General features: G+C 63.2%; 60 protein-coding genes (1 of these 60 running past the window's edge). 48 read left to right on the top strand and 12 right to left on the bottom strand.

Annotated features, from left to right (window positions below; all coding sequences use genetic code 11):
* Nucleotides 1-387, top strand: the 3' portion of a protein-coding gene (locus CG50_RS17440; RefSeq protein WP_245615701.1) for a hypothetical protein. It extends 57 nt beyond the left edge of the window; the window shows 387 of its 444 coding nt (coding positions 58-444); its start codon lies off the left edge, out of view; the stop codon is at nucleotides 385-387.
* Here CG50_RS17440 and CG50_RS11555 read toward each other — a convergent pair.
* The 3 genes from CG50_RS11555 to CG50_RS11545 are packed head-to-tail and all read right to left on the bottom strand — an operon-like array spanning nucleotide 329 to nucleotide 3,482.
* A complete protein-coding gene (locus CG50_RS11555; protein WP_036638456.1) occupies nucleotides 329-1,321 on the bottom strand; it encodes a tyrosine-type recombinase/integrase in 993 nt (330 codons plus the stop codon). The genes CG50_RS17440 and CG50_RS11555 overlap by 59 nt on opposite strands.
* Nucleotides 1,321-2,265: a tyrosine-type recombinase/integrase gene (locus CG50_RS11550; protein ID WP_036638455.1), complete on the bottom strand. Its 945-nt coding sequence runs from the start codon at nucleotides 2,263-2,265 to the stop codon at nucleotides 1,321-1,323. Before CG50_RS11550 ends, CG50_RS11555 begins: the two co-directional genes overlap by 1 nt.
* Complete coding sequence (locus CG50_RS11545; protein ID WP_036638453.1) at nucleotides 2,262-3,482, bottom strand: site-specific integrase; 1,221 nt, start codon at nucleotides 3,480-3,482, stop codon at nucleotides 2,262-2,264. The genes CG50_RS11550 and CG50_RS11545 overlap by 4 nt, the downstream gene beginning before the upstream one ends.
* 321 nt (nucleotides 3,483-3,803) lie before the next feature.
* Here CG50_RS11545 and CG50_RS11540 point away from each other — a divergent pair, with 321 nt between their 5' ends.
* The 21 genes from CG50_RS11540 to CG50_RS11445 all read left to right on the top strand — a co-directional run bounded on the left by CG50_RS11540 (nucleotide 3,804) and on the right by CG50_RS11445 (nucleotide 23,616).
* On the top strand, nucleotides 3,804-4,448 hold the full coding sequence (locus CG50_RS11540) for a hypothetical protein (protein WP_036638450.1): 645 nt from the start codon (nucleotides 3,804-3,806) through the stop codon (nucleotides 4,446-4,448).
* 148 nt (nucleotides 4,449-4,596) lie between these two features.
* Nucleotides 4,597-8,919: a strawberry notch family protein gene (locus tag CG50_RS11535; protein WP_036638448.1), complete on the top strand. Its 4,323-nt coding sequence runs from the start codon at nucleotides 4,597-4,599 to the stop codon at nucleotides 8,917-8,919.
* Complete coding sequence (locus CG50_RS11530; RefSeq protein WP_036638447.1) at nucleotides 8,919-9,965, top strand: DUF7146 domain-containing protein; 1,047 nt, start codon at nucleotides 8,919-8,921, stop codon at nucleotides 9,963-9,965. Before CG50_RS11535 ends, CG50_RS11530 begins: the two co-directional genes overlap by 1 nt.
* 344 nt (nucleotides 9,966-10,309) lie before the next feature.
* Complete coding sequence (locus tag CG50_RS11525) at nucleotides 10,310-11,236, top strand: DUF2493 domain-containing protein (protein WP_036638444.1); 927 nt, start codon at nucleotides 10,310-10,312, stop codon at nucleotides 11,234-11,236.
* A gap of 133 nt (nucleotides 11,237-11,369) precedes the next feature.
* Complete coding sequence (locus CG50_RS11520) at nucleotides 11,370-11,807, top strand: hypothetical protein (protein ID WP_036638441.1); 438 nt, start codon at nucleotides 11,370-11,372, stop codon at nucleotides 11,805-11,807.
* Between the two features lie 556 nt (nucleotides 11,808-12,363).
* Nucleotides 12,364-12,690 (top strand): DUF736 domain-containing protein, encoded by a 327-nt coding sequence (locus tag CG50_RS11515; RefSeq protein WP_036638439.1) that lies wholly within the window; start codon nucleotides 12,364-12,366, stop codon nucleotides 12,688-12,690.
* 194 nt (nucleotides 12,691-12,884) lie between these two features.
* Nucleotides 12,885-13,133: a helix-turn-helix domain-containing protein gene (locus tag CG50_RS11510; protein ID WP_021120486.1), complete on the top strand. Its 249-nt coding sequence runs from the start codon at nucleotides 12,885-12,887 to the stop codon at nucleotides 13,131-13,133.
* A gap of 99 nt (nucleotides 13,134-13,232) precedes the next feature.
* On the top strand, nucleotides 13,233-13,502 hold the full coding sequence (locus CG50_RS11505; protein WP_036638437.1) for a DNA -binding domain-containing protein: 270 nt from the start codon (nucleotides 13,233-13,235) through the stop codon (nucleotides 13,500-13,502).
* A 106-nt stretch (nucleotides 13,503-13,608) separates the two neighbouring features.
* On the top strand, nucleotides 13,609-13,932 hold the full coding sequence (locus CG50_RS17540) for a transcriptional regulator domain-containing protein (protein ID WP_394297139.1): 324 nt from the start codon (nucleotides 13,609-13,611) through the stop codon (nucleotides 13,930-13,932).
* Nucleotides 13,874-14,383, top strand: a complete 510-nt coding sequence (locus CG50_RS11500; protein ID WP_036638435.1) for a DUF2285 domain-containing protein — start codon at nucleotides 13,874-13,876, stop codon at nucleotides 14,381-14,383. Before CG50_RS17540 ends, CG50_RS11500 begins: the two co-directional genes overlap by 59 nt.
* A 137-nt stretch (nucleotides 14,384-14,520) precedes the next feature.
* Nucleotides 14,521-14,802 (top strand): helix-turn-helix transcriptional regulator, encoded by a 282-nt coding sequence (locus tag CG50_RS11495; RefSeq protein WP_009573772.1) that lies wholly within the window; start codon nucleotides 14,521-14,523, stop codon nucleotides 14,800-14,802.
* A 113-nt stretch (nucleotides 14,803-14,915) separates the two neighbouring features.
* On the top strand, nucleotides 14,916-15,995 hold the full coding sequence (locus tag CG50_RS11490; RefSeq protein ID WP_449295442.1) for a replication initiator protein A: 1,080 nt from the start codon (nucleotides 14,916-14,918) through the stop codon (nucleotides 15,993-15,995).
* Entirely contained in the window at nucleotides 15,992-16,645 is a 654-nt protein-coding gene (gene parA, locus CG50_RS11485; protein WP_036638429.1) for a ParA family partition ATPase, read from the top strand. The genes CG50_RS11490 and parA overlap by 4 nt, the downstream gene beginning before the upstream one ends.
* On the top strand, nucleotides 16,642-16,896 hold the full coding sequence (locus CG50_RS11480) for a hypothetical protein (RefSeq protein ID WP_036638428.1): 255 nt from the start codon (nucleotides 16,642-16,644) through the stop codon (nucleotides 16,894-16,896). Before parA ends, CG50_RS11480 begins: the two co-directional genes overlap by 4 nt.
* Nucleotides 16,893-17,468, top strand: coding sequence for a DUF2840 domain-containing protein (locus tag CG50_RS11475; protein WP_051909934.1), 576 nt, complete (start codon nucleotides 16,893-16,895; stop codon nucleotides 17,466-17,468). The genes CG50_RS11480 and CG50_RS11475 overlap by 4 nt, the downstream gene beginning before the upstream one ends.
* Nucleotides 17,465-18,007: a S26 family signal peptidase gene (locus CG50_RS11470; RefSeq protein ID WP_036638427.1), complete on the top strand. Its 543-nt coding sequence runs from the start codon at nucleotides 17,465-17,467 to the stop codon at nucleotides 18,005-18,007. Before CG50_RS11475 ends, CG50_RS11470 begins: the two co-directional genes overlap by 4 nt.
* A gap of 67 nt (nucleotides 18,008-18,074) precedes the next feature.
* Nucleotides 18,075-18,410 (top strand): DUF736 domain-containing protein, encoded by a 336-nt coding sequence (locus CG50_RS11465; protein ID WP_036638426.1) that lies wholly within the window; start codon nucleotides 18,075-18,077, stop codon nucleotides 18,408-18,410.
* A gap of 2 nt (nucleotides 18,411-18,412) precedes the next feature.
* Nucleotides 18,413-19,177, top strand: coding sequence for a lytic transglycosylase domain-containing protein (locus tag CG50_RS11460; protein WP_036638424.1), 765 nt, complete (start codon nucleotides 18,413-18,415; stop codon nucleotides 19,175-19,177).
* 243 nt (nucleotides 19,178-19,420) lie between these two features.
* Complete coding sequence (locus CG50_RS11455; protein ID WP_036638421.1) at nucleotides 19,421-21,160, top strand: relaxase/mobilization nuclease domain-containing protein; 1,740 nt, start codon at nucleotides 19,421-19,423, stop codon at nucleotides 21,158-21,160.
* Nucleotides 21,161-21,185: 25 nt separating this feature from the next.
* Nucleotides 21,186-23,171: a conjugal transfer protein TraG gene (locus CG50_RS11450; protein WP_036638419.1), complete on the top strand. Its 1,986-nt coding sequence runs from the start codon at nucleotides 21,186-21,188 to the stop codon at nucleotides 23,169-23,171.
* Nucleotides 23,155-23,616, top strand: a complete 462-nt coding sequence (locus tag CG50_RS11445) for a CopG family transcriptional regulator (protein ID WP_449295440.1) — start codon at nucleotides 23,155-23,157, stop codon at nucleotides 23,614-23,616. Before CG50_RS11450 ends, CG50_RS11445 begins: the two co-directional genes overlap by 17 nt.
* A 55-nt stretch (nucleotides 23,617-23,671) precedes the next feature.
* Here the strand turns inward: CG50_RS11445 and CG50_RS11440 are convergent, their stop codons facing one another.
* The 4 genes from CG50_RS11440 to CG50_RS16585 all read right to left on the bottom strand — a co-directional run bounded on the left by CG50_RS11440 (nucleotide 23,672) and on the right by CG50_RS16585 (nucleotide 25,222).
* Nucleotides 23,672-24,040 carry a hypothetical protein gene (locus CG50_RS11440; protein ID WP_152559499.1) on the bottom strand — a complete coding sequence of 123 codons (369 nt, stop codon included), beginning with the start codon at nucleotides 24,038-24,040 and terminating at the stop codon, nucleotides 23,672-23,674.
* Nucleotides 24,041-24,115: 75 nt separating this feature from the next.
* Nucleotides 24,116-24,517, bottom strand: coding sequence for a DUF1398 domain-containing protein (locus tag CG50_RS11435; RefSeq protein WP_036638412.1), 402 nt, complete (start codon nucleotides 24,515-24,517; stop codon nucleotides 24,116-24,118).
* Between the two features lie 45 nt (nucleotides 24,518-24,562).
* Entirely contained in the window at nucleotides 24,563-24,784 is a 222-nt protein-coding gene (locus CG50_RS17305) for a MarR family winged helix-turn-helix transcriptional regulator (protein ID WP_211248609.1), read from the bottom strand.
* A 78-nt stretch (nucleotides 24,785-24,862) separates the two neighbouring features.
* The gene (locus CG50_RS16585) at nucleotides 24,863-25,222 is read right to left on the bottom strand and encodes a VOC family protein (protein ID WP_152559498.1); all 360 of its coding nucleotides are present in this window, start codon (nucleotides 25,220-25,222) and stop codon (nucleotides 24,863-24,865) included.
* Here CG50_RS16585 and CG50_RS11425 point away from each other — a divergent pair.
* The 12 genes from CG50_RS11425 (at nucleotide 25,214) to CG50_RS16580 (ending at nucleotide 35,634) form a co-directional block, all read left to right on the top strand.
* Nucleotides 25,214-25,738, top strand: coding sequence for a MarR family winged helix-turn-helix transcriptional regulator (locus CG50_RS11425; RefSeq protein WP_338048279.1), 525 nt, complete (start codon nucleotides 25,214-25,216; stop codon nucleotides 25,736-25,738). The genes CG50_RS16585 and CG50_RS11425 overlap by 9 nt on opposite strands.
* Nucleotides 25,739-26,027: 289 nt before the next feature.
* A complete protein-coding gene (trbB, locus tag CG50_RS11420) occupies nucleotides 26,028-26,978 on the top strand; it encodes a P-type conjugative transfer ATPase TrbB (protein WP_449295441.1) in 951 nt (316 codons plus the stop codon).
* Nucleotides 26,975-27,304, top strand: coding sequence for a TrbC/VirB2 family protein (locus CG50_RS11415; protein WP_036638408.1), 330 nt, complete (start codon nucleotides 26,975-26,977; stop codon nucleotides 27,302-27,304). Before trbB ends, CG50_RS11415 begins: the two co-directional genes overlap by 4 nt.
* On the top strand, nucleotides 27,304-27,585 hold the full coding sequence (locus tag CG50_RS11410) for a VirB3 family type IV secretion system protein (RefSeq protein ID WP_036638406.1): 282 nt from the start codon (nucleotides 27,304-27,306) through the stop codon (nucleotides 27,583-27,585). Before CG50_RS11415 ends, CG50_RS11410 begins: the two co-directional genes overlap by 1 nt.
* Nucleotides 27,586-27,595: 10 nt before the next feature.
* Nucleotides 27,596-30,106 carry a conjugal transfer protein TrbE gene (trbE, locus tag CG50_RS11405; protein ID WP_036638404.1) on the top strand — a complete coding sequence of 837 codons (2,511 nt, stop codon included), beginning with the start codon at nucleotides 27,596-27,598 and terminating at the stop codon, nucleotides 30,104-30,106.
* Nucleotides 30,103-30,885: a P-type conjugative transfer protein TrbJ gene (gene trbJ, locus CG50_RS11400; RefSeq protein ID WP_036638397.1), complete on the top strand. Its 783-nt coding sequence runs from the start codon at nucleotides 30,103-30,105 to the stop codon at nucleotides 30,883-30,885. Before trbE ends, trbJ begins: the two co-directional genes overlap by 4 nt.
* A gap of 17 nt (nucleotides 30,886-30,902) precedes the next feature.
* The gene (gene trbK-alt, locus CG50_RS11395; protein WP_036638394.1) at nucleotides 30,903-31,205 is read left to right on the top strand and encodes a putative entry exclusion protein TrbK-alt; all 303 of its coding nucleotides are present in this window, start codon (nucleotides 30,903-30,905) and stop codon (nucleotides 31,203-31,205) included.
* Between the two features lie 2 nt (nucleotides 31,206-31,207).
* Nucleotides 31,208-32,563 (top strand): P-type conjugative transfer protein TrbL, encoded by a 1,356-nt coding sequence (trbL, locus tag CG50_RS11390; RefSeq protein ID WP_036638392.1) that lies wholly within the window; start codon nucleotides 31,208-31,210, stop codon nucleotides 32,561-32,563.
* Nucleotides 32,560-33,249: a conjugal transfer protein TrbF gene (trbF, locus tag CG50_RS11385; protein WP_036638389.1), complete on the top strand. Its 690-nt coding sequence runs from the start codon at nucleotides 32,560-32,562 to the stop codon at nucleotides 33,247-33,249. The genes trbL and trbF overlap by 4 nt, the downstream gene beginning before the upstream one ends.
* Entirely contained in the window at nucleotides 33,246-34,274 is a 1,029-nt protein-coding gene (gene trbG, locus CG50_RS11380; protein WP_036638388.1) for a P-type conjugative transfer protein TrbG, read from the top strand. Before trbF ends, trbG begins: the two co-directional genes overlap by 4 nt.
* Nucleotides 34,271-35,395 (top strand): TrbI/VirB10 family protein, encoded by a 1,125-nt coding sequence (locus CG50_RS11375; protein WP_036638386.1) that lies wholly within the window; start codon nucleotides 34,271-34,273, stop codon nucleotides 35,393-35,395. Before trbG ends, CG50_RS11375 begins: the two co-directional genes overlap by 4 nt.
* 2 nt (nucleotides 35,396-35,397) lie before the next feature.
* The gene (locus CG50_RS16580) at nucleotides 35,398-35,634 is read left to right on the top strand and encodes a DUF2274 domain-containing protein (RefSeq protein WP_081880402.1); all 237 of its coding nucleotides are present in this window, start codon (nucleotides 35,398-35,400) and stop codon (nucleotides 35,632-35,634) included.
* Here CG50_RS16580 and CG50_RS11370 read toward each other — a convergent pair.
* From CG50_RS11370 to CG50_RS16850, 3 genes are all read right to left on the bottom strand, one after another.
* A complete protein-coding gene (locus CG50_RS11370; protein WP_036638383.1) occupies nucleotides 35,618-36,538 on the bottom strand; it encodes a LysR family transcriptional regulator in 921 nt (306 codons plus the stop codon). The genes CG50_RS16580 and CG50_RS11370 overlap by 17 nt on opposite strands.
* Before the next feature lie 53 nt (nucleotides 36,539-36,591).
* Nucleotides 36,592-37,401, bottom strand: a complete 810-nt coding sequence (locus CG50_RS16575) for a histidine kinase (protein WP_211248608.1) — start codon at nucleotides 37,399-37,401, stop codon at nucleotides 36,592-36,594.
* 465 nt (nucleotides 37,402-37,866) lie between these two features.
* Nucleotides 37,867-38,148 (bottom strand): hypothetical protein, encoded by a 282-nt coding sequence (locus CG50_RS16850; protein ID WP_152559497.1) that lies wholly within the window; start codon nucleotides 38,146-38,148, stop codon nucleotides 37,867-37,869.
* A gap of 389 nt (nucleotides 38,149-38,537) precedes the next feature.
* Here CG50_RS16850 and CG50_RS17075 point away from each other — a divergent pair, with 389 nt between their 5' ends.
* From CG50_RS17075 to CG50_RS11310, 13 genes are all read left to right on the top strand, one after another.
* The gene (locus tag CG50_RS17075) at nucleotides 38,538-38,795 is read left to right on the top strand and encodes a transposase (RefSeq protein WP_051909930.1); all 258 of its coding nucleotides are present in this window, start codon (nucleotides 38,538-38,540) and stop codon (nucleotides 38,793-38,795) included.
* A gap of 205 nt (nucleotides 38,796-39,000) precedes the next feature.
* Nucleotides 39,001-39,987, top strand: a complete 987-nt coding sequence (locus tag CG50_RS16265) for a dihydrodipicolinate synthase family protein (protein WP_081880400.1) — start codon at nucleotides 39,001-39,003, stop codon at nucleotides 39,985-39,987.
* Between the two features lie 69 nt (nucleotides 39,988-40,056).
* Nucleotides 40,057-41,541 (top strand): hypothetical protein, encoded by a 1,485-nt coding sequence (locus tag CG50_RS11350; protein WP_036638379.1) that lies wholly within the window; start codon nucleotides 40,057-40,059, stop codon nucleotides 41,539-41,541.
* A 94-nt stretch (nucleotides 41,542-41,635) separates the two neighbouring features.
* A complete protein-coding gene (locus CG50_RS17535) occupies nucleotides 41,636-41,911 on the top strand; it encodes a hypothetical protein (protein WP_161785403.1) in 276 nt (91 codons plus the stop codon).
* A complete protein-coding gene (locus tag CG50_RS17530; RefSeq protein ID WP_161785402.1) occupies nucleotides 41,908-42,360 on the top strand; it encodes a PTS sugar transporter subunit IIA in 453 nt (150 codons plus the stop codon). Before CG50_RS17535 ends, CG50_RS17530 begins: the two co-directional genes overlap by 4 nt.
* Nucleotides 42,361-42,722: 362 nt before the next feature.
* Nucleotides 42,723-42,812 carry a potassium-transporting ATPase subunit F gene (locus CG50_RS17525; protein ID WP_036638377.1) on the top strand — a complete coding sequence of 30 codons (90 nt, stop codon included), beginning with the start codon at nucleotides 42,723-42,725 and terminating at the stop codon, nucleotides 42,810-42,812.
* Nucleotides 42,813-42,837: 25 nt separating this feature from the next.
* A complete protein-coding gene (locus CG50_RS17065) occupies nucleotides 42,838-42,993 on the top strand; it encodes a hypothetical protein (protein WP_161785401.1) in 156 nt (51 codons plus the stop codon).
* Nucleotides 42,994-43,038: 45 nt separating this feature from the next.
* Complete coding sequence (gene kdpB, locus CG50_RS11335) at nucleotides 43,039-45,111, top strand: potassium-transporting ATPase subunit KdpB (RefSeq protein WP_036638375.1); 2,073 nt, start codon at nucleotides 43,039-43,041, stop codon at nucleotides 45,109-45,111.
* Nucleotides 45,112-45,223: 112 nt separating this feature from the next.
* Complete coding sequence (gene kdpA, locus CG50_RS11330; protein WP_211248607.1) at nucleotides 45,224-46,903, top strand: potassium-transporting ATPase subunit KdpA; 1,680 nt, start codon at nucleotides 45,224-45,226, stop codon at nucleotides 46,901-46,903.
* Between the two features lie 14 nt (nucleotides 46,904-46,917).
* Nucleotides 46,918-47,472: a potassium-transporting ATPase subunit C gene (locus tag CG50_RS11325; protein WP_036638372.1), complete on the top strand. Its 555-nt coding sequence runs from the start codon at nucleotides 46,918-46,920 to the stop codon at nucleotides 47,470-47,472.
* A gap of 52 nt (nucleotides 47,473-47,524) precedes the next feature.
* Entirely contained in the window at nucleotides 47,525-50,230 is a 2,706-nt protein-coding gene (locus CG50_RS11320; protein WP_036638369.1) for a sensor histidine kinase, read from the top strand.
* The gene (locus CG50_RS11315) at nucleotides 50,227-50,931 is read left to right on the top strand and encodes a response regulator transcription factor (protein ID WP_036638366.1); all 705 of its coding nucleotides are present in this window, start codon (nucleotides 50,227-50,229) and stop codon (nucleotides 50,929-50,931) included. The genes CG50_RS11320 and CG50_RS11315 overlap by 4 nt, the downstream gene beginning before the upstream one ends.
* Nucleotides 50,932-51,005: 74 nt before the next feature.
* Nucleotides 51,006-51,479 (top strand): PTS sugar transporter subunit IIA, encoded by a 474-nt coding sequence (locus CG50_RS11310; protein WP_051909926.1) that lies wholly within the window; start codon nucleotides 51,006-51,008, stop codon nucleotides 51,477-51,479.
* 304 nt (nucleotides 51,480-51,783) lie between these two features.
* Here the strand turns inward: CG50_RS11310 and chrA are convergent, their stop codons facing one another.
* Complete coding sequence (gene chrA, locus CG50_RS11305; RefSeq protein ID WP_036638364.1) at nucleotides 51,784-53,151, bottom strand: chromate efflux transporter; 1,368 nt, start codon at nucleotides 53,149-53,151, stop codon at nucleotides 51,784-51,786.
* Nucleotides 53,151-53,972, bottom strand: a complete 822-nt coding sequence (locus CG50_RS11300) for a chromate resistance protein ChrB domain-containing protein (protein WP_036638362.1) — start codon at nucleotides 53,970-53,972, stop codon at nucleotides 53,151-53,153. The genes chrA and CG50_RS11300 overlap by 1 nt, the downstream gene beginning before the upstream one ends.
* A 484-nt stretch (nucleotides 53,973-54,456) precedes the next feature.
* Between CG50_RS11300 and CG50_RS11295 the strand changes: the two genes are divergently transcribed.
* A complete protein-coding gene (locus CG50_RS11295) occupies nucleotides 54,457-55,587 on the top strand; it encodes a Fic family protein (protein ID WP_036638360.1) in 1,131 nt (376 codons plus the stop codon).
* Nucleotides 55,588-55,751 lie beyond the last annotated feature (164 nt).

The following is a 55,751-nucleotide window of genomic DNA, read 5'->3' as shown; positions in this document are numbered from 1 at the left end:
GCCGCCCGCGCGCTCGATCTCTACAATGCGCTCTCGGATGAGAATGCCGCTGGGGATCCGCCTTCGGACGGGTTTCTGCTTTCCATTCAACCCGAGCATGGCGGAACCCGGCTCTGGATGCGCGATGATGGCACCGGCGATCCCGAGCATGTCATCCAATTCGTCAAACGCTGCGCGAAGGAGTTCGGGCTGACCGGCCTCTGGGGAATGCAATACACCTTATGCCGAATTCGGCATAAGGCGTATTATGCCGGGATCGGGATTATGCCGCATGGCCAGTGCCCCGGCTTGAGAACGTTGGCCTTGGCCATGCGGTCATTCGGCATATTCAGAGCGACTCGAGGAAGGCCAGCAGCTGATCGTCTGGTCGGTATCGGCTGGATTTGACCCCCGGTGCAGTCACCTGTCGGAGCGCATTTTCCTTTAGACGCATATCCGCGTGGATGTAGATCTGGGTGGTTTCCACGGATTCATGGCCGAGCCAAAGCGCGATGACCGCTTGGTCGACACCGCTATGCAATAGTTCCATCGCGGTGCTGTGGCGGAGCGTGTGCGGTGTAACGCGCTTCCCCTCAAGGCTTGGACAGGTCTGCGCCGCCTTGGCGCAGTATTTTCGGACCAGATGCTCAAGTGCGTCGCGACTGAGACGGTCTCCGCGGATCGAGGGGAACAGCGGACCTTCGCTATCCTTGCGATCACGGATCCAGCCCGCGATCAATCTGGCCGTATCGCGGCGTAAGGGCGTCCGCCGGTCTTTTCGGCCTTTCCCAAGACATTTAACATGGGCACCGGTCCCGAAGACCACGTCGTTGCAGTTCAGATTGACCAACTCTGAAGCCCGCAGCCCAGTTTGGAGAGCGAGCAGCAGCAAAGCGTGATCCCTGCGCCCCACCCAAGTGGCGCGGTCGGGCGAGCCGAGCAATGCCGCGATTTCGTCGGCATCGAGGAACGTCACCGCCCTTTTTTCTTGGCGTTTGTTCGGCATGGCCAGAATGCGTTGGCAGTGATGCAACAACACTGGCTCCGTCATCGCAACATACCGGAAGAAGGACCGGATCGCCGCGAGCCGGGCATTTCGAGACCGGACAGCGTTGCCGCGGGACCCTTCGACATGGATGAGGAAGTTCGCCACCATGTCGGCATCGATATCGCCAACTTCCAGCCTCGTTGGGGCTTTGCCGCTGCGGGCTCCGGCATAGCGGATCAGCAGGCGGAAGGTGTCGCGATACGATGCGATGGTATGACGGCTTGCTTCCATCTGGACGCACAAGCGATCTGTGAAGAAGCGCTGCAGCAAGGCTGGGAATGTCGCGGTCCTCATTACGACTCCTCCGCCGCAGAACTCTCGCCGATCCGTGCCGAGGCCAGTTCGAGAAGCTCGGGCACGGCCTGAAGGTACCAGTAGGTGTCCCTTGGCCCCTCATGCCCGAGGTAGGTCGTCAGCTTGTGCATTTCGCGCGCAGCATCATGTCCGGCGCGATACCAGCCTGTGATCGTCCGGACGGCAAAGGTGTGCCGAAGATCGTGGATGCGCGGTGGCCTTCCGGGCATGGGCTTGGCCCATGTACCCCGCATGCCGATGCTCTGACAGACACGAACAAAGTTTGCCCGCGCCCAGCAATAGTCGGGTCGTTCGCCTTTGCAATTCACGAAGAGCGGTTCCGAGTGTCGTTCGAGCAGTCGATCCCTTTCGGTACAGTAGTTCTTCAGTCTCACCGCGACATCCGGATCGATTGGAAGGATTCGTTCCTTGCCATTCTTGCCGTTCTTTATGTGGAGCAACTGCCTCTCGGCATCGAAGTCTGCCGTGTCGAGCGCCAAGGCCTCTGCAACGCGCATGCCCGTGATAGCGATCAGACCATAGAGCATCGCGCAGGTCAGCCCGCGCAGCCCGTAGATCGACGGCAATTCCCGCGCCGCCCCGATGATCTGGGCGAGTTCGGTATCGCTGTAGATGTACGGCGCGGACCGACTGACTCGTCCTGGCACGAACCCCCTCGGTGGAGGATCTTCGTGCCGATCATCCATACCGTGCAGCCATAGAGCAAATTGACGGACCGCGCTGAACCTACTGGCCTTGGTCCCGCTACTGGCAGGTCGCAGTCCATCCATCCATTCGAGCAGCAGCTCTTTTGTGACGAACTCTTTTCCGGCTTTGTCCACGAAGGTGGCAAAGCTGCGCAGGCGCAACTCGTCTGCTTTCAGTTTGGCGCCAAACATCCGGCGGAGATTGAGATATCGATCAAGCTCGGCGTGCAGGGTCATTGCTTTGCCTCCCCTGCGGGCCAAGGTTGGGCAACAGAACGAAGGTTTGCGATGTCGAGCTTCGCATAGATCATCGTCGTCGCGCGCGACTTGTGGCGCAGAACATCGCCCACCTCGTGCAGGGCTACGCCAGAGCGAACCATCCGAGTTGCGAGGCTGTGGCGAAGCACATGCGATCCGAGATACCGAGCAGGCATCTCGATCTTCAGTGCTGCGCAGGCCCGGGCAAGGATTTTGCTGACGATGCGGCTGTCCTTGAACCCGAGATAGGGGGCATAGGACCTGACAAAAAGAACGCGCGTTACGGTCGATGGTCGGGCATCGCGCAGGTAAGCGCTGATTGCGGCGCCGACATCTTCCGGAAGCGGGAGACGGTCACGCCGTTTGCCCTTTCCTCGGACGAGCAGCTCTCCCGCTCGCCAGTCGATGTCATCGATCTCTATCGCCATGACTTCGGGCACACGCAGGCCGAGCCGGGCCATCAGCAGGAACATGGCATAGTCACGAACGCCATAGCTGGACTCTCGCCGGACCCACTCAAGGATGGCCTCGATGTCTGTCGGCGGCAGATACCTGGGAAGTCGGTTGTTCTGGATGCGATGTACCTTCGGCACAGTCGACGACAGATTGGTTACGGTCAGGCCCCGGGCAAACAGGTACTGGAAGAAGCAGCGCAGATGGGATGCCGGCGTCCGCGCCATCGACAGACCCTTCCCCTTCTGGATGTGTTCGAGGAACGCAACGATGTCTTGGTGCCTGATCGCCGAAGGGTCAGGCACTGTTTCGCCAAACCGGTGGTCCAAGAAGCGGACGGCATATCGCTTGACATGATAAACTGAACTCGGACTCAGGCCGCGTTGCCCGAGCAGGAAGCCTTCCAGGTCATCCAGCAGCTTGTCCTTTGCAATTTGGGCAGCAGATACAGGTGGCGGAATCGCAACGCCGATGCTGATGAGGTGGAGGACGAACCGTCTGACCAAGTTCGGGATCCTGACCGCGTTCATTCGATCAAATGGAACCTGCCGGGCATGGCGATCGGCGATTTCCAGCGTCAATGACGTCGGCTCAACACCATGGGCCTCCAGAACCCGGCCAAACCGTCGAAGCTGGAAGCGATAGTTAGACAGCGCCCGACGCTGCATGTGCGTCGGCGCGAGGCTCTCCTCGAACGAACTGATGTACGGGTCGAGGCAGGTTGGTTGGACTTTCTTGGCCATGGCTTTCTCCATGTTGCTGGCGCAACAAGGATTATGCCGAACGCGTTGGCACGAAACTGAGGGTTCAGGACCATGAAGCCGGTCAGCCACACCCTATAATCATTGGCTGGTGTGGTCATATGGCAAGTCAATGCTTCTCGTCGACTGGAGGGCCATGCGGCATAATCCCGATCCCGGCATAATACGCCAACACCTGCTCGAAGCCGCGTGTGGACGGGTTCGGTGGAGGCGCCCATGTGCTCGACCTCGCCACCGGAGAGACTGTGGACTGGTTCTACACGGACGGCTGGCTTGCCATCGTGCTGGACGGAGGCAATCCCTATGCCTGATATTATCGAAATCCCCGTCTATCGCCTCAACGAGTTGTGCGGGGACGCGAAGGACAAGGCCCGCGCCTGGTATCGTGAAGGCGGCTTCGACCATGACTGGTACGATGCGGTCTTTGAGGATTTCCAGCGCGTCGCCGAAATCCTAGGGCTGAACCTCAAGACCCGAACCGTCCGGTTGATGGGCGGCGGCACACGGCAAGACCCCTGCATCTGGTTCCGGGGCTTCTGGAGCCAGGGCGATGGTGCCTGCTTCGAAACTTTCTATGCCTACCGCAAGGGCGCGCCGCGCCGGATCAGGGAATACGCGCCGCAGGACACCGAGTTGCACCGCATCGCCGATGCCCTGCAGGCGGTCCAGCGACGCAATTTCTACCAGCTTCGCGCCGAAGCCACCCATCGCGGCCATTATTACCATGAGTATTGTATGGCGATTTCGGTCGAGCGTGACAGCCCGAGTTGGCAGGATATGACCGCCGACGCCGAGGACACCGTAAGCGAGGCGTTGCGCGATCTCGCCCGCTGGCTCTACCGCCAGCTCGAGCGCGAATACGACTATTTGTCCTCGGATGAAGTCGTCGATGAGACCATCATCGCCAACGACTACACCTTCACTGACGCCGGACGCCGCTTCGGCTGATCTCGACAAGCGCTCCACCATCGGGTCGGGCCGGTTTTTTTGTGTCACCGTTTCCAGAGTCAGGGAGGTGCCGGGAGGGGTTGAGTCCGGGTGGTTGAGAGAGAGCGCCGTCCGGGCTTGTCCCTTCAGCTCTCTGAGGATCTCCGACATGAACATCTCGTCTCCCGTGACCGATCCGGTCACGCCGCTGGCGGCCGCGCCCGCGATCCTGGCTGCCGCCAATCTCCTCCTTCCCCATCTCGAACGCGGCCAGCGCGTCGATACCGCGGACCTCCGCAGCGCCATGGAAACCGCTTTCGGAGCCTCCGACGCCAGTGGCGCCTGGGACTGGAAGCTCGCCTATGAGGCCGGCGAGGTGGCCACGGTGCTGTTCCTGCGCAAATACGGAAAGGCGCTGTTCCGCAAAGTCGCCTCTCCGGTTTCCCGGCTCGATGCTCTGACGAAGATCGCGGGGTTGTTGCCGACGCAGACCCGGCGCTCCGAGGAAAGCCAGAGCTTCCAGCAGTTCAGCACACCTCTGCCTCTCGGCCTTGCCGCGCTGGCGGCGGCCGCGATCACACCTGATGACGTGGTGCTGGAACCCTCGGCGGGCACCGGCCTTATGACGATCCTCGCCCAGAGCGTCGGCGGCTCGCTGATCCTCAACGAACTCACCGAGACCCGCGCCGATCTTCTCTCGTCCCTCTTTCCGGCCTTTCCCGTCACCCGGTTCGACGCCGCCCAGATCGACGACTATCTGCCCACGGACGCCATGCCGTCCGTGGTTCTGATGAACCCACCTTTCTCGGTCATGGCCAATGTCGAGGGACGGATGGCGGATGCTACGTATCGTCATGTCGCCTCGGCGTTGGCCCGTCTCACCCCCGGCGGGCGGTTGGTCACGATCACCGGCGCGAATTTCGGACCGGAAGCCAAGGCTTGGCGCGACGCCTTCATACGCCTGCAGGACCGCGGCCGCGTGGTCTTCACCGCGGCCATCGACGGAGCGGTCTTCGCAAGGCATGGCACCAGCATCGACACGCGGCTGACGGTGATCGACAAGCTGCCCGCCGACGATCCGTCAGTCTTCCCGGCCTCGGCAGGAACCGCACCCGACGTTGTCACGCTGCTCGGCTGGATCGAAAGCCAGCTTCCGCTGCGTTTGCCGGTGTCGCTGCCGAAAGTCGCTTCTCCCGTGCCGGCGGCTGCCCCGAAGACCGTGCGCGGTTATCTTGCTCGCGCCACAGCGTCCCGACTCGCCGCTGCACCAGCGTCCGATCCCGAGGGGGTGGAGCTCGAGTATGAGACCGTGGACTGGGCGCCGCCCGAGGGCGCGCGCTTGTCGGACGCGATCTATGAGGAATATGCGCTGCAATCGCTGCGCATCCCCGGCGCCGAGCCGCACCCGACCAGGCTGGTGCAATCCGCTGCCATGGCCTCGGTCGCGCCGCCAAAGCCGTCCTACCGGCCCATGCTGCCGTCCGACATCCGCACCCGACTGTCGGACGCCCAGCTTGAAACGGTGATCTATGCCGGCGAAGCCCATGCCGATCATCTGGCTGGCGCCTGGATGGTGGATGAGCATCTCGACACTGTGAGCGCCGCGCCAGAGGATGCTGCCGGATCGATCCGCTTTCGACGGGGCTTCATGCTCGGTGACGGAACCGGTGCTGGCAAGGGGCGCCAGTCGGCTGGCATCATCCTCGACAACTGGCTGCGCGGCCGCCGCAAGGCGGTCTGGATCTCCAAATCCGATAAGCTGATCGAGGATGCGCAACGCGACTGGTCGGCGCTCGGCATGGAACGACTGCTGGTCACACCGCTCTCGCGCTTCCCTCAAGGCGCAAAGATCACGCTCTCGGAAGGCATCCTGTTTACCACCTATGCCACGCTGCGCTCCGATGACCGGGGCGAGAAGGTTTCGCGCGTCAAGCAGATCGTCGAATGGTTGAGCTCCGATTTCGATGGGGTCATCATCTTCGACGAGAGCCATGCCATGCAGAATGCCGGTGGCGGCAAGGGAGACCGCGGCGATATCGCCGCCAGCCAGCAGGGACGCGCAGGCCTGCGGCTCCAGCATTCCATGCCGGATGCGCGCGTGGTCTATGTCTCGGCGACAGGAGCCACGACCGTTCACAATCTGGCCTATGCGCAGCGTCTCGGACTCTGGGGGGGCGAGGATTTTCCGTTCCAGACCCGCGCGGAGTTCGTCGAGGCGATCGAGGCCGGCGGCGTGGCAGCCATGGAGGTGCTCGCCCGCGATTTGCGTTCTCTCGGCCTCTATACCGCGCGCTCGCTCTCCTACGACGGCGTCGAATACGAACTGGTCGAGCACAAGCTCACCGAAGAGCAGCGCCGCATCTATGATGCTTACGCGGCCGCGTTCGCCGTCATTCACAACAATCTCGACGCGGCGATGGAGGCGGCCAATATCACCGGCAGTGAAGGCACGTTGAACCGCCAGGCCAAATCCGCCGCGCGGTCGGCCTTCGAGAGCACCAAGCAGCGCTTCTTCGGCCATCTGCTGACCTCGATGAAAACCCCGACACTGATCCGCTCGATCGATGCCGATCTTGCGGCGGGCCATGCCGCCGTCATACAGATCGTCTCAACTGGCGAGGCGCTGATGGAACGGCGGCTGGCGGAGATCCAGACCGACGAATGGAACGATATTTCCGTCGATGTCACTCCACGGGAATATGTCGGCACGTATTTGCAGCATTCCTTCCCTGTGCAGCTCTACGAGCCCTTCACTGACAGCGAAGGAAATCTGTCCTCGCGACCCGTGTTCCGGGACGGTCAGCCGGTCGAGAGTCGCGAGGCTGTCGCCCGGCGCGACGAGATGCTCGAACAGCTCGGCTCGCTGCCGCCGGTTCCGGGCGCGCTCGACCAGATCGTCCAGCGCTTTGGCACCGACCTGGTGGCGGAGGTCACGGGCCGGTCGCGCCGCATCGTGCGAAAGGGCGAAGGCGCATCGGCCCGCCTGGTCGTCGAGAACCGCGCGCCCTCCGCCAACCTTGCCGAAACTTCGGCCTTCATGGATGACCAGAAGCGCATTCTGGTCTTCTCGGATGCGGGGGGCACCGGGCGCAGCTATCATGCGGACCTTTTGGCGCGGAACCAGCGCCTGCGGGTGCACTACCTGCTGGAGCCGGGCTGGAAGGCCAATGCCGCCATTCAGGGGCTCGGGCGCACCAACCGCACCAATCAGGCGCAACCACCGCTCTTCCGGCCCATCGCCACGGATGTGAAGGCCGAGAAGCGGTTCCTCAGCACGATCGCCCGTCGTCTCGACACGCTGGGTGCGATCACGCGCGGGCAGCGCCAGACCGGCGGCCAAGGCCTGTTCCGGCCCGAGGATAATCTGGAATCCGCCTATGCCCGCGATGCGCTGCGCCAGCTCTATCTGCTGATTGTGCGCGGCAAGGTCGAGGGCTGCTCGCTGGAGAGGTTTGAATCCGCCACCGGACTGAGGCTGATGGATGCGAACGGCATCAAGGACGACCTGCCGCCGATCACGACCTTCCTCAATCGCCTGCTGGCTCTGACCCTCGAGTTGCAGGGCATCCTGTTCTCGGCCTTCGAGCAGCTTCTGCAGGCCCGGATCGACGGAGCGATTGCATCCGGCACCTATGACATGGGGCTGGAGACGCTGCGCGCAGAGAGCTTCATCGTCACCGACCGGCAGGTGATCCACACCCATCCGGGTACTGGCGCGGAAACGCGGCTGCTGACCCTGACCGAGCGCAAGCGCAATCAGCCGGTCACGCTGGATGCGGCGCTGGCGGAGCTGGATGATCCGCTGGCGAAGCTGCTCACCAACGAGCGGTCGGGCCGCGCCGCCGTGCAGATCCCAACCACCAGCGTGATGCTTGATGACGGCGAGATCGAGCGCCGCGTGCGCCTGATCCGGCCGATGGAAGCGATGAATTTGCCCGCGCGGGCGATGGGCGAAACCCACTGGATCGAGGCCGACCATGCCGACTTCGCCACGGCCTGGAACTCGGAGCTGGAGGAAGTGCCGGAGTTCACCGACAGCATCCTGTATATGGTGACCGGGCTTCTGCTGCCGATCTGGAAGCGGCTGCCACAGGAGACCTCCCGGGTCTATCGGCTCCAGACCGACGAGGGCGAGCGCATCATTGGTCGCCGTGTCTCGCCCGCATGGGCAGCAAATGCCGCTACCAGCGGCGTCGCAACCACCATCACGCCGGACGAGGCCTACACGGCACTCATCGAGGGCCGGACGATCTTCGATTTGGCCGAGGGACTGCAACTACGCCGGTCCCGTGTCATGGGCGCGAACCGGATCGAGCTCACCGGCTTCACCGATACCATGCGCGATCGGCTGCGCGCCTATGGGCTCTTCAGCGAGATCATTTCCTGGAAACTTCGCTTCTTCGTGCCGGTCGGGGAAGCCGGGCCGGAGATCATCGGCAGACTGCTCGACCATTTCCCGGTCGAGCGCATCTCCGAGCGGGAGGCCGCGTGATGGCACGTCTCAACGCTTCCGAGCTGGCGCAGCGTCTCGGCCGAGAGGCCGAGGCTGTTTGCCGCCACTATCTCTCGAACGGGCGCAAACAGGGCAATTACTGGCAGGTCGGCGATGTGCAGAACAGTCCCGGCCGCTCCATGTTCGTCCGTCTGACCGGGCCGGAATCGGGCAAGGGCGCGGCCGGCAAATGGACCGATGCGCAGAGCGGGGAACATGGCGATCTGCTCGACGTGATCGGCGAAAGCCTCGGCCTTATCGATTTTGCTGACGTTGCCGAGGAAGCCCGCCGCTTCCTCAGCCTGCCGCATCCCGAACCGGAGCCACAGTCCCGCAAGTTCCGAACACCGCCGGTACCATCCGGATCGTCCGAAGCGGCACGCCGCCTCTGGCACATGACCCGGCCATTGATCGGCAGCCTCGCGGAGACGTATTTGCGCGGTCGCGGCATTACGGATTTACGCGGAACCGAAAATCTGCGTTCCCATCCGACCTGCTACTGGCGGCCGGAGGGCGGCGGCCCAACCGAAACCTGGCCGGCCATGATCGCCGCAGTCACCGACCTCGATGGCAGGATCACCGGCGTACACCGCACATGGCTCGCCCCTGACGGTTCCGGCAAGGCACCTGTCGATCCGCCGAGGAAGGCGATGGGAGACCTGCTGGGAAATGCCGTCCGGTTTGGGGAGGCGCAGGATGTCATGGCAGCGGGCGAGGGGATCGAGACCATCCTCTCGCTGCGGCAGGCATTGCCGATCATGCCGATGGTCTCCGCACTCTCGGCCGGACATCTCGCTGCTGTCCTGTTCCCGCCGCATCTGCGCAGGCTCTATATCGTCCGCGACAACGATCCGGCAGGCGACGCCGCACGGGACAGCGTGGTGGACCGGGCCATCGAGGCCGGGATCGAGGCCATCACGCTTTCGCCCATGCAGGGAGATTTCAACGACGATCTCGTGAGCCTCGGCCTGGAGGCGCTTCGGGCGCAGATCCGGGTGCAGATCGCTCCTGAGGACGTCAGCCGTTTCATGTCGCGCGCACCATAGCCAGAGAGGGCCGTGATCGGGGATAACCGATCCCGCCATGGGCAAGGGATTGCTGCACCTCGGCAAGAGACCCGCGCCTTGGCCTTCTTGAGAGGGCGAGCGGCCCACAAACGCTCCGGCCCGGCAATGGCGGCGCCCGACTGATTTCCGTCGGCGGCCCGCCACCCCACGCGACAGGTCGCGTGGGGACCCCGTCTCCCCCGCCTTTACAGCGCGAAGCAAATCAGCCGGGCTTTGCCATCAAGGCCCCCGCAAAGAGCTCGGGCTGCCAGGCCGGAGCGCCCGTGGGCTCGTCGTCGCCATGAAGGCCGCGACGGTCGCGGTCCAGCCGAAGGACACATCCCATGTATGCCCATGACGAATTCGAACCCGATCACAGCACGTCTCCCACCGGCCATGTCATCGAAGAGCTCGAACTCTATGGCTACCGTCCCGCCGAGGGCGAGGCCGATCCCCGGATCACGCCCGAGGACACCGCCATCCAGGGCGCGGTTGCCGACATCTTCGATGCCCTGATCTCCACCATGGCCGACACCAGCCTCGATTTCGACCTAGACGAGATCATGTGGTCCACGGTCAACACCTTCCACCGCGCCGTCGAGCGGATCGAACGCAAACTCGATGACAACGAGCAGGCCCAGAAGCGCCTTCAGCGCGAACAGGACGGAAGCGAGGTCAAATCCGTCCAGTTGGAGACCCTGATCGGTATCGGCCAGAGCCTGATCGAGCGCCGCGACAGCATGGAGACTTTCCGCGAGACCGCCGCCGACCTCTACCTGCGCACCACCGGCACGCCCTGGTCGCCGCGCTCCGGCTCACGCGTCAACCATCGCGAGATGACCTCAGCCATGATCGACAGCCGCGACTTCATCGCCGCCAAGCGACGGGCCGACACCGAGGTGCTCGTGCCCTCCGGGCCGAAGATCGCCTTCTCGGGCGGCGACACCACCGATCACCGCACGATCTGGGCCAGGCTCGATCAGGTGCACGCCAAGCACCCCGACATGGTGCTTCTGCACGGCGGCAGCCCGAAAGGCGCCGAACGCATCGCGGCCACCTGGGCCAACAACCGCAAGGTGCCGCAGGTCGCCTTCAAGCCCGACTGGACGAAACACGCCAAGGCCGCGCCCTTCAAGCGCAACGACCGGATGCTCGGCACGATGCCGATCGGGGTCATCGTCTTCCCCGGCACCGGAATTCAGGAAAACCTCGCCGACAAGGCCCGCAAGATGGGCATCCCGGTCTACCGCCTGGCGGCGGGCAGCACGTGAGCGCTGCCAGCCATTCGTCGACACCATGCCCGGCAGAACTCTCGCCATGCCGTGCAGTTTCATGCTATGTTCGCCTTGCGCCATGGTGGTGGTGGAAGGCGCGACCGTTCCAAGCCATACGGGAGACTCCACCATGATCGTTCTCGGAATCCTTGCATCTTTCGCGGCCATTGCGGGCCTGTGCTGGTTGGTGTTCAACCTCGCGGTCTTCGCCCTGCCGTTCCTCGTCGGACTTCATACCGGCATCTGGGCCTATGGAACCGGCGCAGGCTGGCTCGGTGCAATCCTCGTCGGCGGCTTCGCCGCCGGCCTGACGCTCGCCATCGGCCAGGCGCTGATCATGCTCGTGCGCCCGCTCTGGGCGCGGTTTGTCATCGCGCTGATCTTTGTGGTGCCCGCCGTCTTGGCCGGGTTCTACGCGACCCTCGGAATCACCAGGGCCATGATGCCTTCCGAGACATGGCAGATGATTTTCGCCGTCATCGGCGCTGGCGCTGTTGGCGTTTCCGCCTTCCTCCGCATTGCCGGTATGGCCGCCGACTCTTCGGACAGTTCTCCCGTGGGCGCCTGACACTGCCGACGATCCGATGAGGCGGGACCGGAGCGGCGCTGGAATGCCATCCCGATCGTCAGGATGCCGGAATGGGGCTATGTGCGGATCGGATTGAGGCTCGCGTCGCGGCCCGTGGCCGTGCGGTGGAGGGGGCGGACCGTTCAAGCGGCAAACCGCACCTGTGATCGGGGGGGACACGCCGGTCGAGGCGCATGGAGAACGACGCGCATGGCCTGTCGCGGGTAAGCGAACCCGCCGGTGAATAGCCGGTTAGGATGACGGGCATCCGCGGTCGCCATCGTCTCCGTTCCTTGCCCGTCCCATGTCCGCTCCATACGGCCCTTTCAATGGCCTGATCTGGCCGAATACCGGCTGTGCCTCGACCGGCTTGGCGCAACAGCGCCGCCATAACTTTCTTCCCCTGGGCTGCGCCCATTCCGCGCGAGACAAGAAAGTTCTGCCTGTGCTGTCCAGCCCCCGGCAAAGCGGGGGTGCGCCGCCAGTCGTCTCCGGCCTGTCGATCGCCATCGGGCCGCAATGGTGCGGACCCGTAAACTGAAAACGGAGACTTAAAATGGCGACCATCGGCACCTTCAAGAAGACCGGCTCGAACGAATTCACCGGCGAAATCGTCACCCTCAGCGTTCAGGCCAAAGGCGTGCGCATCGTCCCCGATACCCGCGCCACCGGCGATAACGCCCCCAGCCACCGGGTCCTGGTGGGCCGCGCCGAGATCGGCGCCGCCTGGTCCAAGCGCTCGGGCGAGGGCCGCGACTATCTGGGCCTCAAGCTGGACGATCCGAGCTTCACCGCCCCGATCTACGCCAACCTCTTCGACGACGAAGACGGCGAGAGCTACGCGCTGATCTGGTCCCGCCCCAACGGTCGCCGCGGAGAATAACGCCGCCGCGAGGCCCCGGCCGAAAGGCCGGGGCCGACCGCCGAACAGGGCAACCGAATCAGTTCCCGAAATTTCCGGTGCCAAAGCGGAATCGCGATGTAAACACGTCAGAATTTTGGTGGTGAATTTCTGTGATGCGACTATAATAGTCGTAGTTCTGGCGCGCGCGCCGGGTCGGATGGGAGGTGATCTGCATGATCACCGCCCGACAATCGCGGGCCGCGCGTGCGCTTCTTGGATGGACACAGGAGCAGCTTGCGGATGAGGCCCGGGTATCTTTGACCGCGCTCAAGCGCCTTGAGTCCGAAAGCGGGCTCGAGGTCTACGAGACCACGCGCGATCAGGTTCGACGAGCGTTCGAAGCGAATGGCATTCTGCTCCTGAACTCCGACCAGGGGATTGGAGTGATGCATGTGCAGGCGAAGGCTGTCGCTAAGAGCTGACTATTCCGGCAGGTTTCGCCGTGAACGGAATTGCGCTATTGCCGTGCTCACGAAAACGTCAACCTTCTGTGCTAGGGTTGTACAGAAGCCGCAGTGGGGATGCGTGTGACGATCAGCAGCTTGCAGGATGTGCCGCCGCAGGGGGCCGTGGTGACGGAATATGACCGCCGTCACATGGCGCAGTATATGCGTTTGCTTGATGCTGCAGGCGAGGGCGCGAGCTGGCAGGAGGCGGCGCAGATCATCCTGGGCCTCGATACGCAGAAAGAGCCGGAACGGGCGCGTTTGGTTCACGACGCCCATCTTGAACGCGCACACTGGCTGAGTTCTGAGGGCTATCGGCAATTGGCGGCGGGGCGAACCAGCTGAGAAGGTGATGCGTCCCACGCATCACCTGATGCATTGCGGCGGACTTCCCAAGTGATTGATCTCTCGGAATCCTTTCCTGAAATCAACCCAAGGGAGAGGCGATGCCATGCAACCCGACCGCTCGAATTGGCGTGACCAGGCAGCCTATGACTATCTCGATGATCTGGCCGCGCCGGAACTCGGCTGGGAGTGCCTGCGCCGCAATCCCGAATATCAAGATGACTATGCAGAACTTGCAGGGGGACCACCTGAGAGGGCTGACCTGAGGTATCAGGTCGGCCGTCGATGGGGTCTGTGCTTTCCCGATACGGCCCGGTCTGAGCGCGACTGTCGCCGAGATATTCTGGCGCCCCGAAATCGATACCAGCGCCGTGATCCTCGCGGTCGCCCCCGAGGCACTCGCAGGAGAGACTGGCGCGCCCGGCGATGAGATAGTTGCCCCGAAGGGCAGGGCATCCCCGATTGGCAAGCACCTGCGCCACAGGCTGCCGGACGGAACATACCTGCATCTCGTCGCTCCCCTGAAAGACCGTGGTCGGCTTGTGGCCACCGTTCCTCTCGGCCTCGAGGGGCTCGACCGCATCGAAGCAATCCAGCGGCTCCTGGCGGACCAGCACCGCCGCCGATCAATCCCCCGCGACACCCGCCTGACCGCGCAGCAGAAAGCGCGCCTGCGGCGTGTCCTTCAAGCCTCCGACGCCGCCTTCCATGGCGCGACCCAGAAGCAAATCGCCGAGGTCCTCTTCCGGACCGGTCGCCTGGACCGCGATGAATGGCAGGTCTCCTCGGCCCGCTTTGCCGTCTCCAGCCTCCTTCGCGAGGGGCGTGACCTGATCGCTGGCGGCTATCGCAAGCTCCTTCGCCACCAGCGCCGCCTCTAGGTCGGCGATCCCGCGCCGCGGTGTGCGGATTTACCCCTGCTACCTTCCCACTGCATCTGACCGGACGCGCTTCGCCATCGTGACCGTCATCAGCCGCTGTTTCGCGGCACTGGTCACACACAGTAGGGAGACGCCCGATGTCCGCCATCTCAACCGAACTTCCCCCGCGCTATCTGCGCACCAAAGAAGCCGCCCAGTTCCTGAGCCTGTCGGCTCGGACGCTGGAGAAGCACCGGACCTATGGTACCGGTCCCGCCTACCACAAGCTGGGCGGACGCGTGGTCTATGCTATCGAGGACCTGCAGGCCTGGGTCGGACGCGGCGCTGTCACCTCGACTTCCGACCCGCGCGGGCAGGTGCTGCCAGCGAAACGCCACACGCTCCCGAACCTCCCGCAGCCCGGTCGCTTCGTGCGCTGACCTGGGGCGACACCTTCATGACCGATGGACGCAGACCCCGTTCCGAGCGTGGACAGCTCGATCTGTTCCGCGCGCTGCCCGGGGATTTCGCCCCAAGAGATGCGCAAGACCTCATGGCCTATCCCTTTTTCTCCCTCGCCAAATCCAAACGGGTCGCACCGATCGACTTTGCCGCTGGCAGCGTCAGCATACGGGTCGAAGCGGTTCCCGATCACGGTATGGCCACGATCTGGGATGCCGACATCCTGATCTGGGCGGCGAGCCAGATCGTCGAGGCGCGTGACGCGGGGCTGCGCACCTCCCGTCTGATGGGGGCCACCCCATATGAGATCCTCACCTATGTTGGTCGCGGAACCAGTGCGCGGGACTATCAGCGCCTGAAGGCGGCGCTGGATCGTCTGCAGTCGACGACGATCTCCACCTCGATCCGGCAGCCGGCGGAAGGACGTCGCCATCGCTTCTCCTGGATCAACGAATGGCAGGAGCGCAGCGACAGGGAGGGGCGCCCGGACGGCATCGAGCTGATCGTGCCCGACTGGTTTTACCAGGCCGTGCTCGACAGTGCGCTGATCCTCACCATCGACCGGGCGTATTTCGAGCTGACCGGCGGGCTAGACCGTTGGCTCTATCGCCTCGTGCGCAAGCATGGTGGCCGGCAACGGGACGGTTGGCGTTTCGATTTCCATCATCTTCACCAGAAATCCGGGGCGCTGTCCTCCTTCAAGCGGTTTGCCTTCGAGCTTCGCGACATCATCCGGCGGCAACCGCTGCCGGGCTACACGCTCTTTCTGGAGACAGAGGTTGGCGGCCGCAAGCTGCTGGCTTTCGAGCCCGCGCCGGGCTGTGGAAAACCTGTGAATGGACTCGTGCTATCGGGAACCCGGGCTATCGTGCTATCGGGAACCGGAGGCTCGTGCTATCAGGAACCCAAACAGGGGTTAACGTACCGAAACGAAATAGGAAATCGCGCCCTTAACTTAGAGTCTAACAAAGAGTCTAACTTTGAAGAGCGCGCGCGTGATGTGGAAAACCTCATCCGTGCCACCGCAAAAAGCCTCAGCCAGGCCGGTAAGACGAAGGCAGCCGTCGCCCCATCGGTGCTGCGACCGGCTTCCGATCAGGGTGTTGCAGCAGCCTCCGATCATCCAGATACGCCCCGCCTTCCTCTCGAATTGCCGGGAGGTGGCAAATGATCATCGCTCTGCTCAATCAGAAGGGTGGCGTCGGCAAGACGACGCTGGCGCTCCATATTGCTGGTGAATTGGCGATGCAGGGCAAGCGTGTCACCCTGATCGATGCCGACCCGCAAGGCTCCGCCCTGGACTGGTCGCAGCAACGCGCCCGCGAAGGTCTGCCGCGGCTCTTCGGCACCCTCGGCCTGGCCCGTGACACCCTACACCGCGAAGTCCCCGAACTTGCCCGCACAGTCGATCATGTCGTTATTGATGGCCCACCGCGTGTTGCCGGGCTCATGCGCTCAGCGCTGCTCACCGCCGATCTGGTGCTGATCCCGGTACAGCCCTCGCCATTCGATGGCTGGGCCTCTGCCGAGATGTTGTCCCTCCTTGCGGAGGCCCGCATTTATCGGCCGGAACTTGTCGCCCGCTTCCTGCTCAACCGCTGCGGCGCGCGCACCGTCATCGCCCGGGACACCGCCGAGGCGCTGGCGGATCACAATCCTCCTGTGCTTGCCAGCACGATTGGTCAGCGCGTCGTCTTTGCAGATGCGGCGCAAACCGGTCGGCTCGCCAGTGACATCGACCGTCAATCGCATGCTGCCCGAGAGATCGCGGCGCTGACGTCTGAGATCGGGCGCCTCGGTCTTGGGAAGGTGGCGGTATGAGCGGGCGCAATGACAAGCGTGGTTTCGCCGCGCGGCCAGTCGATGCCGAGACCTGGATCAAGGCTGGCGAGGCGCCATCCGCACACGGTCGCGCGGCGGCGATCTATACGGCCCGACTCACCATCGACATCACCCCGGACCTGCGCGGTCGCATCAAGGTCGCAGCTTTCAGCCGCGGCGTCACTGTCGCTGACATGCTGCGCGAGTTGCTCAGGCGCGAATACCCGGAACCCGAAGGAGAACCTCAATGACCGGCTTTGTGATCCCCGGCGTGACCGAAGACGGACCGTTCGACGACCATTCCCGCGGCGAGCTGACGCGCGTGGAACTGACCTGGGTGGAGAAGCGGATCGAGTTCTGGATCAGGTTCGGCCAGGAGGCCGGAACGCAGATCCTCGACCGCAGTCGCCGCATCGTCTTCTTCTGTCCCGGTGCCGTGTTTGGCTTCGTCCGTTGGGCGGCGAATGACTACGGCACCGTTGTCTCGCGCATCGACATCGTGCGCACGATCGCGCCTGGTAGCGCCTGTCAGACGCTGCCCTTCGTGCGTCCCGGTGGCGAGATTTTGTTGAAGATCGAAGGCTGGCCCAAGGTCGAAGAGGTCCTGCGCCATATCGATGCAATCGAGGGTTTCGGCATCGACCCTGCCGAGGTCGATCCCGACCACTGGCGTCATGTCGGGCACTGGATGAAGGCGGGCGAAGCGCCGCGCGCCTATACGGCAGAGCGCCATGGAGCGTGGCTCCGGCGTCAGGAGGTGAGCTCCGGTTCGCGCGGCGTGTCAAAAGCTCCGGTGGAGCTTTCGAAGGGGCGAACGCAATGACCCGTGTCCGCTACATCATGGTGACGGTTGCGGCGCTCGCCGCCGTCATCGCCGGCAGCATTCCGACTGCGCCACGGCTGGTTTGGAACGCCTCGGCCAGCGTGCCGATTGGTTTCTACACCATCGCGCCGGTGGACCGGCTCGCGGTGCCAGATCTGGTCGTGGTCATGCCGCCCGAACCCTTTGCAGGTTTCATGGTCGCGCGCGGCTATGTCGGTCGCGATGTGCCGATCCTGAAGCACGTCATCGGGCTGCCGGGGCAACGGGTCTGCCGCGCCGGCGCCGCGATCACCGTCGATGGCAGACACCTGGGGGTGGCGCGAGAGCGCGACAGCCAAGGCCGTGATCTTCCCGTCTGGCAGGGCTGCCGCACCATTGCCGAGGGCGAGGTTTTCCTGATGAACCCGGCGGTCTCTGACAGCTTCGATGGCCGATATTTCGGTCCGTTCCCCACCTCGGCCGTGATCGGCCGGGCCAGTCCGCTGTTCACCGATGAGGGTGGCGATGGCCGCCTCGTCTGGCACGCGCCGGAGCGGTGACGGCGCGTCCATCGCGGGACGTGCAAACGGCCTGCCTCCCATTCACCGCGTGAGGAAGGAGCTTCCAATGCCACAGATCGGCCAATTCACACGCACCCCGTCCGGCTATTCCGGACAGCTTCGCACGCTCTCGCTCGACCTGGAGCTGACCTTTGTTCCAACCGATAACGTCGATACCGAGAAGGCTCCTGCCTATCGCATCCATCTCGGTGACGAGGATGGTCCGGAGGTTGGTGCGGGCTGGAAACATACCGGCGAAACCGCAGGGGCGTTCGTTTCGGTCCTGCTCGATGATCCGGTTTTCCTGCATCCGATCCGCGCCCGCCTGTTCCAGTCGGATGAGGAGGGCAGGGAGTGGGGGTTGCACTGGACCCGCCCGAAGAAGCGCGATGAGCAGGACTGACGATGATCGCGTCCTGCACCCGTCCCGCCTCGGGGAGAGGTGGCATCTGCCACCGCATGCTCCTCCTTCTTCTTTCCGGCCTCTTCCTCCCGGTCGTCGCCACGCAACCGCTGATGGCGCAAACCGATGTGCCCGAACACGCAATTGCCGCGCATCCCTACGCCGCCCATATTGCCGAGGCGTCGCAGCGCTTCGGCATTCCGACGACCTGGATCATGGCCGTGATGCGGGCAGAAAGCGCGGGTGATCTTCGCGCGGTTTCATCCGCTGGCGCGATGGGGCTGATGCAGGTCATGCCCGACACCTGGGCCGGCCTGCGCATCCGTCATGGCCTCGGCCATGATCCCTTCAAGCCGCGTGACAACATCCTCGCGGGAACGGCCTATCTGCGCGAGATGTGGGATCGCTATGGCAATGTCGCGGCGATGCTGGCGGCCTATAATGCCGGTCCCGCCCGCTACGACGAGTTCCGCTTGGCGGATCGTCCGCTGCCCGCCGAGACGCGCGCCTATGTCGCCGCGCTTGTGCCCGTTCTGCTTAGCGACCGGCCGTTGGGCGACACTGTTGCTGCAGCCCGGCCGCGCGATTGGCGTGAAGCGGCGCTCTTCATCAGCCGCGAGGACGGGACCTCTGCGATCGCTCTTGTGCCGCCTCACCGGACGATCGGTGGCGCTCCTTCACCCGTCCCGGCGGTGCCGCAGGCGGGCATCGCCCCGCAGGCCGAGGGCCTCTTCGTCAGGCGAGAAACTGGTGAGGCCCGGCCATGACCCGCGCGACGACACTTCGCATTCCGTCGTGCTCTGGCGTGTCTTGGAGGGCGCGAGGGGTGACGAGAGGCACCACGACCGAAGGATGGCGAGATAAAAAGGCGCACGGTGCGCGACGCTCGGGCGGTTGTTTTTGCAGGGATTTCTGGCGCGTTTCGCACCGTGCGGCGCTGGTCCGCACTGTGCGCTTCGCCGTTATCTTGTTGTTTTTATTTTCTGTTTTACACGGTGCAGGCTTGACCCATGGCCGATGACAGCGAGTTCCGTATCCGCCCGGGGCGCATTCGCTCAACCCGCGCACAGCAGGCGCGTCCCTTCATCGCCCAGGCATTGGCGGCGGCGCAGAAGGCCGGTGGGCGGGTTTCGCGTTCGGGTAAGGTCACCTCCGGCAACCGCTCGCACTTTGGCCGGGGACAACGCGCCAGCATTCAGGCCAATCGCATGCTCACCGGGCGGTCGCGCAATGTCGTAATCAAAACCCGCGTGGTGCGTCACACGGCGCGCTCTGCACCTCTCGCGGCGCATCTGAACTATCTCGGCCGTGACGGTGTGACCCGTGACGGGGAAAAGGCGCATCTCTTCGGCCCCGAGGGGGATGACATGGACGCCCGCGCGTTCGCCGAACGCTGCAAGGATGACCGGCACCATTTTCGCTTCATTGTCTCGCCCGAGGATGCCGTCGAGATGATCGACCTGCGCGAGCATGCCCGCGAGTTGATGGCGCAGATGGAGAAGGATCTCGGCACCAGGCTGGACTGGGTCGCGGTCGATCACTGGAACACCGACAACCCCCATACCCATATCATCCTGCGCGGCCGCATGGATGACGGCCAGGACCTGGTGATCTCGCGGGATTACATCAAAGAGGGGATGCGCGCCCGCGCTCAGGATCTCGTCACACAGGAACTCGGCCCGCGCACCGACATCGAGATTCACCGCAATCTGGAACGGCAGGTCGAGGCCGAGCGCTGGACCCAAATCGACCGGCAGCTTGTCCGCGATGCCGGCAAGTCTGGTGTCGTCGATCTCGCGCCCCATGCCGACCGACCACAGGACGAGTTCCAGACGCTGAAGGTCGGCCGGCTTCGCACCCTCGAAGTCCTCGGGGTTGCCGATCAGATCGGCCCGGCGCAATGGGTGATCCGGCCCGAGGCCGAGACGGTCCTGCGCGAGCTGGGTGAGCGCGGCGATATCATCAAGCGCATGCACCGCGCCCTGACCGAACGTGGGATCGAGCGCGGCTCAGGCAGCTATGTCCTCGCCGGTGAAAGCCTCGACGTTCCTGTCATCGGTCGTCTGGTCGAGCGGGGCCTCGATGACGAGTTGAAGGGCACCGCCTATGCTGTCGTCGACGGCGTGGACGGGCGCAGTCATCACATCAGGCTCTCGCATCTGGATGCCGCCGGCGACAGTCCTCCGGGTTCCATCGTCGAGCTTCGGGCCTGGGAGGATGCACAAGGCACGCGCCGTGTGGCGCTTGCCGTTCGTTCCGATCTCGATCTCGGCGCGCAGGTGGGGGCTTCGGGCGCGACCTGGCTAGACCGGCAGGCCATCGCCCGCGATCCGATTGCGCTGTCCGACAGCGGCTTCGGAGCCGAGGTCCGTCAGGCCATGGATGAGCGCGCCGAGACCCTGATCGGGGAGGGCTTTGCCGAGCGGCAGGGCGGGCGGGTCGTCTTTGCCCGTCGTCTCCTCACCACCCTGCGCCAGCGCGAGGTCGATGCCCTCGGCGAGAAGCTCGCGGCCGAGGCCGGGCTGCCGTTCAACCGCGCTGGCAGCGGGGAGTATGTCGCCGGTTCCTATCGCCAGCGCTTCGCGCTCGCCTCCGGCCGTTACGCGATGATTGATGACGGGCTCGGCTTCCAACTCGTGACCTGGTCGCCCTCTCTCGACAAACAGATCGGCCGTCATGTCTCCGGCGTCGCCCGCGACGATGGCGGGGTCGATTGGGACTTCGGTCGCAAGCGAGGCCTCGGCCTCTGACATCACCCGGAAAGGAGCACCGCCCATGTCCGCCACAAAAATCCTCTGGGGACAGATCTCCATCGTCTTCCTGATCATCCTCGCGACCACCTGGGGCGCGACGCAGTATGTCGCCTGGAGCCTCGGCTATCAGGCCCAGCTTGGCCCGCCCTGGTTCGAGATATTCGGGACGCCGGTCTATTATCCGCCGGCAATCTTCTGGTGGTGGTACTTCTATGAAGCCTATGCGCCGACGATATTCACCAAGGGCGGCCTCATCGCGGCATCGGGTGGCTTCATCGCTATCGCCGTCGCGATCGGGATGTCGGTCTGGCGGGCGCGGGAGGCTCGAGGCGTCGCAACCTATGGTTCGGCGCGATGGGCGGAACGGCCCGAGATCCAGGCGGCGGGGCTGCTCGATCCCGATGGTGTCGTGCTGGGCCGTTACGATCAGGACTACCTGCGCCATGACGGGCCGGAGCATGTATTGTGCTTCGCGCCGACCCGATCCGGCAAGGGCGTTGGTCTGGTGGTGCCGTCACTTCTGACCTGGCCCGGCTCCGCCATCGTCCATGACATCAAGGGCGAGAACTGGCAGCTGACCTCGGGTTTCCGGGCCCAGCATGGCCGTGTGCTGCTCTTCGATCCGACCAATCCGAAATCCTCTGCCTACAATCCGCTCCTTGAGGTGCGCCGCGGCGAATGGGAGGTGCGGGACGTCCAGAACATCGCCGATATCCTCGTTGATCCGGAAGGCAGCCTCGACAAGCGCAACCATTGGGAAAAGACCTCGCATTCGCTGCTGGTCGGCGCGATCCTGCATGTCCTCTATGCCGAACCCGACAAGACGCTGGCAGGCGTCGCCAAATTCCTGTCCGATCCGAAACGTCCGGTGGATTCCACGCTCCGGGCGATGATGAAGACCCCGCATCTGGGCGAGGCGGGACCGCATCCGGTCGTTGCCAGCGCCGCGCGCGAGCTGAGGAACAAGTCCGAGAACGAGAGATCAGGCGTGTTGTCGACCGCCATGTCGTTCCTTGGCCTTTACCGCGATCCGGTGGTGGCCGAGGTCACGCGCCGCTGCGACTGGCGGATCAGTGATATCGTCGGCGGCGAAGAGCCGACCACCCTTTACCTCGTCGTGCCGCCCTCCGACATCAATCGCACAAAGCCGCTGATGCGCCTGCTGCTCAATCAGGTCGGTCGGCGTCTGACCGAGGATCTGCAGGCCAATGCCGGGCGGCATCGGCTGCTCCTGATGCTCGACGAGTTTCCGGCGCTCGGGCGACTGGATTTCTTCGAGACGGCCCTGGCTTTCATGGCAGGCTATGGCCTGAAGAGCTTCCTGATCGCGCAGTCGCTGAACCAGATCGAAAAAGCCTATGGGCCGAACAATTCGATCCTCGACAACTGCCATGTGCGGGTCAGCTTTGCGACGAATGACGAACGCACCGCGAAGCGGGTGTCGGACGCGCTCGGGACCGCGACCGAGATGAAGGCGATGAAGAACTATGCCGGGCACCGGCTGTCGCCCTGGCTCGGCCATCTGATGGTGTCACGCTCTGAGACCGCCCGCCAGTTGCTCACCCCGGGCGAGATCATGCAGCTTCCGCCGAACGAAGAGATCGTCATGGTCGCGGGCATCCCGCCGATCAAGGCGAAGAAGGCGCGGTATTTCGAAGATGCACGGTTCCGCGAGCGGCTATTGCCGCCGCCGGTCCTCACACAATCACCGCATCCACGCCCCGATGACTGGATGAGCCTGCCGATCCCGGCACGATCGGCAGGGACGGATGATCCGATGCCGGGGGAGGCCGAGGACGAAGATCCGACAGAATCCGAGCGGAGGCTGCAACCGGAACTCAACCGCGTGAAGCCGGTCGAAAAGAAGAAGCCCATCGAGAACGAGTTCGAGGCCGGTCTCGGCGATGATATCGACGAGGAGGCGGTTCAGAACCGGCGCATGGTCCGCCATGTTCAGAGCATCGCCCGCCAGGTCTCGATGGACCCCAGCGATGGCATGGATCTCTAGCGCGATGGCCATCCGTCCGAAGAAGCGCAAGTTCACCGTCTATCTCGACCCGGAGGTCGAGAAGGCCCTGTCGGATTTTGCCGCGCGACGGGATCGGTCTCAGTCGATGATCGCGGAAGCGGCCATCGCGTCCTTTTTGTCGCCCGATGATGCCGAGCGGAGGGAGGCCGTTGTCGCCAGGCGCCTTGATCAGATTGATCGCCGTCTTGCCCGCGTCGAACGTGATGTCGGGATCTCGGTCGAGACCATGGCGGTATTCATCCGCTTCTGGCTTGCGACGACGCCGGCACTGCCGGAGCCCGCTGCGAAAGCTGCCCGAAGCAAGGTGAGCGAGCGGTATGAGGCGTTCATCGCCGCTCTCGGCCGGCGGCTTGCTCAAGGGCCAAAGCTCCGACAGGAGGTGTCGGATGACGTGCAGGGTACAGACCAAGCAGGTGGGGCGTAAGGTCTGATCGGTGGGTTTCAGTGTTTACCCGCATGCTCTTTCTCGTTGCCTACACCTACTTTGCCAGAGCGATTACCGTCGCCCCTGTGCAGACCAGCGTGGTCCCCAGCATCACCAGCGGCAGGTTCAGGTCGCACCATTCGGCAAAGGCGATGGCCCCGACCAGCACTGCCACCAGCGCGTTACTGTTGGTCAGGGGCGCAACCACCGAAACCGGGAGTTTCAGCACCGCCATGCCCCAGGCCATGCAGGCGATGGCCAAGGTCCAGCTCGCCCTCATGGCCATGGCAAAACCCATGGCCGGAAACCCGGGCAGTGGTGCGCCCTTGAGGAACACGGTGCCCCAGCCGAGAGCGGCGACGGTGCTGCCCACCAGCACCAGATTGACCGGGATCGGGGCACCGGCGCCGATGCTCGCCCGCATCAGCACCTTTCCCAACCCCAGGCAGATGATGGGGATCACCCCACCCAAGAGAAATCCTGCGGGCGTCATGCCGGCTCAGCCCGGGAAATGTTCGACATGGGTTTCGGCAGTGCGGCCGAAATAGACCACGCGCCGCCCGAGGAAGGAGACGATGTAACCCGCGCAACCGGCCGCCCGCGCCTTTTCGCTGAAGGCGGCGTAGCTGTAATCGGCGGGGTTGGCCTGTGCCCAGCGGACAAGGCGTACCATCTCGCCCGCATCGAATTCGGCACCGACTACGCCCGAGGCCTGCGGCATGTCCAGCACCACACTGTCGCCGTCTGGAAGATAGAAGATCTGCGTGTTGCGGCGATAGTCGACCATGTAGCCCTCGAAGCCGGCAGCGATCAGCCTGCCCACGATCTCGGGGAAGCTGAGGCTGCCGTCATGCGCGGCATGCAGGCAGGTTTCGGCAATAGAAGTTCGCTCCGCGTCCATGGCGGTTCCTTTCTTGTTTGCAGAGGTCAGGTCAGGCCCGGCGGGTCAGTCCAGCGGGGGCCTGGTCAATCCTCGCCTCTCGACAAAGGTTTGCAGGATCCGGTTCAGCGCCTCGCGGTCCTCGCCGGTCAGCACGCCGAAATATTCGGCGTCATTCGCATCGGCCATCGCGGCCAGAGCCGGAACCTTGGCCCGGCCTTCGGGCGTCAGCGACAGGATCTGCCCGCGCCCGCCGGCTTCGGCCCGAAGAACCAGCCCCTTGGCCACCAGCCGGTCCGCCAGCTTGCTGATCGCGCCGCGGGTCTCCCCATCCGGTCGGCCAGCGTGGTGGGCGCGGTGCCGTCCTCATCGAACAGCGCCCGCATGAAGGACCATTCGGCGACCGTCACGCCCTCGGCCGCGACCTTGCGGGCAAAACCCTGCGACACGGCGTTCGACTCCTTGCGCGGCAAGATGGTCGTGAAGCGCATCGGCATCGTCACTGCCGAACCACAGGGCGACGCCATGTCCGAGCGTCGAGACGGCGCTCAGATCGACCAGGGGGCTGCGGATTGCGAAGGGGATCGGCTGCGTGTCAAAGACCACTGCACCGGGGGGAGAGAAGGCCCCAGGCTTCAGGCCGACGGCGTTGGAATAAAAGTCGCGGGCTGCATCGAGATCTGCGACCTGAATGCTGATGAAGTCGGGGCCGATGAGATGAGGCATGAGAGTTGTCCTGAACTGGAAGGTATGCGATATGTCAGGAGGCTGACACAATATAAGGCGACTGATATATCCAGTAGCACCCGGCGCGGTGAGATAGCCGATCAGGCTTTCGCCCCGCATGACACTGTCGGCTATGCCCTCAAGCGCGCGCAGCACGCGATGCGTCTGCACATGGACCGGCATCTCAGACATCTAGGGCTGAACGCCTCGACCTACTCGGTGCTGTGCAGCATCGCAGAGGAACCGGGCGCATCGAACGCGAGGCTGGCCCGTCGCGCTTTCGTGACGCCGCAGACCATGCAGGCCATGCTGGTCAAGCTTGCCGAGGTGGAACTGATCGAGCGCACCCCGGATGATGGCCATGGACGCATCCAGCGCACGTTACTGACCCCGAAGGGTCAATCGGTGCTTTCCGAGGCGCATGTGGCTGCCCGGACCTCTGAACAATTGGCGAGGGATGCGGCGGGTGCAGACACGATTGCCGTATTGATACGCATCGCCGAGGCGCTGTCCTGACAACCAGACCTCGATCCTGTGCATGACCGCCCCGTCCGCATAGCTACATCATGAACCGAATCTAAGCCGAAATTGGTCGACGAGCAGCGAAGCGCTTTTTCGGTGCTCACCGCCGTTCTCCTGTATTTACGCGCCACGCTACTACGCTGTCCGAAACTTGTTGAAATACCCTCCTTTGGCCCTCTTTTAGTCATCCCCATTCGGGGAATGTCTCCAGCCTCCCCGGCGGAACGGGGACGAGATGGCAGGCTACATTCACAAACCGGCAGTGGTGGACCGCGGCGCGCGCATGCTCCGGACGGCGCTCGGGCCTGCCATCTCAACCTTTCTGCAAGACCCTTCCGTGGTCGAGGTCATGCTGAACCCGGATGGCCGGATCTGGGTGGATCGGCTGGCCGAGGGGCTGGCCGATACAGGGGAGGTGCTGTCGCCTGCCGATGGCGAACGCATCGTGCGGCTGGTTGCCCATCATGTCGGCGTCGAGGTCCATGCCCGCAGCCCGCGTGTCTCTGCTGAACTGCCGGAAACGGGTGAGCGCTTCGAGGGTCTGCTTCCCCCTGTGGTAGCCGCACCGGCCTTCGCCATCCGCAAACCCGCCGTCGCGGTTTTCACGCTGGATGACTATGTGGCCGTCGGCATCATGTCTGCGGGTCATGCCGCAGCCCTTCGCCGCGCGGTTGCAGCCCGCGCCAATATCCTGGTGGCGGGCGGCACCTCCACCGGCAAGACCACGCTGACCAATGCGCTGCTCGCCGAGGTCGCGAAGACCCAGGACCGCGTCGTCATCATCGAGGATACGCGCGAGTTGCAATGCGCCGCACCGAACCTCGTCGCCATGCGCACCAAAGACGGCGTTGCCTCTCTTTCTGAACTGGTGCGGGCCTCTCTGCGCCTGCGCCCGGATCGTATTCCCGTTGGCGAAGTAAGGGGAGCCGAGGCCCTCGACCTCCTCAAGGCCTGGGGCACCGGCCATCCCGGCGGCATCGGCACCATCCATGCGGGTTCCGGCATCGGTGCGCTGCGCCGCCTCGAACAACTCATCCAGGAAGCCGTCGTCACCGTGCCGCGTGCCCTGATCGCCGAGACCATCGACCTCGTGGTCGTTCTCACGGGTCGGGGCTCTGCCCGCCGGCTTGCGGAACTCGCCTCCGTCGAAGGCCTCGGTGCCGACGGCGACTACCGGATCTCTTCCGCCTTTTCTGATCCCACCACCACTCCCAGCACAGGAGACTCTCAATGATCCGTCGCGCCTTCCGTATCCGCCAGCATGTCGCAACTGCGGCCGCCTTCGTCTGGTCGAGCCTCATGACCGCCCCGGCCTTTGCCGCAGGGTCCTCCATGCCCTGGGAGGCCCCATTGCAATCGATCCTGCAATCCGTCGAGGGTCCTGTCGCCAAGATCGTCGCGGTGATCATCATCATCGTCACCGGCCTGACTCTGGCCTTCGGCGACACCGGCGGCGGGTTCCGGCGGCTGATCCAGATCGTCTTCGGCATCTCCATCGCCTTCGCGGCCAGTTCCTTCTTCCTCAGCTTCTTCAGCTTCGGTGGCGGGGCGCTGATCTGATGGCTGTGAGCTTCGAGGCCCTCGACGCGGTGCCCGGATTCAGCGTCCCTGTGCATCGCGCCCTGACCGAACCGATCCTGCTCGGTGGTGCGCCGCGCTCAGTCGCCATCCTGAATGGCACGCTGGCCGGCGCGGTCGGCCTCGGCCTGCAGCTCTGGCTCGTCGGCATCCTGATCTGGGCCGTAGGTCATATCGCCGCCGTCTGGGCCGCCAAGCGCGATCCGCTCTTCGTCGAGGTGGCGCGCCGCCATCTGCGTATCCCCGGCCATCTTTCGGTGTGAGGCCCCCGCCATGATGAATCTTGCAGAATACCGCCGCACAGCATCCCGCCTCGCCGACTATTTGCCCTGGGTGGCGCTGGTCGGGGAGGGGGCGGTCCTCAACAAGGACGGGTCATTCCAGCGGACCGCGAAGTTTCGTGGTCCGGATCTGGATTCTGCCGTGGCGGCGGAACTGGTTGCAGTGGCCGGGCGGTTGAACAACGCCTTCCGCCGTCTCGGCTCGGGCTGGGCCATCTTCGTCGAAGCACAGCGGACAGAGGCCGCGACCTATCCGGCAGGCCGGTTTCCCGATCCGGCCTCCGCGCTGGTGGACGCCGAGCGGAAAGCCGATTTCGAGGAGGAAGGCAGCCATTTCGTCTCGGGCTATTTTCTCACCTTCCTCTGGCTCCCGCCTGCCGAGGAATCCGCCCGCTCGGAATCCTGGCTTTACGAGGGTCGTGAGACCTCGGGAGTGACCCCCTGGGAACAGGTACGCGGCTTCATCGACCGCACCGACCGCGTGCTGGCGTTGCTTGATGGCTTCATGCCGGAATGCCGCTGGCTCGATGATGCGGGCACGCTAACCTATCTTCATTCCACCATCTCGACCAATCGGCATCGCGTCTGCGTGCCGGAAACCCCAGTCTATCTCGATGCGCTGCTGGCCGATCAGCCGCTGACCGGCGGGCTGGAACCGCGTCTGGGCAACCAGCACCTGCGGATTCTGACCATCACCGGGTTTCCGGGCACGACCACGCCCGGCCTGCTCGACGAGATGAACCGGCTCGCCTTTCCCTATCGCTGGTCCACCCGCGCCATTCTGATGGACAAGACCGACGCGACGAAACTCCTGACCAAGATCCGTCGGCAGTGGTTCGCTAAACGCAAGTCCATCGCCGCGATCCTCAAGGAGGTGATGACCAACGAGCAATCCGCGCTGGTCGATACCGATGCGGCGAACAAGTCCGCTGACGCCGACATGGCCCTGCAGGAGCTCGGCGCGGACCTGGCGGGCATGGCCTATGTGACGGCCACCATCACGGTCTGGGATGAAGATGCCCGCCGTGCCGACGAAAAACTGCGGCTTGTCGAGAAGATCGTCCAGTCCCGCGACTTCAGCGTCATGGTCGAGACGGTCAATGCCGTCGACGCCTGGCTCGGCAGCCTGCCGGGGCATGCCTATGCCAATGTCCGCCAACCCCCGGTCTCGACGCTCAACCTTGCCCATATGGTGCCCTCCAGCGCGGTATGGGCGGGGCCGGAACGGGACGATCACTTCAACGGGCCTCCGCTTCTATATGGCCGCACGGAAGGTTCGACCCCGTTCCGCTTCTCTCTCCATGTCGGAGATGTCGGGCATACGCTTGTTGTCGGCCCGACCGGCGCTGGAAAATCTGTACTGCTGGCGCTGATGGCGCTCCAGTTCCGCCGCTACGCGCGCAGCCAGATCTTCGCCTTCGATTTCGGGGGCTCGATCCGCGCCTCGGCCCTTGCCATGGGTGGCGACTGGCACGATCTCGGCGGCGAGCTGACCGATGCGGCGGAAGCCTGGGTTTCCCTGCAACCGCTGGCCCGGATCGTTGATGTTGCAGAGCGCGCCTGGGCCGCTGACTGGATCGTCGCGATCCTGATGCGCGAAAACATCCAGATCACGCCTGAGGTGAAGGAGCATCTCTGGACGGCGCTGACCTCGCTGGCCTCTGCCCCGATCGGGGAGCGCACCATCACCGGCCTTGCCGTCTTGCTGCAATCCAATGACCTGAAGCAGGCCCTGCGCGCCTATTGCGTCGGCGGACCCTATGGCAGGCTGCTCGATGCTGAGGTCGAACATCTCGGCACCGCCGATGTTCAGGCCTTCGAGATCGAGGGGCTGGTCGGCACCGGCGCGGCACCGGCGGTCTTGTCTTACCTGTTCCACCGCATCGGCGACCGGCTCGACGGCCGGCCGACGCTCCTGATCATCGACGAGGGCTGGCTGGCGCTAGATGATGACGGCTTCGCGGGCCAACTCCGCGAGTGGTTGAAAACACTCCGCAAAAAGAACGCCAGCGTCATCTTCGCCACGCAGAGCCTGTCCGATATCGACGGCAGCAATATCGCCCCGGCGATCATCGAGTCCTGCCCGACCCGGCTCCTTCTGCCCAACGAGCGCGCCATCGAGCCGCAAATCACTGCGATCTATCGCCGCTTCGGGCTGAACGACCGGCAGATCGAGATTCTGGCGCGGGCCACGCCGAAGAGGGACTATTACTGCCAATCGCGTCGCGGCAACCGGCTTTTCGATCTCGGCCTGTCGGAGGTTGGCCTCGCGCTCTGTGCCGCCTCCTCCAAATCAGACCAGACGATGATCGCCGACATTCTCGCAACCCATGGGCGCGATGGCTTTCTCGACGCCTGGCTGCGCGCGCGCGGCGTTGATTGGGCGGCCGACCTGATCCCGAACGTCACCAACCTCGCGGATGACCCCGAGGAGACCGCCCCCGTCACGATCCTTGATGACGGGTTCAACTTCATCTTGGAAGAAGAGGAGATCGACCCATGACCCGCAACGCGCGGCCGATCCTGCGCATGGCCAACGCAACCGCTCTCGCCCTGACGCTTGCCGCATCGCTGGCACTCGCTCCGGTGTTCACGACGCCGGCCCATGCCTTCTTCGGGGGCTTTGGCCGGATCGTCTACGACCCGACCAACCATGCGGAGAACCTGCTGACCGCCGCGCGGACGCTGGAGCAGATCAACAATCAGATCACCTCGCTCCAGAATGAGGCGCAGATGCTGATCAACCAGGCCCGGAACCTTGCGAGCCTGCCCTACAACTCGCTTCAGGCATTGCAGCAGAATGTGAACCGCACCCAGCAGCTTCTCGGACAGGCCCAGAACATCGCATTCGACGTGCAGAACATCGACCAGATGTTCCAGCAGGATTACGGCAATCTGTCGCTGACCGCGACCGACACCCAGATGATCGCGGATGCGCGCAGCCGCTGGGAAAACACCGTGGGCGGCTTGCAGGATGCGATGCGGGTGCAGGCTGGTGTCGTCGGCAATATCGACAGCAACCGTGCCGAGATGGCGGCGCTGGTCGGCGAAAGCCAGGGTGCTACCGGCGCACTGCAAGCCACGCAGGCCGGGAACCAGCTGCTTGCGCTCCAGTCGCAGCAGCTCTCGGACCTGATCGCGGTGATCTCGGCCAATGGTCGAGCCGAAGCCCTGATGGAAGCCGAGCGTGCGACCGCCGCCGAGCAAGGCCGCATTCAGCGCGAGCGCTTCCTGACGCCGGGCACGGGCTACCAGCCCGGCAACGCCCGCATGTTCAACTGACAGCGGGAGGGCAGGGCATGGAAGGGAAGGTGCTGGCCAGGATTGCAGCCATCGTGTTCGTCGCGGTCGCGATCACGGCAGCAATCATCGAGATGACGCGCGAGGAAATCCCCGCCCCAGTACCTTCTGCCCCTGCACTTCAAGCACCCGCCGATCCGCTTCGGCTGGAATTGCGACGCTGCCAGGAACTGGGCGAGGCGGCAGCCAATGACGAGGATTGCCTGGGCGTCTGGGCCGAGACCCGTGACCGCTTTCTCCGTCGGACACCCGCGCAGCCGACACCTGCCCAACCAGGCGCTGGCCCGATTGGGGGGCTGTAATCATGGGCGGAACCGGGGTCATCGACAGCTTTCTCGGCATCTTCACCAGCTATATCGACTCGGGTTTCGGCCTGCTGGGTGGCGAGGTCGCCTTCATCGCCACAACGCTGATCGTCATCGATGTGACGCTCGCGGCGCTGTTCTGGGCCTGGGGTGCCGATGACGACATCCTGGCCCGCCTCGTGAAGAAAACCATCTTCGTCGGGGTCTTCGCCTATATCATCTCCAACTGGAACAATCTCGCCCGGATCGTCTTCGAGAGCTTCGCCGGTCTCGGCCTCATGGCCTCCGGCACCGGGTTCTCGGCGGCTGATCTCCTGCGTCCGGGTCGTGTCGCCCAGATCGGCCTCGACGCCGGGCGGCCGCTGCTCGACTCCATCTCCGACCTGATGGGCTGGATCGCGGTCTTTGAGAATCTGGTGCAGATCCTCTGCCTGTTCTTCGCCTGGGCGCTTGTGATCCTCGCCTTCTTCATTCTCGCCGTACAGCTCTTCGTCACGCTGATAGAGTTTAAGCTGACCACGCTCGCGGGCTTCGTGCTGATCCCCTTCGGCCTCTTCGGCAAGACCGCCTTCATGGCCGAGCGGGTGCTGGGCAATGTCGTCTCCAGCGGCATCAAGGTGCTGGTGCTGGCCGTGATCATCGGCATCGGCTCGACCCTGTTCGGCCAGTTCACCGCCGGGTTCGGTGGCGCGACACCGACCATCGACGACGCCATGGCCATCGTGCTGGCGGCCCTTTCCCTTCTCGGTCTCGGCATCTTCGGACCCGGCATCGCCTCCGGTCTTGTCTCTGGTGGTCCCCAGCTGAGCGCCGGCGCTGCTGTCGGAACCGGCCTCGCAGTTGGCGGGGCTGCCGTTGCCGCTGGCGGCGCGACCATGCTGGCCGCCCGGGGCGGCGGCGCTGCCCTTTCCGGTGGTGCGGCCCTGGCACGTGGCGGGGCCTCTGCCGCTGGCGCCGCATCCTCTGCCTATACCCTGGGATCGATGGGCGCGTCCGGCGGTGCGGGTGTTGCTGCGGGTCTCGGTGGTGTTGCCCGGGCCGGCGCGTCGGCCGCCGTATCGCCCCTGAAACGTGCCGCCTCCAGTTCCGCCGAGAGCGTCAAATCCAGCCATGCGGGAGGGGTGCGGGGCGGGTTCGCCGCCACCGGCGGCATCACCTCGATGGGAACTGTTGGTGGCGCGCCATCCGCACCCGATGCCCCGGCCCCAGCCGGTGGCCCGCCCGCCTGGGCACAGCTCATGCAGCGCAGCCGCGCCTTGAGCCAAGGCGTCAGGGTCGCCGCCCATGCCGTCCGGTCCGGCGACAGCCGTGGCGGCGGTTCCTCGATCAGCCTTTCCGAAAGTGACCGCATATGAACATTTTCAAACGTCCATCCACCCATTTCGGCAAGGTGCCGCAACCAGAGACGCCCTATCAGAAGGCCGCACAGGTCTGGGATGAACGCATCGGCTCGGCCCGGGTTCAGGCCCGTAACTGGCGCTATATGGCCTTCGGCTGCCTGATCCTCTCGGCCGGTTTCGCCTCGGCGCTGGTCTGGCAATCGGCGCGCGGGACCGTGGTGCCCTGGGTGGTGCAGGTCGACGCTCTCGGCCAGGCCCAAACCGTCGCACCTGCCACCGCCGACTATCGTCCGACCGATCCGCAAATCGCCTTCCACCTCGGCCGCTTCATCGAGCAAGTCCGGGCAATCCCGGCGGACGCCATCATCGTGCGCCAGAACTGGCTGCGCGCCTATGAGTTCACCACGGATCGAGGCGCGGCGGCGCTCAACGAACATGCCCGCACAAATGATCCCTTCACCCGCGTCGGTCGCCAGCAGGTAGCGGTCGAGGTCTCCTCGGTCATCCGGGCCTCGCCGGACAGTTTCCGCGTTGCCTGGACCGAGCGGCATTTCGAGAGCGGCCAGCTATCCACCACTGAGCGCTGGACCGCGATCCTGACCATCGTGATCCAGACCCCGCGGGACGCCGAGCGGCTGCGCGCCAATCCGCTCGGGATCTACGTCAACGCAATATCATGGTCGCGGGAGATGAGCCAATGACCCCGGTGCTGTCTTGCAAAGCCGCAGTTCCGACTTTCCGTAAACCCGCTGTTGCGGCTATGCTGCTGTCCGCCTGCCTGCTGGCGGGATGTGCCACGAGCCGGGTGCCGCAGTTCAGCTATGATGACGATGTGCCGCCGACGGCCACGGTGCCGGCCGCTGTGGCGGACGAGAGACCCCGGCCCCTGCATGTGCCGCCAGCTTGGACGGTGGCGCGCGGCGGCACCGCCGCCGGCACGCCGGATGGTCGGGTCGGGAATGCCAATGCGGCTGCCCGGGTCGAGCCGCGCCGCGAAGGCTATTACAACGCCATCCAGATCTATCCCTGGAGCGAAGGTGCGCTCTATCAGGTTTATGCCGCAGTCGGGCAGATCACCACGATTGCACTGGAGCCGGGCGAGAGCCTGACCGGGGCAGGGCCGATCGCCGCTGGCGATACCGCCCGCTGGGTTATTGGCGATACCGAGAGCGGCAGTGGGGCGAACCGCCGGGTCCAGATCCTCGTCAAGCCGACACGGCCCGATATATCCACCAACCTCGTCATCACCACTGACCGCCGCATCTATATGATCGAACTGCGCGCCCGGGAGGCGCTCTACATGCCTGCCGTGGCCTGGTCCTATCCCGCACCGCCGCCGGGCCAGCGTCCAATTGTGCCGGCTGCTCCGGTCATTCCGGCCGAGTCCGCCCGCAACTATCGCTACGGTTTGCAGCTTCCGGGCGAGAGCCCGCCATGGCGGCCGGTTGCCGTCTTCGACGATGGTCGCCGCGTCTATGTCGTCTTCCCGCGCGGGATCGTTCACGGCGAGATGCCACCGTTGTTTGTGCTGGGCAGCGATGGCGAGCCGCACATCGTCAACACCCGTGTCCATCAGAACGTCCTGATCGTGGACCGCCTGTTCGGCGCGGCCGAACTGCGTCTTGGCAGCGGCAATCGCCAGCAGGTCGTCAGGATCGTCCGTATCGAACCGACGCAGGCTGAGGCCGCGACATCTGCGCCAACGGCGGGAGGATCGCCTACATGAGCGAGAACGCCACCTCATCCATGCGGCTACGTGCCGAAGCCCCCCGCGTCACCCGTCTGTCGCGCAAGATGCTGGCGGGCGTTGGTGCCGTTGCCTTGCTCGGCATCGGCGGCGCGCTGATCTACGCCCTTCAGACCCGCGATGCGGGGCAGGGCGGTGGGGAGCTCTATTCGACCGAAAATCGCCCGACAGCCGATGGTCTCGCTGGCCTGCCACGCGACTATACCGGCCCTGTTCTTGGGCCGGCATTACCCGGCGATCTCGGGCGACCGATCCTGGAGGCGCAGAGCCGGGGGCAGCCGGTTGTTCCTCCACCCATCACCACCCCGACAGTCGATCCGGAGGAACAACGCCGTCTTGCCGAGGAAGAAGCCGCCCGGCTGAGCAATGTGTTCTTCCAGATCGGCCCGCGGGCTAGTGCCGCAACGGGACCCGGGGCGCTCGGGCTTGGAGGGCTCGACGTCGGAGGAGCTGCCGGGCCGCTGGATCGCGCGAGCGCCTTCCTCGGAGGCTCGGTGGATCGTCAGACCACTTCCCCGGATCGAGTCGCCCCGCCAGCATCGCCCTACATCCTTCAGGCCGGGGCCGTCATCCCGGCCGCGCTGATCACCGGCATCCGCTCGGATCTTCCTGGCCAGATCACCGCGCAGGTGACGGAAAACGTCTATGACAGCCCCACCGGGGCGCTGCTCCTGATCCCGCAAGGTACCCGCATCATCGGCCAGTATAATGACGATGTGTCCTTCGGCCAGCGCCGGGTTCTGCTGGTCTGGAACCGGCTGATCCTCCCCGGTGGCCGGTCGATCGTTCTTGAGCGCCTGCCGGGCGCGGATGCCAGCGGCTACGCGGGCCTTGAAGATGGTGTCGATTACCATTGGTGGGATCTGATGCGGGCGGCGGGCCTGTCCACGCTGCTCGCAGTAGGGTCCGAGCTCGCCTCTAGCGATGAGGACCGGCTGGTCCGCGCCATCCGCGATGGCGCTCAGGATACCATCAATCAGGCAGGCCAGCAGATCGTGCAAAGACAGTTGCAGGTCGCGCCCACGCTGACCATCCGGCCCGGCTTTCCGGTCAGGATAATCGTGACGCGCGATCTTGTATTCGAACCGGCAGGAGGTTGACCATGACCAAGCTGAAACTCGGGCCGCTTTCCGACGACAAGCCAGTCAAATTGACGGTGGAACTGCCGGCAGAACTGCACCGAAGCCTTGTAGAATACGGCCGCCTACTGGCCGATCCCGGGTCTCCTCCGGTCGAGCCGATACGACTGGTCATCCCGATGCTGGAACGTTTCATCGCGACGGATCGCGGCTTTGCTAAGGCGCGGCGTTCTGGTCCGGCAACTAAAGGGTCGGTCTGACGGCTATCATCTTCGCAAGGCTGAGCAGTCGCCTGAATGCGGGGTTGTCGTTGTTGGCTGACCAGACGGCCGAAAATGAAAGGATCTCGTCGATGATTGGGCGGTAGCTCACACCGGGGAACTTCGCGACGGTCATCGCCTCACATACCAGTGTCAGGCCTCTTCCTAGCGCAACCAAGGCCAAAAGATTGTCCAGTCCGACTGATTGTACCTCAATGCAGGGCCTTTCACCTGCACCCGCCAACTCGCGCACGAGATGGGCGTGAACCTCGTCCCCCGGTGGGATGGCGCTGACGATAAAGTTCTCACGAATCAAATTGCACCATGCCAATGAATCGCAGGTTGCGAGGGGGTGGCAATCTGGCATGGCAACGAAGACATGCTCAGACCATAACTGCGTGCGCTCACAATCGGACCAATCTCGCTCCCCTGCGAGGAATGCGACATCGAGGCGCAAACGTCGGATCGCGGCAACATGCTCATAGGCAGCTCCGTCGATCATCTCGATCCGCACATTTCTGTGGCGCTCACCATATCTTCGTAACAAGTCGGTGAGAAAGCCCGAAGCAGTCGAGGAATAGATGCCGATCCTCACGCAGCCGCTCTCGCCTCGACCCGCAGCGGAAACATCGTGGGCACCTTCGCCAACCATCCTGAGAGTATTACGGGCGGTATTGAGGAACTGCTGTCCCGCAAAAGTCTGGGATACACCCCATGTGTGTCGATGAAATAGGGAGGCGCCGATCTGATCTTCGAGTTCGGCTATACATCTGCTAATCGCCGATTGTGACAATCCGAGCGCGGCCCCTGCTTTTCTGAAGCTGCCATGCTCCGCTGCGGCAACGAAATGGCGAAGATGACGCAGCTCAATATAGTTGTGGAGCCCATAAACTTTTTCCTTCATATCGCATCGGAACTCCAGAAGCACAGCAAGCCAAAACTAAGATGCCTACTGCATCAAAAACCACTTTTATGAATAGGGTGACCAAGGGCAACGCTGCTGAGAAATGGCAAGCAATCAGGATCAGAAAAATTCCTGTCACCGCCCTCTCCTGTTTGCACTTGCGATACTGAGCTTTTATCCATCGCCTCAGCAGAAAAAACTATCGTCATAGTCTTCCGCCAGATAGGATGGCAGCACCGACCACCATGCAGATTATTATTTGATATTTGCATGCCAGGCATTCGTCGAAATTTCATCGAAGCTGACGGACACAGACGCACTGTTATTGCACCTCGGTATTGTCGATTCAGACCCGCTTCAACAGGTGCTGATGGTTGACGACCTGACCCGCATTTCAGGTTGCTGGGGGAGAAATAGTTGTTGATCGCGCGCTGCGCGGTCTTCGGCAGATAGAACTTGCCTTCGTGCAGCCTCTCCATCGGATCGGCAGGCGTGGTGTCGATGATCTTGATATCGACGGTGCGGTCGGGCACCGAATCCGGCACCGTCTCAAGCACGCGGATGCGGGCGATCTGGGCCACTGCGTCGTTTAGGCGTTCCACATGCTGGATGTTCCGCATTGTGGAGACGTCGATCCCCCGCTCCACCAGTTTCTGCACGTCGAGATAGCGTTTCGGATGCCGCGAGCCAGGCGCGTTGGTATGGGTAAGTTCATCCATCAGAACCAGCGGGCGCGCAGGGGCGGTGATCGCATCGAGGTCCATCTCGTCTAGCTTCTGTCCCCGGTAGTCGATGATCCGCTGCGCAATCACATTAAGGCCCTCGACCAGTGAGGTGGTTTCCGCGCGGCCATGCTTTCCCATACACCGATCACCACATCCAAGCCATCTGCATGCAGCGGGCGCCCTGATTGCACCATCTCCCACGCCTTTCAGGCATCCGAAGCAGCGCCTAGGAAAACCTTCATCTGCCCGCACACTTCTTGTGCTGCTTTCTCCACAAGCGCATTGGGCGAGGGGCGATTGTCGTCGCTGACCGCATCCGGCATCGGGGGACATATCCTTAAGGTTTCGCAAAGGTTTCGCAGCACTAGCCGTTTCGACCACTCATGAACGGGACGGGCAAGATCACTGGCCTGTCTTCGTCGCTCAGTTTTCTACATTCCCGCATAGGAATGCGAGGTGGCACGAACCCGTCGAATATAAAAATTCTATAAAGACAAGGCTGATGTCGGCAGGAATTTGCCGGAGAATGGTGCGCCTAGGTGCGATTGAGCGATCTGGGTCCGTTTGGAGCCGAAACCGCCCAACCGCCTCTTGGGATCACTTCTAATCCTTCGCTATGTCACTGTCCGGTCCCTCTGCTACAGCCACATGGGTTCGCCAGGGATTTGGAAATAGCTCTTCCGCCATTTCGATCCGTTCATCCGGCAGGCAATAGACCTGCATCGGTTGCCGATCACTCTGGCGTAGCGCGCAGTCGATTGCCCGGGCCCGGTCGTGGAAATTACCATCGACCAGGCCCAGTCGATCGCGCAGAAGCCAGCGGCCCTGCCGGTCCTTGCCGATCGCAAAGCGGAAACCTTCGGGCGGCCGGTGTTCCTCGCGCATGGTGTAGCTCTTAGCGTTTCCCGTCCTCACAGCCCGACGAACCAAGCAAAGATCCCGGCAGAGCCTAGGGCCCCGATCAGAGCGCCCAAGCCTATCCAAGCGCTGCGAGACCGCGTGTTGGCGGTTGCAACTTTGGTGCGCACAGGGGCGCGCGCTGCGCTCGTATCCGCCTGCCCCTGACGTATCTGGTCCTGAGCCTGGTGATAATAGTAGCCGAGCCGTCCATACATGATCGGTTCCTCTTCGTTTTCTCACCGCGCGACAAATTGCGTGGCCGAGGACGATCCTGTGCCAAGTTGGCGTTTTCTTTCGATTGGCAGAAACCGTCTAAGACATCAGCTCGCCATAGGAATTTCCGGCGAAGTCATAGTCCTACAGTCAAGCGCTTCGTGGGCGACAAGGTGCATGATGCCGACTTGTTTCTGGATGGCCTCAAGGACCGTGGCATTCGCCTCTGCATCTCGCCTCGGAAGAAGTGCAAAAAACCGGCCAGATACAACAAGCGGCCCTTCTGGAAGCGATATCACATCGAGAATGACTTCGGCCGTCTGACGGACGGGCGCGGCATTGCTATCCGCTATGAGCGATGCGGTGACATCTTCCTCAATACAATCATCCTCGCCGCAATCATCATCTTCTGGATCTGAAATTAGTAGGCAGGGAACCTAGTCCATTCATCCCTCGCTTTCGAGACCTTGAATCAGAAATCAACCGGTGTGGAAACCACGAATATCCACAGACCATAGTCCAGAATCCTACGCGTCGCTTATGAGATCGCCTCCGCCGCCATCTCGAAGCCCTATGTCGCCGCCGCTAGTTTTCCCGGACCTGTAAACAGCACGAGGACATATCATGCTGCGATACAACACAAAGGGGGAGGATGCGCGTCCCGTACTGCATCGTTGCCTCCCATCCGGACAGGCGGAGGCCCTGAAAGTAGTGGCAAAGCCGCAGGAAAAGGAGAGCTTTTCAGGGGTCTGGTGCCCGCTCGTAACCCCTTTTCGGGACGGCGAGGTGGATCACGACGCGCTTGGGGCAATCGCACTCTGTCTGGCGCAAAGTGGAGTGCAGGGGTTCGTAGCGGCGGGGCAAACCGGAGAGATCGAGAGCCTTTCGCTGCGGGAAAGGCTCTGCATCGCGGAAACCGTGATCGAGGCGACTTCGGGCGCGGTGCCGGTGCTTGTCGGTATCCACGACGGCGATGCATGCGCAACGGCGCGCGAGGTCGCGCAGTTCCACCTGCCGGTTGCGGGCTTTGTCCTGTCTGTGCCCGAACAAACCCGCCCAGGACGCAACAGGCTGATGGATCACTTCCTCTCGGCGGCGGACGCGACCGACAAACCGCTCGTGCTGTCTGACCGACACAGTCGCGGCGACCATGGGCTGACGCCCGATATCCTGACCCGGCTGTTTCGGACCGGCCGCTTTCCAGCGGTCGTGCTGGAAGGCAAGGCGCTGGAAAACCTGTCGCCCCTCAGCGAAATGAACGGACCGCGCATCCTTTGTGGCAGCGAGGACTGGTTCTTTGTCGCCCTTCAGGTCGGCGCACATGGCGGCGTATTGCCCATGGCTAATGTCGTCGCCTGCGCCCTCTGCGAAACCTATGACCTGTTCGTATCGGGGCGGCTGGACGAAGCTTGGACAACATACCGATCGCTGCGCGGGCTCAGCCAGCGATTTGCCGGAGCAACCCGCATCTCGACTCTGAAAACGGCGATGGCATTCGACTATCCGCTGACTGCCGACGTGCGTGCGCCCCTGCCCAGCATCGAGCTTGGCGCGCAGTGGCGCATCCGGTTGGAACTGCGTGAATTTCATGACGGCAATCGCGCCGCCTGACCTGCTGGCACTGCCGGCGTGACCTGCGGTGCCTCAATCCTTCTCATCAACCACCAGAGAACCGGTTCCATGACGGACAAACCCCTGCAATTCGTGATCCCGACCTATCGCCTGCGTGACGTGGGCGAGACCGTCGAGGCCTATGACGAGAATTTCCGACGATCGGGGCAGACAGCGCCAATCTATGTCTTCGACGATTCCTCGAAAGCCAGCCATGGCAAGTATTTCGAGCTTCTCGAACGGACGAAGACGCATAACGAGCTGTTCTACATCGGTCCCGATGAGAAAGAGGAATTCATCTCCTACATCTGCAAGCGGCTGCGCGACCGCAAGCTGGACATGCTGGTGCGCAACCTGTTTCGTCCCTCCTACGGTGGAAACCGGAACTTCACGCTGATGTATTCGCTGGGCGAACATATGGTCAGCGCGGACGACGACATGCGCCCCTATGCGCTGATCGAGGATAGCCCGGAGAGCCTTGGCGAACATGAGATCAGCCGCGGCAAGCTGATCTCACGCGGCGCCAACGGCCATACGCGCAAGTCGTTCGATATCCTGCAGTCCTTCCGCGACATCCTGGGCAAGACGGTCTCAGAGGCCCCGCCGAACTATGAACGCGGCGAATTCCTCAGCGACACCGCAATGGACCTGGAGAACAATACGTCTCTCGGCCTTGCGCGGGAGAATTCGCTGTTCCTGCAAGAAGGAAAGGTCTCGAGGAACGCCATCGTCAAGATGGCCCAGACCTTCCGCACTGGCACGAACGACATCGACGCGGCCGACTACATCGACCTCTTCATCGAGGACAACGACCGCCAGGATGCCGAGGCACTGAACGACCACTATGTGCTGGTGAACTTCCGCCCATGCGTGACCACTCTGAACTGGCGCATGGACTGCGGCGTGGCAGGCTATGACAACACTACAGGCTTGCCGCCCTTCTTTCCGACCCGCTTGCGGTTCGAGGACTATATCTACCGGCTCTGGATCCAGCAGCCCGGCTTTGCCGCTGCGCATGTGGATTCTGCCCAGACCCACATAAAGAACAATTACATGCGTGCCCCGCTGGCCGCCGAACTGCTGAACGAATCGATCTGTTCGCTGCTGAAGCAGAAGATCCGCACCACGATTCGCAAGATCGATGAGACCGGCATCGGTTTCGACTACGACGGATCGGTCAGCATCGAAGACAGCCAGACGATGCTCGACGCCGTGCGGCGGCTGCATGCCAAGGTTCAGAATGCCGAAGATGCGGCGCAGAGCGACGAGCGCCGACGGGCGCTGGCGCATTTTGCTGCCACGCTGGAGCGCACCTTCTATGACTTCGAACCCGATTTCTTCCAGCAGAATGTCAGCCGCATCGTTGATGACGAGGTGCGCCTGATCCGTTCGTCCCTGGAAATCTGGCCCACGCTTCTGGAGATCGTCTACTTCCGCAAGAGCTGTCACGCCCTGCCCATGCATCGGGTGAAGCAGGGCGTTGCGACGCTGCGTAGGCCGGTTGAAAGCACCAAACCGGCGTTCCGCACGGAAAAGGTGGTCGCCGCGCAATAGGCGCCATTCCTATTTCCTGAACGCGGCTCCCGCATCGAATTCATATGCGGGGGCATGCCAGAAACACTGATACCGATTTCGGCATGGGCAAGGCATGATTTTCCAAACGATGGCCTCTCGCGATGGATCAAGGCACCCCTCCGCCGTGCTCTGGGTGTATCTTGCCTCCGACTATCAGTGGTACCTCCATATCGAAGGTCGTCGCGATGATACTCGCTACCCGGATCGGGCGATGGCGATGGCAGCAGCCCGTGCATATGGTTTGATGCGAGGGGGGTATCGTCTCTACTTCCAGATGAAAAACGGCCGCGTCTCACTGGAGATGCTGAGCCCCTCCGGTGGTATGACGATGGACGATGGCGCCTCGTGATACACAATCCCAATCAAATCCTTCTGCAGGTGGACTGTGACAACACGGGGGAACTGTTCCATCCTGCCGCTGCGTTTGCGGCCGATGCGGCAGGGTTGCCACGAGACAGGGTTCTTGAAGGGCCGCTTTGGCGCGAGTCGCTCGGCCCGACCGCGATCGGGCAATCCGTCGCGCTTCCCCATGCAAGGGTTGATCATGCGCCGGCGCCGATTGCGCTGTTGCTGCATCTTCGTCGCCCTGTTGCTTTCGATGCCGAAGACCGAACGGCGGTGGATATTGTCTTCACCCTTCTCTTCCCGGCGGAGCAGCAGCGCGAAGTGTTTTCGACTTTGCGATGGGCTGCTGCAATCCTGAGCAGGGCCGAGGTGCAGCGCGCGATCCGCCGAGGCCAGGATCGCCAAGGTGTCCATGCCTACCTGACCTCCGCTTTCACTATCGGCGTGAGATAGGGTTCGCTCCGGGGCCGCCGGCCAATCCAGAGCAAGCACTCGGAGCGCGTCGTCATCGCCCGCAGGCGGTCCAGCACCTGTGGCTCGCGGCACCATCGGGCAACGGGCGAGATGAGCGCGTGGTGATCGCCCTCCTTGCCGGGCGGGGTTAGCAGTAGGACGATCGCGTCGAGGGGTTGATCGTCCGTCGCGTCCGAACGGTATCCTTATAAGTTTCCTATTTCTTAGCCCTTCCTCCCCAATCGAAACCCTCATGCCTTTTGCGCGATCTCGGGAACGTGAGCGTTCGGTCCCCACGCGGGTGCCCTGCGCCCCGATCGCAATCTTGCGGGCGTCGGACCCGCAACCGGAAAGGATGGGGTATGGTTGTTGAATATGTCCTGGGTGGTGGCGTGACACTCTTTGTCACTCTCTATCTGATCTACGCGCTTTTGCATCCCGAACGCTTCTGAGCGCAGAATCTCGGAGAGCAGCGTGATGGGTTGGCTGATCGTCAAGGCGAGGGCGCGCTGGCAGCACTATGCACAAAAGCGGGAGCTACCGGGGACCGATCTGATCCTCGGCGCAATCCTTGTTTGTGGCGTACTGCTGCTGGTTGTCTTTGCTGCCCTGCGCTTGGCGGGCCTGCACTAGCCGCCCGCGCCTCGTTATCAGAAAAAACCAATACTGGAGTCTCTGATGAGCCAGTCGAAACCAGCGGGCATGTTCGACGCCCGCATTCTTGGGCCCGCTTTTCGCGGTGCCTTTAAAAAACTCGATCCACGGGTGCTTGCAAAGAACCCGGTCATGTTCGTCGTGGCCGTGGTCTCGGTGCTTTGTACCGTTCTCTTTCTGAAGGACCTGGTGACCGGAGCAGAGGGACTCGGCTTTTCGTTCCAGATCATTTTGTGGCTGTGGTTCACGCTTCTGTTTGCGAACTTTGCGGAAGCTGTCGCCGAAGGCCGCGGGAAGGCACAGGCCGCGTCGCTCCGGCAGACCCGAACGGACGCCAGTGCAAAGCTTCTGGCAGGTACGGATGCTACCCAATGGCGCGATGTGCCTGGTGAAAGTCTGAAGGTCGGCGATATTGTTCTGGTCGAGGCGGGCGACATCATCCCCTCGGACGGTGAGGTGGTCGAAGGTGTGGCCTCGGTCAACGAGGCTGCAATCACCGGCGAATCCGCCCCGGTGATCCGTGAATCCGGTGGCGACCGTTCGGCCGTTACCGGCGGCACTCAGGTGTTGTCCGACTGGATCAAGGTGCGCATCTCTGCCGCGGCTGGTTCCACCTTCATCGACCGGATGATCGCGCTGGTCGAAGGCGCCGAACGGCAGAAGACCCCGAACGAGATCGCACTGAATGTGCTTCTTGCCGGTCTTACCCTGATTTTCGTCATGGCGACCGCGACCATCCCGGCCTTCGCCTCTTACGCGGGTGGTCATGTGCCGGTCATCGTGCTGGTGGCGCTATTCGTGACACTGATCCCGACCACCATCGGGGCGCTGGTTTCGGCCATCGGCATCGCCGGCATGGACCGGCTGGTGCGGTTCAACGTGTTGGCCATGTCGGGCCGTGCGGTCGAGGCTGCGGGCGATGTCGACACGCTCCTTCTCGACAAGACCGGCACCATCACGCTGGGCAACCGTCAGGCGACCGAGTTCCGCCCGGTAAGGGGTGTGACGGAGCAGGAGCTGGCGGATGCGGCGCAACTGGCTTCGCTGGCCGACGAGACCCCCGAGGGTCGCTCGATCGTCGTTCTGGCGAAGGAGAAATATGGCATCCGGGCGCGCGACATGCAGAGCCTTGGCGCCACCTTCGTGCCGTTCACCGCGCAAAGCCGGATGTCTGGCGTCGATTTCGACGGCACGGCGATCCGCAAGGGTGCTGTCGATGCGGTTCTGAAACACGTCGATCTGGCCGGGGCCGCCGGCGTTTCGCCCAAGGTTTCGACCGAGAAGAAGCGCGAGATCCAATTCATCGCGGACGGAATTGCCAAGGCAGGCGGCACGCCGCTCGCAGTAGTCAGAAACGGTCAGCTTCTGGGCGTGGTCTACCTGAAAGACATCGTCAAGGGTGGCATCCGCGAGCGCTTCGCCGAACTGCGGCAGATGGGGATCCGCACGGTGATGATCACCGGCGACAACCCGATGACCGCCGCCGCAATTGCGGCCGAAGCAGGTGTTGACGATTTCCTCGCCGAGGCAACGCCTGAGAACAAGCTGGACCTGATCCGTCAGGAGCAGGCCAAAGGTAAGCTGGTCGCCATGTGCGGCGACGGCACAAACGACGCGCCAGCTCTGGCCCAGGCCGATGTCGGCGTTGCGATGAACACCGGCACCGTGGCCGCGCGCGAGGCGGGGAACATGGTCGATCTGGACAGCGATCCGACCAAGCTGATCGAGATCGTGGGCATCGGAAAACAGCTTCTGATGACGCGCGGATCGCTCACGACCTTCTCGATCGCAAACGATGTGGCGAAGTACTTTGCAATCGTCCCCGCGATGTTCGTCACGCTCTACCCCGGGCTTGAGGCGTTGAACATCATGGGGTTGACCAGCCCGCAGAGCGCGATCCTGTCGGCGATCATTTTCAACGCGCTGATCATCGTCGCGCTGATCCCGCTTGCGCTGAAAGGCGTGACCTACCGGGCGATCGGCGCCAATGCGCTCTTGCGCCGCAATCTCTTCATCTACGGCCTGGGCGGGCTGGTGGTTCCCTTCATCGGCATCAAGCTGATTGACGTGATCATCTCCGCCGTCGGCCTCGTGTAACGGAGGCACGGGAAAAATGGTGCTTTTCTATCTTCTTCTCGGTCTGGCGGCATTCGGGGTGCTGATCCTGATGACCAATGCCATCGACCGTTCGTGATCCGGGGGTGCTGAGATGATAACGGCAATTCTCTTCGTTCTCATGGTGGTCGGGGGCACGGCGCTTTTGTCCTGGCCACTGGGACGATACATGAAATGGGCCATGGATCCGGCAGCGCCAAGTGCCGGTCTGGCGGGCAACAAGACCCGCGCCTTCCAGCTTGTTGCTGGGCCGCTGGCCCGGCAGGAGCAGAACTGGAAATCCTATGTCTTTGCGATGTTGATGTTCAACATCGTCATGTTCACAGTGATCTATCTGATCCAGACCTTCCAGGGCGCGCTGCCCTTCAACCCGGACGGTATGGGGACGGTCTCGCCGGACCTGATGTTCAATACGGCGGCGTCGTTCACCACGAATACGAACCTCCAGCACTATTCGGGTGAAAGCACCTACAGCTATTTCACCCAGCTGGGCGGGATCATGTGGCTGCAGTTCGTCTCGGCTGCCACCGGCATTGCGGCGCTTACAGCTCTGGCGCGCGGGCTGGCGGGCAGAGGCCTCGGCAATTTCTTCGTCGACCTGCAACGTGCCAGCTTCCTCGTGCTGCTGCCTGTGGCACTGGTCTATGCTACCGCACTGGTTCTGGGGGGCCTGCCAATGACCTTCGAGGGTTCTGCGATTGCGACCACTTTGGAAGGGGTTCAGCAGACCATCGCGCGTGGCCCGGTAGCGGCTTTCGTGACAATCAAACAGCTTGGCACCAATGGCGGTGGCTTCTTCGGCCCCAACTCGACCCATCCATTGGAGAACCCCACCTTCTGGACCAACGTCATCCAGATGACGGCGCTGATCATCATTCCGATGGCCTGCGTCTGGATGTTCGCCCGCATCGTCGGCCGCATCAAACATGGCTTTGTCATCTTTGCGGTCATGCTGGCCTTCGTGTTGATCAAGGTCAGCGGTTCGGTCGCCTTTGAGACAGCACCGACCCAGGCCTTCACCGACCTCGCGATCACCCAGGATGTCGGCAACCTCGAAGGCAAGGAACTACGCTTTGGTGCAAATGGTGGGCCGCTCTGGGCAGTGCTGACGACGGCCACCTCGAATGGCTCGGTGGGCTCGATGCATGACAGTCTCAATCCGATGACTGGCCTGATGCCGATGGTCGGCATGTGGCTGAACGAGAGCTTTGGCGGTGTTGGCGTCGGCATGATCAACATGTTCCTCTACATCGTGGTCGCCGTCTTTGTGGCCGGCATGATGATCGGGCGGACACCGGAGTATCTGGGCTGGCGGATCGAGGCCAAGGAGGTGAAGCTGTCGCTCTTTGCGCTGCTGGCGCATGGTGCGATGATCCTAGTGGGGACCGCGATCTTTGCTGCCACGCCCTGGGGAGCGGATACGCTCAACAACATCGGGCCGCATGGCTTCTCTGAAATTCTCTACGAGTTCACCTCTTCGGCGGCGAACAACGGGTCGGGTTTCGAGGGGCTGGGCGACAACACGGTGCCATGGAACATTGCCACGGGTCTCGTGATGTTGTTTGCACGGTTCATTCCGATCATCCTGCCGCTGGCGATTGTGGGTTCCCTGGCCGCAAAACGGCGGGCGTCGGAATCGTCGGGCACGCTCAGCGTTGAAGGCGGCGTTTTCGCCACCATGCTCGCGGTGACGGTGATCGTGGTCGGTGCGCTGACCTTCTTCCCGGCGGCCACGCTGGGGCCGATCGCCGAACACTTTATGTTCATGAACTGAGAAAGGGGAACGTGATGCTGAAATCCCTTATTGCCTCGCTGCGCGTATCGGTTGCCACCATGGCGATCTGCGTGGTGGGCTATGCGGGTGTGGTCTGGACTATCGGCCAGACCTTCACCCCCTTCACCGCCAATGGCTGGCTTCTGACCAATGAGGCGGGCGACGTGATCGGGTCGCGCCAGGTGGCGCAAGCCTTCACCACGCCCGGCTACTTCTGGCCGCGTCCTTCGGCGGTGGACTACAACGGTGCGGGCGCGGGCGGTTCGAACAAATCGCCGACCAGCACCGAGGTTCATGATCGCGGCGTCGAACTTGTTGCCGCCTATGGCGCAACACCCGACAATCCGCTGCCTGCCGATCTGGCGGCGGCATCGGGTGCGGGGCTTGATCCCCATATCTCGGAGGCGGGTGCGCTCTATCAGGTCGCCCGCGTTGCCGAAGCACGTGGATTGGCTGTTCCGGTTCTGGAAAACCTGGTGCGTAGCCACAGCGCGCTGCCGGGTGGCGTGTTCGGAACCGGCCGTATCGTGAATGTGCTGGACCTGAACATCGCGCTCGACCAGCTTTGAGCCATGACGCGCGCCGGTTCGCCGGCGCGCGTTCAACGACAGGAACCGAACCATGCCAGATCCCGGCCAAGACGAGGATATCCGCCCGTCACCCGATGCGCTGCTCGAACGCGCCCGCCAAGAAACGCGTGGGCGCTTCAAGATCTTTCTTGGCGCTGCGCCCGGAGTCGGCAAGACCTATGAGATGCTGCAATCGGGCCGCAATCGCCGCCGTGAGGGCACCGATGTGGTGATCGGTGTGGTCGAGACCCACGGTCGCGCCGAGACCCGTGCCATGACCATGGGGTTCGAGACCATCCCTCGTCAGGAAATTAACTATCGTGGCCAGAGGCTGGAGGAGATGGATCTTGACGCGATTCTCGCTCGCAAGCCCGCTCTGGTTCTGGTCGACGAGTTGGCCCATACCAATGCGCCGGGCTCTCGCCACCCGAAACGCTATCTTGATGTGCTGGAGCTTCTGGAAAGCGGCATCGACGTCTATTCGACACTGAACATCCAGCATGTTGAAAGCCTGAACGATGTGGTCGCCAAGATCACCCGCATCCGGGTGCGCGAGACGGTGCCGGATTCGGTGATCGACCGCGCCGATGATATCGAGATCATCGACATCACGCCTGACGACCTGATCAAGCGCTTGCACGAGGGCAAGGTCTATCTGCCGAAGACAGCCAGCCGTGCGATCAAGAATTACTTCCAGCCAGGCAATCTTACGGCACTTCGCGAGCTGGCATTGCGGCGCACAGCGCAGCGGGTAGACCAGCAACTTCTCCATCACATGCAGGCCAATGCGATCCGGGGCAACTGGCCTTCGGGCGACCGCTTTCTGGTCTGTGTCAATGAAAGCGCCCGCGCGCCCGAACTGGTGCGCTATGCCAAGCGCCAGGCCGACCGGATGCGTGGTCCCTGGACGGTCATCCATATCGAGGTGCCGAAATCTGCGGGCTTGTCCGATGCCGAGAAGGACAGTGTCGCCGCCACCATGCGGCTGGCCGAGCAACTCGGGGCAGAAACGGTCACTCTCCCGGGGCAGGATGTTGCCCGTGATGTGCTGGTCTACGCAAATTCTAACAATTTCAATCATATCATCATCGGGCGGGTGGAGCAGTCACGTTGGCGAGAATGGTTCGAGCCTTCGGTTTCCGCTGATTTGATCCGGGGCGCGGGCGATATCAGCGTCCATGTGATTTCCGGGCGCGAACCTGCAGCAGCTGCCCCAAGGCGTGCGCTCGCAATGGATCGGGGGCCTTTCTCTATCCGGCCCTATCTCTTTGCCACCGGATATGTCGGCGTGGCGCTGGCCCTTGGCCATCTGCTTTCGCAGGCGCTGGATGTCCGCAATATCGCCATCGTGTTCCTGATGGCGGTTCTGGCCTCTGCCGCCACCGCCGGCAGATGGCCCGCGATCTACGCCTCGGTGCTGGCGGCGCTGGTGTTCAACTTCTTCTACCTCGATCCGCTCTACACCTTCACCATCCGTGACCCCGAAAGCGTCGTGGCCCTGTTCTTCTTCTTCGGCGCGGCTCTTGTCACCTCAAACCTGACGGCGCGGGTCCATGCCCAGGCATCGGCAGCGCGGGCCCGGGCCCGCACCACAGAAAGCCTGTTTCTGTTTTCCAAACGTCTTGCGGTGGCCGGAACGCTGGATGATGTGCTCTGGGTGTCGGTCAACCAGATTGCCTCAATGTTGAACCTGCACACGGTGATCCTGCTGCCCGAGGGCAGCACGGTTGCGGTGCGCGCGGGCTTTCCACCAGATGACACGCTGGCTGACCGCGACATCGCCGCCGCCCATTGGGCTTGGGAGCACAACCGCCCCGCCGGCCGTGGCGCCGAAACGCTGCCGGGGGCCAAGCGGCTTTACCTGCCCTTGCGCACCGGGCGCAGGACAATCGGCGTCATGGGCCTCGATAGCGAGAAGCCCGGGCCCCTTCTCACCCCCGACCAGCAGCGTCTTTACGATGCTCTGGCCGATCTGGCCGCGCTTGCGATCGAGCGTATCCAGCTGGTTGATGATCTCGACCGTGCCCGGATGGCCGCCGAGGCCGACCGGCTGCGCTCGGCCCTGCTGACATCGGTCAGCCATGACCTTCGCACGCCGCTTGCCGGGATCAAGGGAGCGGCCGGGACTTTGCGCGACTATTACACAGCCATGCCGGAGGCGGATCGCAACGATTTGCTTCAGACCATCGAGCAGGAAACCGACAGGCTGAGCCGCTTCATTGGAAATCTGCTGGACATGACCCGGATCGAGACCGGGCTGACCGAACCGAACGCGGCACTGGTGGATATTGACGAGATCATCGGAGCGACGCTGACTCGGGCTCGGCCGGTTCTGGAAGGCCACAAGGTCAGGGTTTCGGTGCTGCCCGATCTGCCGATGTTACGCCTCGACCCGGTCTTGACGGAACAGGTTCTGTTCAACCTTCTGGACAATGCTGCTAAGTACGCCCCCCATGGCAGCGAGATCGGTCTTGATGCCTGGCGCGATGGCGGCGCGGTGGTGCTTCAGCTTCGCGACGAGGGGCCGGGCATCCCGCCACGCGACACCGAGCGCATCTTCGACATGTTCTACCGGGTGCGCAAACTCGATCATGTGCAGGCAGGCACCGGGCTTGGCCTAGCGATCTGCCGCGGCTTTACCGAGGCCATGGGCGGCACCATCACCGCCGCCAACCGCCGCGACCGCAGCGGTGCGGTATTTACCATTCGGTTTCCCGTTCCGGTCGCCGAAACACAAAAGACCGAGGAGGAGACATGACGCAGGGCGCCGTGAAAATCCTGATTGTCGATGACGAGCAACCGATCCGCAAACTCTTGCGCGTGGGGTTGAGTGCTGAGGGCTTCCAGATCATCGAGGCCCGCAATGCGCGTGAGGCAGATGAGCTGGTTGCGGCTGAAAAGCCCGATCTGGCGATCCTCGATCTCGGACTGCCGGACCGTTCTGGTCATGAGATCCTGCATGGCTGGCGCGAGCGATTGATCGAGCTGCCGGTGGTGGTTCTGTCTTCACGGACCGATGAGACGGGGATCGTACAGGCCCTTGAACTTGGTGCCGATGACTACATGACCAAACCCTTCGGGATGAAAGAACTTGCCGCCAGGATACGGGTGGCCTTACGCCACCGGCTGGCCCAGCAAGGCGAGCGTCCGGTCTTTCTGACCGGGGGCGGCACGCTGAGCGTCGATCTGGTGCGCCGTATCGTTCAGGTCGACGGCGAGGAGGTGAAACTCTCGCCCAAGGAATATGACATCCTGCGCATCCTCGTGCAGCATGCGGGCAAGGTGATTACGCATCAGCATCTCCTGCGCGAGGTCTGGGGTGAGGTGACCGATATCCAGTATCTGCGCGTTTACGTGCGGCAGTTGCGCCAGAAGCTGAATGACAGCCCTGATGCGCCGCGGTTCATCATGACGGAAACCGGCGTGGGCTACCGGATGCGCGAGGCAGACCTCGTCTGATGGCCTGAAGGGCCGCCACGGCGAGCGGCAAGAACCGGCTCCCGCTGTGGTACTGAACAACCGACGGAAACGACATGATGAAGATCACTGACACGCTCGGCGCAGGAGATGTCCTGCTGATTGACGCCCTATCGGTAAAGGAGGAGCTGCTTGGACTGATCGGTGCCCACTTTGCAGGGGTAACAGGTCTGGAACGGGACGACATTGCCGAAGCCCTGGCCAAGCGGGAATCGCTCGGTACCACGGGCCTTGGCGACGGGATCGCCGTTCCCCATGCGCCGATCGCTGGCCTTGATACAGCATGTCTTACCTTCGTGCGGCTGGGCAGCCCGCTAGCCTTTGACGCGGTCGATGGCGCGGGTGTCGATCTGGTCTGCGCAATCCTGTTTCCTGATTCGGATCAGCCAGCCGGACTGAAACTTCTGGCCTGTGTTGCACGCACTTTGCGCCGCCCTGACGTGGCGAAAGAGCTGCGCAAGGCCACAACTGCAGACGAGATCATCACCGCATTGGCAATCGAAGCGCTCCCCCCTCCGACCGAGCTCTGAATAAGGCTGTTCGCGCGACCATGCAGAGGATGTAAGCGTAGCTCTCGGTCGGAGCTTAGCGCCTCGGCCGAGGCCAAAAGGGGCGGAAGGCCGAATGTGAACTTGCAGCATTGCAGTCGCAGAAAATGGCTTTAGCGACCAGTCGCCACCCCGCCGCTCTATAGCGGCAGTTGGCAGGACGAGCTGAGTTTGCAAAGTTGCGTGTCATAGGCCCGGTTCTCGACATGCCCATCCTAATGCGGACTGGTAAACGGCCTTGGACTTCTCCTGGAACTGGTCGCACCTATCCGGCATGCCGACGGGATCATTTCCAGCTAAACCCAGCGAGCGCCATGCCTGCGAGCGCACAGCCAGTCAGCACTGTCACCGGACCAAGCTTGAACCCGAACACCGCCACAATCGCGGCAAGAACCAGCCCCGCAGCCGCCAGATTGATCGACGGCCAGACGGGCACATCGAGGTTTAGGCCGAAGGCGGCGATCGTCCTCACCTCATCGAAAACCACATGAAGCCCAAACCAGACAGCGAGGTTCAGGATGACGCCGACCACAGCTGCGGTGATGGCGGTCAGCGCGGCCGTTAGAACCGCATTGTCTCGCAGGCGCTCGATGAAGGGGGCGCCAAGGAAGATCCATAGGAAGCAGGGCGTGAATGTTACCCACGTGGTCAGCAGCCCGCCAAGCGTGCCAGCCGCGAGCGGTGACAGGCCAGTTTCCTCGCGGAAGGCGCCCACGAAGCCCACGAACTGCGTAACCATGATCAGCGGCCCCGGCGTCGTCTCCGCCATGCCGAGGCCGTCCAGCATCTCGCCGGGAGCGAGCCAGCCGAAGTTCTGCACCGCCTCCTGCGCGACATAGGTCAGCACAGCGTAGGCGCCGCCGAAAGTCACCACCGCCATGACGCTGAAGAAACCCGCGATCTGCGAAAACACGTTCTCCGGCCCGAGGGCCGCGAACAACAGCGCCACAGGGGCAAGCCAGAGGACGAGGAAGACGCCGGAAATCCGAAAAGCCCACCCGCGGTTGACCTGCGTGTGATCCGGCGATTCCTCACCCAGCAGGGTGTCGGCGTCGTCGACTTGCACCTTGCCGACCTTGCCGTGTCCGCCGCCGCCATAGAATATGGGCAGGCCCGCACGCGCGCCGAAGAGCCCGATCAGGCCAGCAGCGAGGATGATGAGCGGGAACGGCATGGCGAAGCCGAAGATCGCCACGAAGGAGGCGGCGGCGATGGCGACCATCGCCCCGTTCTTGAGCGCACGCGAGCCGATGCGAATGACCGCCTGCACCACGATGGCCAGCACCGCGGCCTTGAGCCCGAAGAACAGCGCCTCGACCGGGCCGACATTGCCGAAGAGCGCGTAAATCCAGCTCAGCGCCATGATCGCCGCGACGCCGGGCAGCACGAACAGGACGCCCGCGATGATGCCGCCGAGCGTGCGGTGCATCAGCCAGCCGATGTAGACGGCGAGCTGCATTGCCTCCGGCCCCGGCAGGAGCATGCAGTAGTTGAGCGCATGGAGGAACCGTTTCTCGCCCAGCCACCGCTGCTCCTCGACGAGGATCCGGTGCATGAGCGCGATCTGCCCGGCCGGACCGCCGAAGCTCAGGAGGCCGATGCGGGCCCAGATGCGGGTGGCCGCGGCCAGCGTGGGGTATGTGCGGTCCTGCATCAGTCTGCCTTCGGCTTGTTGGTGGGCCAGTTGTGGGTCTCATCGGTAGCGTCCCGCGTCCAGCGAAAGAAGGCGTCGTAAAGCAGCATCCCGGCCTCCAGCTGCTCCAGATCGTCGGAATACATCCGCGACAGGCCGAGTGATGCGGCAAGCAGACCGGCCGCCTCGGGCGCGAGGTCGAGCCGGGCGGTATCGGCGCCGCGCACGATTGTCGCGAGCTGGTCGAGCGCGGGAATGCTCAGACCGAACTCGGCCAGCATAACGTCGAAAGTGCAAAGGTCGTCCCGGTGGCTCCAGAACACGCCTTCGATGTCGAAGGGCGACGCGTTGTAGCGTTCGGCAACGCCCACCACCTCGGCGGGCGCCACGAACAGGATGATCGCGCGGGGGTCGAGAAAGCGCCGAATCAGCCAGGGGCAAGCGATGCGGTCGATCTTGGGGCGCGAGCGGGTGACCCAGATGGTACGGCCGTGCGCGTCGCGCGCGGGCAACTTGGCCGGATCGATTAGCGGCAGACCGGCCGAGCGCCAGGCCTCGAACCCGCCCTCGAGATACTCCGACGCGCAGCCTTCGGCGCGCAGCCATGCGGCCGTCCCCTGACTGCGCCGATGGCCGCCCTGGCAGACAGCGATGGACGGCTGGCCGCCCAGTTGGGGAGCAAGGGCGGTCAGCGACTGGTCGTCGGCCCGGGTCGCGCCGGGGAGCAATCGCGGATCAGCGGCGAAATCGTCCTCGGACCGCACGTCGAGGAGGAGCGGTGCGCGTGGAGTCCCGATGATACGGGCAAGCTTGTCGGATGAAATGGCATTGGGCGCAGGCATGTGCGTTCCTCCGTCGCCGGGGTTGAACAGGAACGCGATCTTCGGCTGGCGCCTCGTGGGGAGCTCGCAATCCCCATGCTGACAATTTCGTAAGAATCTTTCGCGATGTCAATCATATGAACCTGTTCAGCATTTCTACGATCGCGCTCGACTGGCAGCTTCAGATTCTATTGGGCTTGGCTACCACGTCTTGAGGTGGAGCGTCCGCTGAGACGCTCCCCTCCCAGATATCAGGTCAATCATACACAATCATCATGGGTGATAGTCCCAATCTGCAGGGAGGGGCCTTTCATGCACGAGCGGCTCGCTCAGCGGCGGTCTGCTGCCGGTTTCTTGGATAGCAGGTTAAGTCTATCCGACGACGCCGACGAGCTAGCGCGAAACCTGCGGCGAATAGACTCCACAATCGCCGCGATTTTTGCGGGGATTTCCATTGCTCATGCGGCGTTTGCCGTCCATAATCACCGCATAAGGAGCGGTGATTATGATCTATATCCATCAGCAGGCTGAATGGCCAAGCTTCACATGGGCAGGTGACAGCATCAGCACAACCTTGGCTGCGGTTCGTCACAGGCAGGGCCGTCTGGTCGGACGGATGGAGGCGCTCGGCTTCGACCTGCAAGCTGAAGCCGTCCTTCGGACACTGACAGAGGACGTCCTGAAGTCCAGCGAGATCGAGGGCGAGAGCCTCGACAAGCAGCAAGTGCGCTCCTCCATTGCCCGGCGCCTCGGTATGGAGATCGGTGCGCTTGCGCCTGTCGATCGCGATGTCGAGGGTGTGGTCGAGATGATGCTGGATGCCACGCAGAACTATGCGGCGCCCCTCACCGTGGAGCGGCTCTTCGGCTGGCATGCCGCGCTGTTCCCGACTGGGCGCAGCGGGATGACCCGGATCGCTGTCGGCGCATGGCGCCCGCCGGAGGTCGGACCGATGCAGGTCGTTTCTGGCCCTTATGGACGTGAACGGGTGCATTTCGAAGCGCCGGAGGCAGAACGCTTGCCGGGCGAGATGGCGGCGTTCCTGGATTGGTTCGAGCGACGCGATGGCACGGATCCCGTCATCCGCGCGGCCATCGCCCATCTCTGGTTCGTGACGATCCATCCGTTCGAGGATGGGAATGGCCGTATCGCTCGCGCTATCGCCGATATGGCTCTGGCCCGATCTGAGGGGAGTTCGCAGCGATTCTACAGCATGTCGGCTCAGATCCGGCGCGAGCGGGCCGAATACTACGCGATGCTGGAGAGAACGCAAAAGGGCGGGTTGGACATCACCGGATGGCTCGACTGGTTCCTCGGATGCCTGGACCGGGCCTTCGATGGCACCGAAGAGGTTCTGCGCCACGTCCTGCACAAGGCACGCTTTTGGGAGGCCATGGCGGGCGAGATCTTCAGCGAGCGTCAGCGCGCGGTGATCAACCGGCTGCTGGATGGTTTTGAGGGAAAACTGACATCATCGAAATGGGCCAAGCTTACCAAGGTTTCCTCCGACACGGCGCTGCGCGACATCACGGACCTTGTTGATCGGCGGGTGCTTGAGAAGGAAAACGCCGGTGGCCGCAGCTCGAGCTACAGGTTGGTTGAGCCAACGCGGGGCTGGAGGGTGAAGGCCACCTAAACGGTTTGGGCTTGTATGGATAGCAAGTTTGCGAGCGCTCAAAGAGCGATTTTCAAAGCTGCGCAATAGGTTATATTATGCTGCAAGTTTGGGGATTTGGCGTTCGACCAATCGCAAGTATCGTTGGCTGCGCGCCCCCGCAACCAACGTTTCCGACTCGAAAG

It is taken from the genome of Paenirhodobacter enshiensis, assembly GCF_000740785.1.
Taxonomy (GTDB): domain Bacteria; phylum Pseudomonadota; class Alphaproteobacteria; order Rhodobacterales; family Rhodobacteraceae; genus Rhodobacter; species Rhodobacter enshiensis.
Note: the sequence above shows the minus strand (reverse complement) of the source record. Positions and strands in the feature narration are given on the sequence as shown.

Coding starts and splice junctions, on each gene's coding strand:
- CG50_RS11555 (WP_036638456.1), bottom strand. CDS start 1,321: ATGAGGACCGCGACATTCCCAGCCTTGCTGCAGCGCTTCTTCACAGAT.
- CG50_RS11550 (WP_036638455.1), bottom strand. CDS start 2,265: ATGACCCTGCACGCCGAGCTTGATCGATATCTCAATCTCCGCCGGATG.
- CG50_RS11545 (WP_036638453.1), bottom strand. CDS start 3,482: ATGGCCAAGAAAGTCCAACCAACCTGCCTCGACCCGTACATCAGTTCG.
- CG50_RS11540 (WP_036638450.1), top strand. CDS start 3,804: ATGCCTGATATTATCGAAATCCCCGTCTATCGCCTCAACGAGTTGTGC.
- CG50_RS11535 (WP_036638448.1), top strand. CDS start 4,597: ATGAACATCTCGTCTCCCGTGACCGATCCGGTCACGCCGCTGGCGGCC.
- CG50_RS11530 (WP_036638447.1), top strand. CDS start 8,919: ATGGCACGTCTCAACGCTTCCGAGCTGGCGCAGCGTCTCGGCCGAGAG.
- CG50_RS11525 (WP_036638444.1), top strand. CDS start 10,310: ATGTATGCCCATGACGAATTCGAACCCGATCACAGCACGTCTCCCACC.
- CG50_RS11520 (WP_036638441.1), top strand. CDS start 11,370: ATGATCGTTCTCGGAATCCTTGCATCTTTCGCGGCCATTGCGGGCCTG.
- CG50_RS11515 (WP_036638439.1), top strand. CDS start 12,364: ATGGCGACCATCGGCACCTTCAAGAAGACCGGCTCGAACGAATTCACC.
- CG50_RS11510 (WP_021120486.1), top strand. CDS start 12,885: ATGATCACCGCCCGACAATCGCGGGCCGCGCGTGCGCTTCTTGGATGG.
- CG50_RS11505 (WP_036638437.1), top strand. CDS start 13,233: ATGCGTGTGACGATCAGCAGCTTGCAGGATGTGCCGCCGCAGGGGGCC.
- CG50_RS17540 (WP_394297139.1), top strand. CDS start 13,609: ATGCAACCCGACCGCTCGAATTGGCGTGACCAGGCAGCCTATGACTAT.
- CG50_RS11495 (WP_009573772.1), top strand. CDS start 14,521: ATGTCCGCCATCTCAACCGAACTTCCCCCGCGCTATCTGCGCACCAAA.
- CG50_RS11490 (WP_449295442.1), top strand. CDS start 14,916: ATGGCCTATCCCTTTTTCTCCCTCGCCAAATCCAAACGGGTCGCACCG.
- parA (WP_036638429.1), top strand. CDS start 15,992: ATGATCATCGCTCTGCTCAATCAGAAGGGTGGCGTCGGCAAGACGACG.
- CG50_RS11480 (WP_036638428.1), top strand. CDS start 16,642: ATGAGCGGGCGCAATGACAAGCGTGGTTTCGCCGCGCGGCCAGTCGAT.
- CG50_RS11475 (WP_051909934.1), top strand. CDS start 16,893: ATGACCGGCTTTGTGATCCCCGGCGTGACCGAAGACGGACCGTTCGAC.
- CG50_RS11470 (WP_036638427.1), top strand. CDS start 17,465: ATGACCCGTGTCCGCTACATCATGGTGACGGTTGCGGCGCTCGCCGCC.
- CG50_RS11465 (WP_036638426.1), top strand. CDS start 18,075: ATGCCACAGATCGGCCAATTCACACGCACCCCGTCCGGCTATTCCGGA.
- CG50_RS11460 (WP_036638424.1), top strand. CDS start 18,413: ATGATCGCGTCCTGCACCCGTCCCGCCTCGGGGAGAGGTGGCATCTGC.
- CG50_RS11455 (WP_036638421.1), top strand. CDS start 19,421: ATGGCCGATGACAGCGAGTTCCGTATCCGCCCGGGGCGCATTCGCTCA.
- CG50_RS11450 (WP_036638419.1), top strand. CDS start 21,186: ATGTCCGCCACAAAAATCCTCTGGGGACAGATCTCCATCGTCTTCCTG.
- CG50_RS11445 (WP_449295440.1), top strand. CDS start 23,155: ATGGCATGGATCTCTAGCGCGATGGCCATCCGTCCGAAGAAGCGCAAG.
- CG50_RS11440 (WP_152559499.1), bottom strand. CDS start 24,040: ATGCGGGCGAGCATCGGCGCCGGTGCCCCGATCCCGGTCAATCTGGTG.
- CG50_RS11435 (WP_036638412.1), bottom strand. CDS start 24,517: ATGGACGCGGAGCGAACTTCTATTGCCGAAACCTGCCTGCATGCCGCG.
- CG50_RS11425 (WP_338048279.1), top strand. CDS start 25,214: ATGAGGCATGAGAGTTGTCCTGAACTGGAAGGTATGCGATATGTCAGG.
- CG50_RS16585 (WP_152559498.1), bottom strand. CDS start 25,222: ATGCCTCATCTCATCGGCCCCGACTTCATCAGCATTCAGGTCGCAGAT.
- trbB (WP_449295441.1), top strand. CDS start 26,028: ATGCTCCGGACGGCGCTCGGGCCTGCCATCTCAACCTTTCTGCAAGAC.
- CG50_RS11415 (WP_036638408.1), top strand. CDS start 26,975: ATGATCCGTCGCGCCTTCCGTATCCGCCAGCATGTCGCAACTGCGGCC.
- CG50_RS11410 (WP_036638406.1), top strand. CDS start 27,304: ATGGCTGTGAGCTTCGAGGCCCTCGACGCGGTGCCCGGATTCAGCGTC.
- trbE (WP_036638404.1), top strand. CDS start 27,596: ATGATGAATCTTGCAGAATACCGCCGCACAGCATCCCGCCTCGCCGAC.
- trbJ (WP_036638397.1), top strand. CDS start 30,103: ATGACCCGCAACGCGCGGCCGATCCTGCGCATGGCCAACGCAACCGCT.
- trbK-alt (WP_036638394.1), top strand. CDS start 30,903: ATGGAAGGGAAGGTGCTGGCCAGGATTGCAGCCATCGTGTTCGTCGCG.
- trbL (WP_036638392.1), top strand. CDS start 31,208: ATGGGCGGAACCGGGGTCATCGACAGCTTTCTCGGCATCTTCACCAGC.
- trbF (WP_036638389.1), top strand. CDS start 32,560: ATGAACATTTTCAAACGTCCATCCACCCATTTCGGCAAGGTGCCGCAA.
- trbG (WP_036638388.1), top strand. CDS start 33,246: ATGACCCCGGTGCTGTCTTGCAAAGCCGCAGTTCCGACTTTCCGTAAA.
- CG50_RS11375 (WP_036638386.1), top strand. CDS start 34,271: ATGAGCGAGAACGCCACCTCATCCATGCGGCTACGTGCCGAAGCCCCC.
- CG50_RS16580 (WP_081880402.1), top strand. CDS start 35,398: ATGACCAAGCTGAAACTCGGGCCGCTTTCCGACGACAAGCCAGTCAAA.
- CG50_RS11370 (WP_036638383.1), bottom strand. CDS start 36,538: ATGAAGGAAAAAGTTTATGGGCTCCACAACTATATTGAGCTGCGTCAT.
- CG50_RS16575 (WP_211248608.1), bottom strand. CDS start 37,401: ATGGGAAAGCATGGCCGCGCGGAAACCACCTCACTGGTCGAGGGCCTT.
- CG50_RS16850 (WP_152559497.1), bottom strand. CDS start 38,148: ATGCGCGAGGAACACCGGCCGCCCGAAGGTTTCCGCTTTGCGATCGGC.
- CG50_RS16265 (WP_081880400.1), top strand. CDS start 39,001: ATGCTGCGATACAACACAAAGGGGGAGGATGCGCGTCCCGTACTGCAT.
- CG50_RS11350 (WP_036638379.1), top strand. CDS start 40,057: ATGACGGACAAACCCCTGCAATTCGTGATCCCGACCTATCGCCTGCGT.
- CG50_RS17535 (WP_161785403.1), top strand. CDS start 41,636: ATGATTTTCCAAACGATGGCCTCTCGCGATGGATCAAGGCACCCCTCC.
- CG50_RS17525 (WP_036638377.1), top strand. CDS start 42,723: ATGGTTGTTGAATATGTCCTGGGTGGTGGCGTGACACTCTTTGTCACT.
- CG50_RS17065 (WP_161785401.1), top strand. CDS start 42,838: ATGGGTTGGCTGATCGTCAAGGCGAGGGCGCGCTGGCAGCACTATGCA.
- kdpB (WP_036638375.1), top strand. CDS start 43,039: ATGAGCCAGTCGAAACCAGCGGGCATGTTCGACGCCCGCATTCTTGGG.
- kdpA (WP_211248607.1), top strand. CDS start 45,224: ATGATAACGGCAATTCTCTTCGTTCTCATGGTGGTCGGGGGCACGGCG.
- CG50_RS11325 (WP_036638372.1), top strand. CDS start 46,918: ATGCTGAAATCCCTTATTGCCTCGCTGCGCGTATCGGTTGCCACCATG.
- CG50_RS11320 (WP_036638369.1), top strand. CDS start 47,525: ATGCCAGATCCCGGCCAAGACGAGGATATCCGCCCGTCACCCGATGCG.
- CG50_RS11315 (WP_036638366.1), top strand. CDS start 50,227: ATGACGCAGGGCGCCGTGAAAATCCTGATTGTCGATGACGAGCAACCG.
- CG50_RS11310 (WP_051909926.1), top strand. CDS start 51,006: ATGATGAAGATCACTGACACGCTCGGCGCAGGAGATGTCCTGCTGATT.
- chrA (WP_036638364.1), bottom strand. CDS start 53,151: ATGCAGGACCGCACATACCCCACGCTGGCCGCGGCCACCCGCATCTGG.
- CG50_RS11300 (WP_036638362.1), bottom strand. CDS start 53,972: ATGCCTGCGCCCAATGCCATTTCATCCGACAAGCTTGCCCGTATCATC.
- CG50_RS11295 (WP_036638360.1), top strand. CDS start 54,457: ATGATCTATATCCATCAGCAGGCTGAATGGCCAAGCTTCACATGGGCA.